General features: G+C 67.3%; 38 protein-coding genes and 2 tRNA genes. 16 read left to right on the top strand and 24 right to left on the bottom strand.

The genetic code is table 11. The annotated features are described in order from the left end of the window. Both ygeW and arcC read left to right on the top strand, forming a co-directional pair. Positions 1-999, top strand: a 999-nt coding sequence (gene ygeW, locus QZ378_RS03180) for a knotted carbamoyltransferase YgeW (protein WP_291257278.1), incomplete at its 5' end; no start/stop codon positions are given. 112 nt (positions 1000-1111) lie between these two features. Continuing rightward, positions 1112-2053 (top strand): carbamate kinase, encoded by a 942-nt coding sequence (arcC, locus tag QZ378_RS03175; protein WP_291257277.1) that lies wholly within the window; start codon positions 1112-1114, stop codon positions 2051-2053. 46 nt (positions 2054-2099) lie between these two features. Here the strand turns inward: arcC and QZ378_RS03170 are convergent, their stop codons facing one another. From QZ378_RS03170 to QZ378_RS03160, 3 genes are all read right to left on the bottom strand, one after another. After that, the gene (locus tag QZ378_RS03170) at positions 2100-2669 is read right to left on the bottom strand and encodes a helix-turn-helix transcriptional regulator (protein WP_291257276.1); all 570 of its coding nucleotides are present in this window, start codon (positions 2667-2669) and stop codon (positions 2100-2102) included. Between the two features lie 80 nt (positions 2670-2749). Beyond that, positions 2750-3919 carry an aminotransferase class V-fold PLP-dependent enzyme gene (locus tag QZ378_RS03165; RefSeq protein WP_191528808.1) on the bottom strand — a complete coding sequence of 390 codons (1170 nt, stop codon included), beginning with the start codon at positions 3917-3919 and terminating at the stop codon, positions 2750-2752. 68 nt (positions 3920-3987) lie between these two features. Next, positions 3988-5160: a hypothetical protein gene (locus tag QZ378_RS03160; protein ID WP_191528809.1), complete on the bottom strand. Its 1173-nt coding sequence runs from the start codon at positions 5158-5160 to the stop codon at positions 3988-3990. A 197-nt stretch (positions 5161-5357) separates the two neighbouring features. Between QZ378_RS03160 and QZ378_RS03155 the strand changes: the two genes are divergently transcribed. The 4 genes from QZ378_RS03155 to QZ378_RS03140 all read left to right on the top strand — a co-directional run bounded on the left by QZ378_RS03155 (position 5358) and on the right by QZ378_RS03140 (position 9108). Next, positions 5358-6023, top strand: coding sequence for a ubiquitin (locus QZ378_RS03155; RefSeq protein WP_291257275.1), 666 nt, complete (start codon positions 5358-5360; stop codon positions 6021-6023). A gap of 20 nt (positions 6024-6043) precedes the next feature. After that, the gene (locus QZ378_RS03150; protein WP_087238315.1) at positions 6044-6730 is read left to right on the top strand and encodes a response regulator transcription factor; all 687 of its coding nucleotides are present in this window, start codon (positions 6044-6046) and stop codon (positions 6728-6730) included. Between the two features lie 237 nt (positions 6731-6967). Then, a complete protein-coding gene (locus QZ378_RS03145; protein ID WP_291257274.1) occupies positions 6968-7462 on the top strand; it encodes a hypothetical protein in 495 nt (164 codons plus the stop codon). After that, entirely contained in the window at positions 7462-9108 is a 1647-nt protein-coding gene (locus tag QZ378_RS03140; protein ID WP_291257273.1) for a cell wall metabolism sensor histidine kinase WalK, read from the top strand. The genes QZ378_RS03145 and QZ378_RS03140 overlap by 1 nt, the downstream gene beginning before the upstream one ends. Positions 9109-9174: 66 nt before the next feature. Here QZ378_RS03140 and QZ378_RS03135 read toward each other — a convergent pair whose 3' ends face one another. Together QZ378_RS03135 and QZ378_RS03130 are read right to left on the bottom strand one after the other, a co-directional pair. Then, positions 9175-12270 (bottom strand): M56 family metallopeptidase, encoded by a 3096-nt coding sequence (locus QZ378_RS03135; RefSeq protein WP_291257272.1) that lies wholly within the window; start codon positions 12268-12270, stop codon positions 9175-9177. Further along, entirely contained in the window at positions 12263-12646 is a 384-nt protein-coding gene (locus QZ378_RS03130) for a BlaI/MecI/CopY family transcriptional regulator (RefSeq protein ID WP_191379226.1), read from the bottom strand. Before QZ378_RS03130 ends, QZ378_RS03135 begins: the two co-directional genes overlap by 8 nt. 127 nt (positions 12647-12773) lie before the next feature. On the opposite strand from QZ378_RS03130, the gene QZ378_RS03125 reads away from it, so the two are divergent. Next, on the top strand, positions 12774-14072 hold the full coding sequence (locus QZ378_RS03125) for a M18 family aminopeptidase (protein ID WP_291257271.1): 1299 nt from the start codon (positions 12774-12776) through the stop codon (positions 14070-14072). A 59-nt stretch (positions 14073-14131) separates the two neighbouring features. Here QZ378_RS03125 and QZ378_RS03120 read toward each other — a convergent pair whose 3' ends face one another. The 8 genes from QZ378_RS03120 to QZ378_RS03085 all read right to left on the bottom strand — a co-directional run bounded on the left by QZ378_RS03120 (position 14132) and on the right by QZ378_RS03085 (position 22521). After that, positions 14132-14263: a hypothetical protein gene (locus tag QZ378_RS03120; RefSeq protein WP_291257270.1), complete on the bottom strand. Its 132-nt coding sequence runs from the start codon at positions 14261-14263 to the stop codon at positions 14132-14134. Further along, positions 14260-14763: a DUF6198 family protein gene (locus QZ378_RS03115; protein WP_291257269.1), complete on the bottom strand. Its 504-nt coding sequence runs from the start codon at positions 14761-14763 to the stop codon at positions 14260-14262. The genes QZ378_RS03120 and QZ378_RS03115 overlap by 4 nt, the downstream gene beginning before the upstream one ends. A 44-nt stretch (positions 14764-14807) precedes the next feature. Continuing rightward, positions 14808-15233: a MarR family transcriptional regulator gene (locus tag QZ378_RS03110; RefSeq protein WP_291257268.1), complete on the bottom strand. Its 426-nt coding sequence runs from the start codon at positions 15231-15233 to the stop codon at positions 14808-14810. A 157-nt stretch (positions 15234-15390) separates the two neighbouring features. After that, positions 15391-17313: a molecular chaperone HtpG gene (gene htpG, locus QZ378_RS03105; protein ID WP_291257267.1), complete on the bottom strand. Its 1923-nt coding sequence runs from the start codon at positions 17311-17313 to the stop codon at positions 15391-15393. A gap of 132 nt (positions 17314-17445) precedes the next feature. After that, positions 17446-18651 (bottom strand): CapA family protein, encoded by a 1206-nt coding sequence (locus QZ378_RS03100; protein WP_291257266.1) that lies wholly within the window; start codon positions 18649-18651, stop codon positions 17446-17448. Next, the gene (locus QZ378_RS03095; protein WP_291257265.1) at positions 18652-19899 is read right to left on the bottom strand and encodes a serine hydrolase; all 1248 of its coding nucleotides are present in this window, start codon (positions 19897-19899) and stop codon (positions 18652-18654) included. An 89-nt stretch (positions 19900-19988) separates the two neighbouring features. Further along, positions 19989-21461, bottom strand: a complete 1473-nt coding sequence (locus QZ378_RS03090; RefSeq protein ID WP_291257264.1) for a hypothetical protein — start codon at positions 21459-21461, stop codon at positions 19989-19991. A 4-nt stretch (positions 21462-21465) separates the two neighbouring features. Then, entirely contained in the window at positions 21466-22521 is a 1056-nt protein-coding gene (locus QZ378_RS03085; RefSeq protein WP_291257263.1) for a hypothetical protein, read from the bottom strand. Positions 22522-22717: 196 nt separating this feature from the next. Here QZ378_RS03085 and QZ378_RS03080 point away from each other — a divergent pair, with 196 nt between their 5' ends. The 4 genes from QZ378_RS03080 to lepB are packed head-to-tail and all read left to right on the top strand — an operon-like array spanning position 22718 to position 27517. Further along, positions 22718-23500, top strand: coding sequence for a TIGR00282 family metallophosphoesterase (locus QZ378_RS03080; protein ID WP_291257262.1), 783 nt, complete (start codon positions 22718-22720; stop codon positions 23498-23500). Positions 23501-23548: 48 nt separating this feature from the next. Then, a complete protein-coding gene (locus QZ378_RS03075) occupies positions 23549-24625 on the top strand; it encodes a DNA repair exonuclease (RefSeq protein ID WP_291257261.1) in 1077 nt (358 codons plus the stop codon). After that, positions 24622-26856: an AAA family ATPase gene (locus QZ378_RS03070; protein WP_291257260.1), complete on the top strand. Its 2235-nt coding sequence runs from the start codon at positions 24622-24624 to the stop codon at positions 26854-26856. Before QZ378_RS03075 ends, QZ378_RS03070 begins: the two co-directional genes overlap by 4 nt. 52 nt (positions 26857-26908) lie before the next feature. Next, the gene (gene lepB, locus QZ378_RS03065; protein ID WP_291257259.1) at positions 26909-27517 is read left to right on the top strand and encodes a signal peptidase I; all 609 of its coding nucleotides are present in this window, start codon (positions 26909-26911) and stop codon (positions 27515-27517) included. Between the two features lie 68 nt (positions 27518-27585). Here the strand turns inward: lepB and QZ378_RS03060 are convergent, their stop codons facing one another. The 5 genes from QZ378_RS03060 to QZ378_RS03040 form a co-directional block, all read right to left on the bottom strand. Continuing rightward, positions 27586-27927 carry a cupin domain-containing protein gene (locus tag QZ378_RS03060; protein ID WP_291257258.1) on the bottom strand — a complete coding sequence of 114 codons (342 nt, stop codon included), beginning with the start codon at positions 27925-27927 and terminating at the stop codon, positions 27586-27588. Between the two features lie 18 nt (positions 27928-27945). After that, positions 27946-28308: a DUF6483 family protein gene (locus tag QZ378_RS03055; RefSeq protein WP_087241128.1), complete on the bottom strand. Its 363-nt coding sequence runs from the start codon at positions 28306-28308 to the stop codon at positions 27946-27948. 12 nt (positions 28309-28320) lie between these two features. Continuing rightward, positions 28321-28944, bottom strand: coding sequence for a LexA family transcriptional regulator (locus QZ378_RS03050; protein ID WP_191379213.1), 624 nt, complete (start codon positions 28942-28944; stop codon positions 28321-28323). Positions 28945-29414: 470 nt separating this feature from the next. Next, positions 29415-29499, bottom strand: a tRNA-Tyr gene (locus QZ378_RS03045). Between the two features lie 146 nt (positions 29500-29645). Further along, positions 29646-29721, bottom strand: a tRNA-Thr gene (locus tag QZ378_RS03040). 265 nt (positions 29722-29986) lie between these two features. Between QZ378_RS03040 and QZ378_RS03035 the strand changes: the two genes are divergently transcribed. From QZ378_RS03035 to ftsH, 5 genes are all read left to right on the top strand, one after another. After that, the gene (locus QZ378_RS03035) at positions 29987-30217 is read left to right on the top strand and encodes a hypothetical protein (RefSeq protein ID WP_087241124.1); all 231 of its coding nucleotides are present in this window, start codon (positions 29987-29989) and stop codon (positions 30215-30217) included. Further along, the gene (locus QZ378_RS03030) at positions 30198-30515 is read left to right on the top strand and encodes a sigma-70 family RNA polymerase sigma factor (RefSeq protein ID WP_242967167.1); all 318 of its coding nucleotides are present in this window, start codon (positions 30198-30200) and stop codon (positions 30513-30515) included. The genes QZ378_RS03035 and QZ378_RS03030 overlap by 20 nt, the downstream gene beginning before the upstream one ends. 117 nt (positions 30516-30632) lie before the next feature. After that, on the top strand, positions 30633-32006 hold the full coding sequence (gene rpoN / locus QZ378_RS03025; RefSeq protein ID WP_291257257.1) for an RNA polymerase factor sigma-54: 1374 nt from the start codon (positions 30633-30635) through the stop codon (positions 32004-32006). 74 nt (positions 32007-32080) lie between these two features. Beyond that, entirely contained in the window at positions 32081-32740 is a 660-nt protein-coding gene (locus QZ378_RS03020) for an HAD family hydrolase (protein WP_291257256.1), read from the top strand. 162 nt (positions 32741-32902) lie between these two features. After that, positions 32903-34780, top strand: a complete 1878-nt coding sequence (ftsH, locus tag QZ378_RS03015; RefSeq protein ID WP_291257255.1) for an ATP-dependent zinc metalloprotease FtsH — start codon at positions 32903-32905, stop codon at positions 34778-34780. A gap of 62 nt (positions 34781-34842) precedes the next feature. Here ftsH and QZ378_RS03010 read toward each other — a convergent pair whose 3' ends face one another. From QZ378_RS03010 to QZ378_RS02985, 6 genes are all read right to left on the bottom strand, one after another. Then, on the bottom strand, positions 34843-35316 hold the full coding sequence (locus QZ378_RS03010; protein ID WP_191379208.1) for a hypothetical protein: 474 nt from the start codon (positions 35314-35316) through the stop codon (positions 34843-34845). 33 nt (positions 35317-35349) lie between these two features. Beyond that, positions 35350-36321: an MBL fold metallo-hydrolase gene (locus tag QZ378_RS03005; protein ID WP_291257254.1), complete on the bottom strand. Its 972-nt coding sequence runs from the start codon at positions 36319-36321 to the stop codon at positions 35350-35352. Between the two features lie 160 nt (positions 36322-36481). Then, positions 36482-38596, bottom strand: a complete 2115-nt coding sequence (locus QZ378_RS03000) for an S-layer homology domain-containing protein (RefSeq protein WP_291257253.1) — start codon at positions 38594-38596, stop codon at positions 36482-36484. Positions 38597-38783: 187 nt separating this feature from the next. After that, complete coding sequence (locus tag QZ378_RS02995) at positions 38784-39704, bottom strand: pseudouridine-5'-phosphate glycosidase (protein ID WP_291257252.1); 921 nt, start codon at positions 39702-39704, stop codon at positions 38784-38786. Positions 39705-39760: 56 nt separating this feature from the next. Further along, complete coding sequence (locus tag QZ378_RS02990) at positions 39761-40291, bottom strand: YgjV family protein (protein ID WP_291257251.1); 531 nt, start codon at positions 40289-40291, stop codon at positions 39761-39763. Further along, on the bottom strand, positions 40288-41053 hold a 766-nt coding region (locus QZ378_RS02985; RefSeq protein WP_291257250.1), incomplete at its 5' end, for a PfkB family carbohydrate kinase. The genes QZ378_RS02990 and QZ378_RS02985, both read right to left, overlap by 4 nt.

Below are 41053 nucleotides of genomic sequence, written 5' to 3'. Positions count from 1 at the left end.
TTCCGGGACAACTCCACCCGCACCCGCTTCTCCTTCGCCTCCGCCTGCAACCTGCTGGGCCTGGAGGTGCAGGATCTGGACGAGGGCAAGAGCCAGATCGCCCACGGCGAGACCGTCCGTGAGACCGCCAACATGATCTCCTTCATGGCCGACGTCATCGGCATCCGGGACGACATGTACATCGGCAAGGGCAACACCTACATGCACGAGGTGGTGGACGCCGTCACCGCCGGCCACAAGGACGGCGTGCTGGAGCAGAAGCCCACCCTGGTCAACCTCCAGTGCGACATCGACCACCCCACCCAGTGCATGGCCGACATGCTCCACATCATCCACCACTTCGGCGGCGTGGAGAACCTGAAGGGCAAGAAGGTGGCCATGACCTGGGCCTACTCCCCCAGCTACGGCAAGCCCCTCTCCGTGCCCCAGGGCGTCATCGGCCTGATGAGCCGCTTCGGCATGGACGTGGTGCTGGCCCATCCCGAGGGCTACGAGGTCATGCCCGAGGTGGAGGCCGTGGCCGCCGCCAACGCCGCCAAGACCGGCGGCACCTTCACCAAGACCCACTCCATGGCCGAGGCCTTTAAGGATGCCGACATCGTGTATCCCAAGAGCTGGGCCCCCTTCGCCGCCATGGAGAAGCGCACCGACCTGTACGCCAAGGGCGACAGCGAGGGCATCAAGGCTCTGGAGAAGGAGCTGCTGGCCCAGAACGCCCAGCACAAGGACTGGTGCTGCACCGAGGAGCTGATGAAGACCACCAAGGACGGCAAGGCCCTGTACCTGCACTGCCTGCCCGCCGACATCAACGGCGTCTCCTGCGTGGACGGCGAGGTGGAGGCCAGCGTGTTCGACCGCTACCGCGACCCCCTGTACAAGGAGGCCTCCTTCAAGCCCTACATCATCGCCGCCATGATCTTCCTGGCCAAGGTGAAGGATCCCCAGGCCACCCTGAAGGCCCTGGAGGACCGCGGCGCTCCCCGCTGGTTCCAGAAGTAAGACTTCCACATAACCCTCCCTTTCATCCTGGCCCGCCCGCAAATACGGACACTCTGGTATTCTGCGGGCGGGCCCCTGCTTTTTCTGACTAAACAGGAGGTAATCTTTTTACATGGGTAAACGAATTGTCATCGCCCTCGGCGGCAACGCCCTGGGCAACAATCTGCCGGAGCAGATGATCGCCGTCAAGCAGACGGCCAGGGCCATTGTGGACCTGATTCAGGAGGGCCACCAGGTGATCATCGCCCACGGCAACGGCCCCCAGGTGGGCATGATCCAGAAGGCCATGGCGGAGCTGACCCGCTCGGACCCCGACAAGTACATCCCCTGTCCCCTGTCCGTGTGCGTGGCCATGAGCCAGGGCTACATCGGCTACGACCTGCAGAACGCCCTGCGGGAGGAGCTGCTGGACCGGGGCATCTCCAAGGGTGTGGCCACGGTGCTCACCCAGGTGGAGGTGGACCCCGCCGACCCGGCCTTCGCCCACCCCACCAAGCCCATCGGCGCCTTCATGACCCGCGAGGAGGCGGACAAGATGGTGGCCGAGCGGGGCTACGACGTGATCGAGGACGCCGGCCGGGGCTGGCGCCGGGTGGTGGCCTCCCCCCAGCCGGTGTCCATCATCGAGATCGAGTCCATCCGGGATATGGTGAACGCCGGCCTGGTGGTGGTGGCCTGCGGCGGCGGCGGCATCCCGGTGTACAAGACCGAGGGCCACCACCTGAAGGGCGCGGCGGCGGTGATCGACAAGGATTTCGCCTCCTGCGTCCTGGCCCAGCAGGTGGAGGCCGACACGTTGATCATCCTCACCGCCGTGGAGAAGGTGGCGGTCAACTTCGGCAGGCCCGACCAGAAGTGGCTGGACGAGCTCACTCCCGAGCTGGCCCGGCAGTACATCGCCGAGGGCCAGTTCGCCCCCGGCTCCATGCTCCCCAAGGTGGAGGCCGCGGTGAAGTTTGCCGAGAGCGCCCCCGGCCGCTCTGCCCTCATCACCCTGCTGGAGAAGGCCAAAGACGGCATCCACGGCCGCACCGGCACCGCCATCCACTGCTGAACCGTAGACAAAAGACGGATTTCCCGTATTGGGAAATCCGTCTTTTTTACCGCAGATACAGGAAGGAATAGTAGAGAGGAATGGTGAGGAACAGCATCCATCCCGGGTGCCAGTTGTCCAGCAGAAAGCCGGTGAGCAGGTAGACCATGGTGACGATGAGGGCGTAGACCTCCTGCAGCCCCAGGGCGCTGGTCAGATTGGGCAGGGCCACCATCAGCACCAGGGTGAGCAGCCACAGCAGCCGCTCCTTCCACTTTTTCCATTCCTTTTTCCGGGCCTTCCGCTCCGCCTTCTCGGCGGCGTCCCAGGCGGAGGCGGCGGCAAAGACCTCCTCCGCCTCTGTGTCCCTGTCCGGGGCCGTTTCTGCCTCCGGTTCCGGCTCCGGCGCGGCCTGGGCCGCCGCGCCCCCGGCGGGCGTGTGGAGCAGCAGGCCGTCCAGGGAGATGCCGTAGAGCCGGGCCAGGGCGATCAGGTTGTCGGTGTCCAGGGAGGACTCCGCCCGCTCCCACTTGGAGATGGCCTGCCGGCTCACCCCCAGCCTGCCGGCCAGCTCCTCCTGGGAATAGCCGTGGGCGCGGCGCAGCTCCACCAGCCGGTTGGCGATCTCGATGTTCATGGACAGGCCTCCTCTCTTCGGATGCTATCTTATCAGTTTCCCCGCCGGACGGCCACCTATTCTGGCTTTCACGGCCGCAACTATCGGTTGCGGGCCTCCGTCAGCAGCGCCTCCACCGCCCCGGCGGCGGTGTCAATCTCCGCGAAGGTGGTGAAGGGCCCCACGGAGAAGCGCACCGCCCCCTGGGGGAAGGTGCCCAGCGTCCTGTGGGCCAGGGGGGCGCAGTGGAGCCCCACCCGGGTGAGCACGCCGTACTCCCGCTCCAGCCGGAAGGCCATCTCCCCGTTGTCGGCGCGGAGGAAGTCCACCGAGACCACCCCCGCCCGGTTGAAGCAGTCGTCGGTGCCCAGCACCCGCAGGCCGTCCTCCTCCAGCTCCTTCATCCGGTACCACAGGTGGCGGGAGAGCTTCCGCTCCCGCTCCCGCAGCGCCTCGCCCTGCTCCGCCAGGTAGTCCAGGGCGGCCCCCAGGCCGAAGATGCCGGGCAGGTTCAGGGTGCCCGGCTCCAGCCGGTCGGGCAGGAAGGGGGGCATGGACAGGGACTCCGACAAACTCCCCGTGCCGCCGGACACCAGGGGCTCCAGCTCCGCGGCCAGGGCGTCCGTCACCACCAGGCCGCCGATGCCCTGGGGGCCCAGCAGGCCCTTGTGGCCGGGGAAGGCCAGGCCGTCGATGCCCATGGCCGCCATGTCCACCGGCACGGCGCCCAGGGTCTGGGCTCCATCCACCAGGAAGAAGATCCCCCGCTCCCGGCACAGGGCGCCCACCTGTCCGATGGGAAACAGGGTGCCCGACACGTTGGAGGCGTGGGTGAGCACCACCGCCCGTACATCCTCCGTCAGGCGCTCCGCCAGGCCGTCCGGCAGCAGCTCTCCCCGGTCTGTACAGGGCAGATACTCCACCGACACCCCCTTGCTCTTCAGCTGTTCCAGGGGCCGCAGGACGGCGTTGTGCTCCATGGGGGAGGTGAGCACCTTGTCGCCGGGCCGCAGCAGGCCGTGGAGCAGGAAGTTGAGGCCATAGGTGGCCCCCGGCGTGAAGCACACGTTCCGGGGATCCGGGCCGTTCACCAGGGCGCACAGCTTCTCCCGCACCGCCAGCACCCCGCCGGCGGCGTCCCAGGCCCGCTGATAGCCCCCCCGGCCGATGTTGCAGCCCACATGCTCCAGGTAGTCCGCCATGGCCGTCCCCACGCCGGGGGCCTTGGGGAGAGAGGTGGCCGCATTGTCCAGGTAGATGGTCTTGTCCATAGGCGCTCGCCCTCCATGCCGCAGGGGCGGACGGAAGATCCCGCCCGCCCCTGCGTGTCCGTTTTGATTCAGATGCGCGTCTCCAGGGCCAGCCGGAACTGGTAGTCCGACCGGCTCATCCGGGGCAGGGCCCGCTCCAGCATGGACGCAGCTGCGGTGCTGTCGTCCAGCAGCACCCGGGCGGTGCTGCGCCGCCCCTCCAGGTTCTGGAGCAGGGCGGTGGCCTGGGTGCTGGCGCTGCGCCCGTCGTCCCGGGCGTCCACATTGGCCGTCCAGCACACCCAGCCCTCCGCCTCCAGGGCGTCGGCCACGCCGGCGGCGGCGTCCTCCAGATAGACGGTGTGGGGCCGCAGGTGGGCCAGCTCCTCCAGCAGGGCGGTACCCTCCTCCAGCTCCGCCCGGGCCGTCTCCAGGGAGGCGCCGGACACCGACAGGCCCACGGCGTGGCCGGTGCCCACCAGCCGCCGCAGCTGATCGGCGGAATCGGCCAGGGCCGACCCCCGGAAGAGGAACAGGGCCCGAGCATCCCGGTCACCCAGGCTGTCCAGGATGCTCTCCAGCCCTCCAGCGCCGGTGCACTGAACCACCAGATAGACCGGCAGGCCCTCCTGTTCCGCCTCCTCTCCGGTGGTGTCCGTTGGGGTCTGCTGGGGCTCGGTGGTCTCTTGGCTGTCCCCCTCCAGCTGCCGCAGGTACTCGTAATAGCGGGTGCGCATGGCGTCGCCGCTGGCGGTGGAGACAAAGTCCTGGGTGCTCAGCCACTCCTGCCCGTTGGTGATGCGGATCAGGGTGCCGTACTGGGTGGGGGTATAGGTGTAGTTCAGGCCGAAGAAGGAGCACACACCCGCCAGGGGGAGGAACACCCGGCCGTTGCGCTGCACCGCCCGCATGTCCAGGGAGGTACCGTTGAGCTGATCCACACAGGTGCCGGCGTTGAGATCGAACACCAGGGTGCCCCGCAGGCTGTAGAGGGTGAAGGTGTAAGTGCTCTCGGTGTGCTCCTGCCCGTAGGACACCCCCAGGTTGACCCCGGTGACCGTCCGGTCGAAGGCCAGATAGGGCACATAGAGCACCCCGCCCACCCAGGCGGGCATGGCGTCCAGGGGGAGCGTGAGCATCCGGTCGTTCTCCGCCATCAGATAGATGGTGGGCGTGTCCGCCCTGGCCGCGGGCAGCACAAGGGCGCACAGCAGCGCCAGCGCGCACACCGCGGACAGGATCTGTTTTCCTCTGCGGGCCATGACCCCACCTCCCCTGTTTGGATGGGACAATTATAGCATGGATCAGGCGGCGGGTAAAGGGTGCCTTGCGCCGGCGGCCCCGGCGTGGTATCATGGGGTGGATTCCCTTTCATCAAATTTTAAGGAAACCTAAATTCCATTCCCAGCCCCATGGGGATATAATACATCCAGAAAAGCCGGAGAGGATGGTGGAGCACATGGCGGTAACCCTGGAGCAGGTGGAGGCCCTGCGGGCGCGGGCGGAGGTGTCCTATGAGGAGGCCCGGGCCGCCCTGGAGGACAGCGGCGGCGATCTGCTGGACGCGCTGATCGCCCTGGAGCGGGCAGGTAAGCTCCGCCCCGACGGCGCCCGGGGCGCCTTTTTCACCACCCGGCCCGGCGGAGAGGATGCCCCGCCCCCGCCGCCCGCCGGCGGGCCCGCTCCGTCCCAGGTGCCGGCCGGGGAGCGCCCCCGCTTCTTCGGCCTGGCCCTGACGGTGGGCGGAAGGCGGCGGCAGCGGGGACGCCAGGAGGGCTCCGGATTCGGGACAAAGTTAAAGGAGCTGCTGCTGGCGGCGGCGGATCTGCTGCGCCACTGCACGGTGAACCAGTTCGAGGTGTGGCGCGGCGGGGAGCGGATGACCTCCCTGCCGGTGCTGATCCTGATCCTGCTGGTGGTGCTGGCCTACTGGATCTCCCTGCCCTTGCTGGTCATCGGCCTGCTGTTCGGGTGCCGGTACCGGTTTTCCGGCCCGGATCTGGACAGGAACAAGGTGGGCGAGGTGGCAAACCAGGTGTCCGACTCTGTGCGGGACGCGGTGGGCCAGGTGCGGGAGCAGTTCAAAAAGGAGTTTAGCAGATCCCGGCACAGAAAAGGCAAGTAAGCAAGTGAGGAGAGAGGCACATGGCGGAACGGATTCTGCTGGTGGAGGACGAGGAAAAGCTGGCCCGGATGGTGGAGCTGGAGCTCCAGTACGAGGGCTATGAGGTGGAGAAGGCCTTTGACGGCCGCACGGGGCTGGAGCTGGCCCTGTCGGGGAAATTCGACCTGGTGCTGCTGGACATCATGCTGCCCGCCCTGTCGGGCATGGAGGTGCTCCGCCGCCTGCGGAAGGAGAGCCAGATGCCCGTGATCATGCTCACCGCCCGGGACACGGTGGTGGACAAGGTGTCCGGCCTGGACATGGGGGCAGACGACTACATCACCAAGCCCTTCGCCATCGAGGAGCTGCTGGCCCGCATCCGGGCGGCCCTGCGCAAGCGTCCCGCCCAGGCGGCGGAGCCGCCCCGCAGCCTGCTCACCGCCGGGCCCCTGTCCATGGACACCGACCGGCACGAGGTCACCGTGGACGGCGAGAACGTGGAGCTCACCCGGCGGGAGTTCGATCTGCTGCGCTACCTGCTGGAGAACAAGGAGAAGGTCATCACCCGGGAGTCCCTGCTGGATCACGTGTGGGGCTTCGACTTCGTGGGGGAGACCAACGCCGTGGACGTGTATATCCGCTTCCTGCGCTCCAAGATCGACGAGCACTTCGGCATCAAGCTGATCCACACCGTCCGCGGCGTGGGGTACGTGATCCGGGAGGAATAAAACCCGTCAAAAAAGTGGCCAAGGCCACTTTTTTGAGAAGGCCTCAGCCCGCCGCGCGCAGGGTTTGCCCGCTGTACGCGGACAAACCCCACACTTGCGGGCTGAGATGTGTTTTTAGCCACGCGCATGTCGCGGCTGAAAACAGATTTTCATCCTGTTCGCGCCTTCAGGCGCGAACTCTGCGAGGCTCCTGACCATCTGTGGACGGAGACATTCCGCCCGGGGGAGGTATTTGTTATGACCGCATCCGCCATTGTGTATACCAGCGCCACCGGCTTCACCGCCCGGTACGCCCAGCTGCTCTCCCGGAAGACCGGACTGCCCTGCCTGGCTCTGGAGCGGGCGAAGGAGCTGCCCGGGGACACCCCCGTCCTCTACCTGGGCTGGCTGTGCGCCGGAGGGATCAAGGGGCTGAAGAAGGCCCGGAAGCGCCTGGCGGTGCGGGCCGTCTGCGCCGTGGGCATGGCCCCGGCCTCTTCGGAAGTGGTGAACAAGCTGGCCGGACAGAATCACTTGGAGGGGCTCCCCTTCTTCTACCTGCGGGGCGGCTACGCCCCGGAGAAGCTGCCCGGCCCCTACAAGCTGATGATGGCCCCCATGACAAAGGCGGTCACCGGACACCCGCCCAAGGACGAGAATGAGGCCGCCATGCAGGAGGCCTTCCGGCACGGGGACGACTGGGTGGACGAGGGCGCGCTGGCGCCGGTGCTGGCCTGGCTGGAGGGATCGTAATGGCAAAAAAGCAAGCGGAGCGGAGGCCGCCCGGACGCATCAAGTCCTCCATTGTGGCCCGGCTCAACACCCGGCTGTTCTTCCGGCTGCTGGGCATCTACTTCACCATGGATCTGCTGCTCACCCTCCTGTTCTGCGGCGGTCTGTTCATGTGGGCGGAGGGCCAGGCGGCCCAGATCAGCGCCCTGGTGGAGGAGCGGGGCGTGCCCACGGCGGAGGCCACCGAGTGGATGGGCGCGGGCAACTACACCGTGGTGGCCGGCGCGCCGAAGGAGCTGGAGACCGGCTGGCTGGTCACCGACGAGACCTCCGTGGTGACGGATATGCCGACAGACACCAGTGCCCCGGCGGAGAGCACCGCCAGCACTGTGGTGATCACCGGGGGCACGGCGGGACAGGCGGCCGAGGCCGGCAGCGCCCTGGCGCCCCTGGGCTTCCGCCTGCCCGGCTGGCTCCCCTCCCCGGCGGAGACCGAGGGCGGCGTGCGCTGGTTCAACCCGGGCACAGTGGATCTGCTCTTCCTGGTGACCTTCTCCACCGGGGACACCACCAGCTACACCCTCTATCTGCCCCACAACGGCGACCCCTACACCATCCAGATCGACCTGAGCAGCCCGGCGGCCATCTTCGTGTTCGCCGCCCGGGTGCTGCTCATCTGCCAGCTGGCAAGCCTGATCACCAATCTGTTCAAGAACGCCGGCTCCATCAAGAAGGTGCTCCGCCCCATTCAGGAGCTGGCCGCCACCGCGGCCAAGCTCAACCAGGCCGAGCGCATGTCGCCGGAGGAGCTGCGGGCCCTGGCGGGCAAGCTGGATGAGATCAATGCCACCCATCTGGATCAGCGGGTGTCGGTCTCCGGCACCCAGCGGGAGCTGCAGACCCTGGCCCAGGCCATCAACGCCATGCTGGACCGCATCGACGAGGCCTACCGCTCCCAGATGCGCTTTGTCTCCGACGCCAGCCATGAGCTACGCACCCCCATTGCGGTGATCCAGGGGTACGCCAACCTGCTCAACCGCTGGGGCAAGGACGACCCCGCCACCCGGCAGGAGGCCATCGACGCCATCCGGGCCGAGGCCGACTCCATGAAGGAGCTGGTGGAGCAGCTGCTGTTCCTGGCCCGGGGGGACAACGACTCCATGCACATCCAGATGGAGATGTTCGACCTGACCGAGGTGGCCGCCGAGGTGCTCAAGGAGACCGAGATGATCGACCAGACCCACACCTTTGCCGCCAGGTGGGAGGGGGCGGTGCCCGTGCGGGCCGACGTGGGCCTGACCAAGCAGGCCCTGCGCATCCTGGTGGACAACGCCATCAAGTATACCGCCGCCGGGGGGCGCATCACCCTGTCCGCCGGGGTGAAGGACGGCTTTGCCCGCCTGTCCGTCCAGGACGAGGGCCAGGGCATCGATGCGGAGAGCCTGCCCCACATCTTCGACCGGTTCTACCGCACCGACGAGTCCCGGGCCCGCCAGACCGGCGGCACCGGTCTGGGGCTGGCCATCGCCAAGTGGATCGTGGATCGCCACGGCGGCTGGTTCGAGGTGCGCTCCTGGCCCGGCGTGGGCACCCGCATGACCATCGTGCTCCCCCTGGCCGCCCTGGGCGGCAATGCCGAGGACGAGGAGGAGCCCCAGTCCGCGTAACGCATGCAAACAATCTAACCCGGGGCCCGCTACAAAATCACATTTTGCAGCGGGCCCCGGGTTGTTTTATGCCCCGTACTCTGCCGCCAGCGCGTACAGGTCGGCCTCTCCCGTACCCTGGAACCAGAAGCTCTGGCCCGTGCTCAGGTAGTTGAAATAGACCAGATTGCCGGGGTAGACGGTCACGTGGACAAACTCGTCCGTGTTGCTCAGGGCAATGCCCTCCGCCCCCGACTGGGCGGGCTCCGCCGGGGCCCAGGTCAGGCTGTCCACCGCCTGGGCAAAGGCCCTGTCCACCGGCGCCCCGCTGGACGCCAGGTGCCAGTCCTCGGCGTAGATCTGATCGGGGAAGCCCCGGGCCGCCTCGGCCTCCCACAGCTCCGCCAGCCGGGAATAGAGGATCCGGTAGTCGCTGTTTTCGGTACAGTGCCATGTCCGCAGGCCGTCCGGTGTCTGGAATTCCAGGTATGGCTCATTCCAGTACAGCCACATCTGGCTGGTGCCGCTCTGCTCCAGCTGGCGCTCCAGTTGGATCATATAGCACCCGGAGGGCAGCAGCTCGGCCTGGGCCGACAGCCGGTCCGCCCTTCTTTGCGGCTCATCGTCCTCCGGCGCCAGCTCCCAGCCGCACTGGGAGATCCACTCCTGGAGGACGGGCAGTTCCTCTGCGGACAGGGTTTCAATCCACGGCCCGTTGTCCGGGTTCCCAAACCCCCAGAACTCGACGGTCTCCGCCCCGGCGAACAGGGCCTCCAGGGCGGCCGAGGGGCTGTCGATGTCCAGCACCGCCGTGCCCAGGTAGAGGTCAAAGGTGTCCGCCATGTCCGTTGGGCCCTTCAGGGTGAAGGCGTCCAGGGACAGCTCCCGGTCGGTATACGCCTGCTCAAACTCCAGGGCCACCTGCATTGGATCCAGCAGGCCGGGCCGGTGTCCCTCGTCACAGGCGGCCTGAAGGGAGGCGTAGTATTCGTCCATGGTCTGGCCGCTTTCCGGGATTACCAGATGTTTGTTTCCGGCGTCATCGTACCAGCGGTCCACGCACCAGATGCCGCTCTCCCCCTGGGTGACGGGCTGGGAGAGGATCAGGGTATACACCGTGTCCGCCTGATCCTCATAGCCGCTCATGCCGTAATAGGGGTAATAGAGCACCGTATAGTGCTCCCCCTCCTGATAGGAGAGGTTCATGCTGACCCGCTGGAAAAAGAGATCCTCCTCCATGGGCGTAAGCCCGGCGTCGGCGGCCGGCCCCTCCAGCCATGTCAATAGCTCCGCCCCTGTGCTCTGGTAGTCCCCGTAGTGCTCGGGGTCGTAATTTACATCCGTGGGGGTAAGGCACACATAGTACCAGTCCGCGTCCCGCCCCAGGTAAGAGGCGCCCCCGATCAAGTCCCAGGTAGCATAAGACTGTTCAAACTCCACCGGGGTATAGCGGGCCACGTCCAGCAGCTGGCCGCCCCATTCCGTGTTGTAGTCCGGCTCGTAGTAGTAGGAGGCCAGCACGCCGGAGCTGTTTTCGGTCACGTCCCCCGGCTCAACCACCACCACCTTGTCCGCCAGGCTGTCCGGCAGGGCGGCCAGGCCGCTCTCCAGGGGGACGCTGTCCCCCTCCTCCACGGCCAGGTTGGACACAAACTGCCAGCTGTCCCCGTGCTCCCGCAGGGTGACTTCTTTGATGCCGTCGGCTATGAAGGTGTCGTCGTAGGTCAGGCGCACCAGATTGCCGTTCCGCTCCCCACCGGTAAAGGCGACGGAGCCGCGGTAGTTGGTGTCGCCATGGAAGTGGTAGTAGCTGTCGTACTCGGGCAGATAGGTGAAGCCGTCCAGCCCCACCTGGTTGGTCTCCGCCAGGGTGAGGCCCAGGTACTCCTCCAGCACCGCGTCCATCTGGGCGGTGGTCAGCACCGTGGCCGGACTTGGAGCGTCCTCCGCGCCGATGGCGGCGGAGATTTCCGGGGACAGCTCCCCCTGCTCCGTCCCGTCCCCGCAGTAGAACAGCTCAAACAGGTTGATGTCCTCCGGGTTCTCGTAGGTGGAGCTGAGGAACTGATTTCGGATGTTGATCTGCACCACTGTCCCGCTGTCCATCTCGTTGGTGAAGAACTCGTTCCCGTTGAACCAGGCCAGCTCCTCGTCGGACAGGGACTCCCAGGTATCGCTCCGCCCGCCGGTGAAGGTACACCCCACCGCCAGGCCGATGAGGAAGGCCGCCGCCGCAAAGGCGGTCAGCAGGGTTCTGGGCCTCCTGGCGATCATGGTGATGCGCTCCTTCAGGCCGGACTTGCCGGCGGTCATGGTGGTGGCGCAGCACAGCAGGTCGGTGAGGGCGGGCCTGGTGGTCACCAGCCGGATCAGAGCCCGGCCGTAGGCCGCCCGGGTGGGGTCGTCCGCGTTCCGGAGGGCCCCCTCGTCGCAGGCCAGCTCTCCGTCCCGCTTGGACAGGGCGGCGGAGAGCCACACCAGGGGGTTGTACCAGTGGAGGGCCAGGGCCGCCCCCCGCAGCACCGCCCAGATGTGGTCCCCGTGGCGGCGGTGGGTGAGCTCATGGGCGAGTACGTGACCCAGCACCGCCGGGTCGCCCGCCGCCGCGGGGGTCAGGTACACCGCCGGGCGGGGGAAGCCGTACAGGCAGGGGGAGGGCAGCCCCCGGGCCACATACACCGGCACGGCCAGCCCCGTGACGGGGTGGGCCCGCCGCACCCGCCGCAGGCGGAGGTAGAACCGCAGGTTGGAGATCACCAGCGCGGCGGCCACGGCCGCCGCACCCGCCAGCCACACGGCGGTGAGCACCGTCCGCCAGGGAAAGGGCTCCGGCGCGGGGGCCGACTGGCCGGCAGTCCCCTGTCCCTCCGGCTCCGCCGGGGTGACGGGCTGGACGGGCTCCGCCGCCTGCGCCGGTTGGGCGGGCTGTGCCTGCCCGCTCCCGCCGCCGTCCTCCGGGGCGGGAGCGGTGACGGTGCTCTGGCTCACCTCCACCTCCGTCCGGGGCAGGTAGTTGAGCACGCTCAGACCCGTCTGGGCCACCGTGCCGGGGATGAGCAGGCGCACCAGCAACACCAGCCACAGGGCGTACTGCAGCCGCAGGGACAGCTTCCCCTGGAACAGCCGGCGCACCAGCAGGACAATGAGAATCAGCAGGGACGACGTGATGATCCACTCAGTCATGGCGGCTCTCCTCCAGTCCCTTCAAAATGTCGTAGAGGGCGTCCAGCTCCTCCTGGCTCAGCTCCTCGGGCTGGGCGGCGGCGCTCATGAGCAGCTCCACGCTGCCCTTCCCCACCCGGCGGAGGAAGCTGCGGGTCTCCCCCACCACGGCGGCCCGGCGGTCTACCGCCGGGGCGTACTGCCGGGCCCGCCCCTCCTGGGTGCAGGCCAGCAGTCCCTTGTCGGTCATCCGCCTGAGCACCGTGGTGGTGGTGCCCTTGGCCCAGCCCTCCCGCGCAGACAGCGTGCGGGCCAGCTGAGTCATGGTCTGGGGAGCCTTCTCCCACAGGCAGTCCAGCACCGCCCACTCCGTACCCGTCAGCCGTACCGGCTCCATGCAATCACCTCATTCCGCAAAAGGTAGACTTTGTCTACCTGTAATGTATCACAGAAGGCAGACAATGTCAACCTTTTCTTTTGGGGCGGAATATCGTATAATGTGGGGGAACAAAGGAGGGATTGCCATGCAGACCACAGATCTGCTCATGGAGTACATAGAAAACAGCCCCAGCCCCTACCACGCGGTGCACAGCGCCGCCGCCCTGCTGGAGGACGCGGGCTTCACCCGGCTGGAGGAGTGCGCCCCCTGGACGCTGGAGGGGGGACGGGGCTACTACACCACCCGCAACCAGAGCAGCCTGATCGCCTTCCGGCTTCCGGAGGGCGCGCCGGAGGGGTGGCGCCTGGCCGCCGCCCACAGCGACTCCCCCACCTTCCATGTGAAGAACGACGCCCTGGAGGGGGATTCCCGCTACATCCGCCTGTCGGTGGAGGGCTACGGCGGCATGAACTGCGCCAGCTGGCTGGATCGCCCCCTCACCGTGGCGGGGCGGGCCATTGTGCGCACGGGCGAGGGCGTGGAGGGCCGGCTGGTATACCTGGATCAGGATCTGCTCACCATACCCAGCCTGGCCATCCATCAGCAGCGGGACGTGAACCGCGGCCACGACTACAACGCTCAGAAGGACATGCAGCCCCTGTACGCCCTCTCCGGCGGAACGCCCCTCACCGCCCTGGTCGCGGAGGAGCTGGGGGTGGAGGCGGGGGACATCCTGTCCACCGACCTGATGCTCTGCCCCCGGCAGCGGCCGGTGTACCTGGGGCCGGAGGGGGAGCTGTTCCAGGCCCCCCGCATCGACGATCTGGGCTGCGCCTACGCCGCGCTGGAGGGCTTCCTCACCGCCGGGGGCAGCCGGCGGTTCGGGCAGATCTACTGCCTCTTCGACAACGAGGAGGTGGGCAGCGGCACCCGCCAGGGGGCCCTGAGCACCTTCCTGCCCGACGTGCTCGCCCGCATCGGGGAGGTGCTGGGCCTGTCGGCCCAGGACGCCCGCCGGGCCCTGGCCAGCAGCCTGCTCCTCTCCGCCGACAACGGCCACGCCGTCCACCCCAACTTCCCCGAGAAGGCCGACCCGGCCAACAGGGTCTACCCCAACGGCGGGGTGGTGGTGAAAGTCGCCGCCAGCCAGAAGTACACCACCACCGGCCTCACCGCCGGGCTGTTCCAGGCCATCTGCCAGAAGGCGGAGGTGCCGGTGCAGGTGTTCGCCAACCGGGCCGACGAGCCCGGCGGCTCCACCCTGGGCAACCTCCTGGGCCGCCAGGTGAGCATACCCATGGTGGACATCGGCATGGCCCAGCTGGCCATGCATGCCGCCGTGGAGACGGCGGGCAGCCGGGATCCGGAGTACCTGGCCCGCGCCTGCGCCGCCCTCTATCAGGCGGAGTTCACCCTCACCGCAGACGGCATCTACCGGTTCTGAAACAAAGCAGCGCCCCCGCGTGCCAGGCACGCGGGGGCGCTGTCCGGTCTGGGGGGCGTTCAGCCGGCCTCCGGCTCCGCAGGTGCGGAGGGGAGCAGAAGGCGGCCCCCATACAGCCGGATAATCCGCCCCAGCAGCAGGGCGGACAGGACGGTTCCCACGCCGATGCCGTAGAACGGCGCGTGGTTCACGAGGCAGAGCAGGGCGCTGACGGCCACCAGGGTGATGTCAAAGCCGTTTTCACCCTGGAAAACACCACGTGGAAGACCTCGGAGATGGTCTTGACGATGCCGTCTGTGGGGGTGAGAACCAGGTCGGTTCTGACGCACAGGAAGACGCCCATGGCCGTGACAAACATGGTCAGGAGGAACAGCGCCACCCGCACCGCCGCGGGGAAGGGCAGCTCCGGCACCAGGAAATCATAAAAGTCGGTCAGGATACCAAAGGCAAAGGACAGCGGAATCTCCAGCAGATAGACCAGGGTGATCCTCCGGGACAGGATGCACTGGCACGCCACAAAGAGCAGGTAGCAGAGAATCGAGGCCGCACCCAGGGACACGGTGTAGATCTCCGAGATGGCATACATCACCGAGCTGAAGGCCGCCACCCCCATGGCGTACCGGATGTTGAGCACCACGGAGACCGCGATCAGGTTCAGCCCGATCAGATACAGAATCACTCGTTTTTTCAATCAGATACCTCCATACGGGAAAGTTCAGGGGCGCGCGGCCCCGCTCACAGGGCGTCCAGGTTGTCCAGGGCCCGGGACAGCAGGGTGAGAAACTGGGCCCGCTCCGCCGTGCCCATGCCGCGGAGCAGCCTGTCCCCCAGGTGGGTGCCGTTCTGCTCCATCTTCCGGAACAGCGCCCGCCCCTCGTCCGTGACGGAGATCGTCTTATACCGCCCGTCCTCCCGGGAGACGGACAGCGTGATGAGCCCCTTTTCCGCCATGCGGGCCGCAATCCCCCTGGCCGTCTGGTGGGTGACCCCCAGATAGTCCTTCAGATCCGACACGGTTTTCCCGCTGCGGCGGGCCAGGTAGACCAGGCTGTCCGCCTGGGCCGCAGTGAGGCCCAGGCTGCGGATGTCCACATTCCGCCGGCTGGTGATCCGGTTGGCCAGCTTCAGGATCTCCCGCGCCAGGACGTATTCCGCCTCCACGGCAGTTCCCCCTTTCGTTCCCCTTTCAAATATACAGCATGCTGTATATATTAGCGCAGATTCCCGCCCCTGTCAATATGCTCCACCTCCGCCGGGACGAAAAAACGGCCCCGCGCACCCAAATGCGCGGGGCCGACCTGCTTTTTACGGTTTTATCTCATACCATCAGGGAGCACACCAGCTCGGTGTATCCCGCCGGATCCTCCAGGGGGATGCCGGCGATCAGCTGGGCCTGGGCGTAGAGGAGCTTGGCGTACTTGGCGGCCTTGTCCCTGTCGGTCTCCACCGCCTGCTGCAGGGCGGCGAAGGCGGGGGAGTCGGGGTTGAGCTCCAGCACCCGCTGGGCCTTCATGTTCTTGGCGTTCTCCGGATCCACCCGCTGGAAGTACTTCTCCATCTCCAGGGTGATGGGGCCGTCGGCGGTGAGGCACACCGCGCCGCTCCTGAGGATCTTGGACACCCGGGCCTCCTTGATCTGGTCGCCCAGGGTCTCCTTCAGGAAGTCCAGCACCGGCTTGCTCTCCTCGGCCTTCTTCTCCAGGGCGGCCTTCTCCTCGTCGGTCTCGGGGAGGGCGTCGTCGTCGTCCACCGACTTGAAGGGCACGTCGTCCACCGCGCCCAGGGCGTCCACCACGAACTGGTCGGGCTCGTCGGTGAGGTAGAGGATCTCGTACCCCTTGTCCCGGATGCGCTCGGCCTGGGGCAGCTTGGCCAGCTGGGCCGCATCCTCGCCGCAGGCGTAGTAGATATACTTCTGCTCCTCGGGCATGCGGGCCTTGTACTCGGCCAGGGAGGTGAGCTTGCCCTCCTTGGAGGAGAAGAAGAGCAGCAGATCCTTCAGCAGGTCCTTGTGGACGCCGTAATCGGACACCACGCCCACCTTGATCTGGGTGCCGAAGGCCTTCCAGAAGGTCTCGTACTTCTCCCGCTCGTCCTTCTGGAGGCGGAGCAGCTCGGCCTTGATCTTCTTCTCCAGGTTGTTGGCGATCACCTTCAGCTGGCGGGTGTGCTGGAGCATCTCACGGGAGATGTTCAGGGAGAAGTCCTGGGAGTCCACCACGCCCTTCACAAAGCGGAAGTGGTCGGGCAGCAGATCGGCGCACTTGTCCATGATGAGCACGCCGGAGGAATAGAGCTGCAGGCCCTTCTGGTAGTCCCGGGAGTGGAAGTCAAAGGGGGCGTGGGAGGGGATATAGAGCATGGCCTTGTACTCCACCGCGCCCTCGGCGGACACGTGGATCACGCTGAGGGGATCCTCCCAGTCGCCGTACTTCTCCTTGTAGAACTGGTTGTACTCCTCGGGCTTCACCTCGCTCTTGGGCCGCTGCCACAGGGGCACCATGGAGTTGAGGGTCTCCCACTCGTCGTAGTCCTCCCACTCCGGCTTGTAGTCGTCGCCGGCGTCCTCCGGGCGGGGCTTCTGGCGGGACTTGTGCATGAGCATGACGATGGGGTAGTGGACGTAGTCGGAGTACTTCTTGATCAGCTCCGCCAGGCGGTACTGCTCCAGATACTCGTCGTACTTGTCGTCGTCGGTGTTGGCCTTGATGTGGAGCACGATGTCGGTGCCCACGGTGTCCTTCCCGCACTGGGTGAGGGTGTACCCGTCGGCGCCGGTGGACTCCCACTGCCACGCCTCATCGGCGCCGTAGGCCCGGGAGGTGACGGTGACCCTGTCGGCCACCATGAAGGCGGAGTAGAAGCCCACGCCGAACTGGCCGATGATGTCCACGTCAGAGGGCTTGTCCCCCTCGGCCGCGGCCATGTCCTGCTTGAACTGGAGGGAGCCGCTGCGGGCGATGGTGCCCAGGTTGCTCTCCAGCTCTTCGCGGGTCATGCCGATGCCGTTGTCGCTGATGGTCAGGGTGCGGGCAATCTGGTCGGGGGTGAGGGTGATCTTCAGCTCCGACCGGTCCACCCCCACCTTGTCGTCGGTGAGGGCCCTGTAGGCCAGCTTGTCCAGGGCGTCGCTGGCATTGGACACCAGCTCCCGCAGGAAGATCTCCTTGTGGGTGTAGATGGAGTTGATCATCAGATCCAGCAGGCGCTTGGACTCGGCCTTGAACTGTTTCTTTGCCATGGTGATGGATGCCTCCTATATGAAAACTCATTTGTAAATAGATAGCGTTAGCACTCAAACTTTCCGAGTGCTAACGCTATCATAGTCCTTCGAACCGAAAATTTCAAGAGGGTTCAAAAATTGTTTACAATTTCAGCCGCCGGTACGGGGCTCTCCCAGGATCTCCCGGCAGTTGGCGGCGGCCTCCTCCAGCCGCGCGGCCAGGGCGCTGTCGGCGCCGGCGGGGATGGAGGACGCGTCGGTGAGGGTGAACACCCGCTCCGTCCCGTCCCGGCGCACCATGAGCATGGGCACATAGTCCCAGCCGGTGACGGAGGCCTCCCCGGCGGCGTTGTCGCGGGTCAGCTCCACGGTGAGCACCGCCGTGGTGTCGGTGAGGGGATCCACCTGGGAGGAGATGAAGTTGCCCAGGGAGTAGCACACAAATCCGGTGCGCTCTGTCCCGTCCCAGCCGGTGACGGTGCGCTGCTCGATGGGCTGGGGCACGTGGGAGTGGCCCCCCAGCACCAGATCCGCCCCGTTTGCGATGAGCAGGTCGGCGAGCTCCTCCTGATAGGAGTTCTGGGTGGTCTGGTACTCCACCCCCCAGTGGATCATCACGGCGATGAGATCCGTGTCCAGGGCCCGGGCGGCGGCCAGATCCTCCTCCAGCCTGCCGGTGTCCGGGGTAGAGAGGGTGGTCATGTAGTCGGTGTTGAACAGGCTGACGGCGTAGTCCCGCCCCTGGGGGACGGGGATGCCGTTGGTGCCGTAGGTGTAGCCCAGGAAGGCCACCGAGATGCCCCCCACGTCGGCCACGTGGATGGTGTTTTCCGCCTGCTCCTCTGCCGAGCGGCAGGTGCCCACGTGGGCCAGCCCGGCGCCGTCCAGGGCGTCCAGGGTGGACACCAGGCCGTCCCAGCCCCGGTCTAAACAGTGGTTGTTGGCGGTGAGGAGCAGGTCAAAGCCCGCCTCCGCCAGATCCCCGGCCAGGGCGGCGGGGGACTTGAAGGCCGGGTAGCCGGAATAGGGCCCCGTCTCGGACAGGGTGGTCTCCAGGTTGGCCACGGCGTAGTCCGCCGCCTGGAGGTAGGGCGCGGCCTGGGCGAAGATGGGGGAGTAGTCATAGCCCCCCTGCCCCTCGTCCCAGGCGTCGTTGGTGACGGGCATGTGGCTCATGATGTCGCCGCACACCGCCAGGGTGGCCACCGTGGGGGACGGCGTGGGGGTGGGGGTGGGCTCCGGGGTGGGGGTGACCTCCACCGTGGGCGGAGGGGCGGGCGTCTCCGCCGGGGCGGCGGGGGCGCACCCCGCCAGCATAAGCAGGGCCAGACAGAGGCCCGTCCAGGTTTTTTTCAATCAGGTATCCTCCTCCACGGCGGCATAGACCGCCTGGGCAATTTCGCCGCATATCGCGTAGATGCCGTGCTCGTCCACCACGCCGTCGGCCCCGGAGGTGAGCACCACCACCCCGTCGCCGGTGTCCGGGTCGTAGGAGAGCAGGGCATACTGGCCGTAGGCCGAGCCGGTGTGGTAGTACAGCCCCTCCCGGCCGTACAGCTCCTCCTGGTACCGCAGGGGGCGGCACTGGAGGAAGGTGGAGCGGCCGTCGGACACGGGGGTGTCCAGGGGCGTCTCCATCCAGGCCACCGACTCCGGGGAGAGCAGAACCTGCCCCTCATATGCCCCGTCGTTGGCCAGCACGGCCGCCAGCTTGGCCAGATCCCCGGCGTTGCACGTGAAGCCCCCGTCGAAGAAGTTGCCCTTGTGGCCGGGGGCGTAGTCCAGGGTGTAGCTCCGCTGCTCCGACGTGGAGCGGGCCAGGGAGCCGCCGTAGTAGTACAGGGTGGCCAGCAGATCGGTGTTGTCCACGCTGCCCCCCTCAAAGGCGGCGTCGATGCCCAGCGGATCCAGCAGGCCCTCCGCCAGCATGTAGTCCAGGGAGGTGTCCGCCGCCAGCTCCAGGGTCATGCCCAGCACGGCGAAGCCGTAGTTGTTGTAGGCCCAGCCGGCGGGGTCGCCGGGCTCCACCGCGCGGTAGCCGCTGCCGCCGATGCGGCTCCGGGCGCCGGAGTAGGTGCGGGCGGACAGGCTGTCGCTGGCCGCCAGAGACGAGGTGTGGGTGAGCAGGGTGTCGATGGTCACCGGCGTGTCCGGATACCAGGGGTTGACGGAGGTGGTGTCCCACCATGTACCGATGGGCGCGTCCAGGGTGACGGTGCCGTCCTCGGAGAGCAGCATGGCGCACATGCCCACCACCACCTTGGTCAGGGAGGCCACCCGCAGCTTGTGATCGGTGGTCATGGGGGCGCTGTTCAGGGTGGCCCAGCCCCAGGCGGCCTGGGCGGTGACGGTGCCGTCCTCAATCACCGCCGCCTGGACCCCCACCGCCCCGTGGTGCTCCGCCGCCTCCTCCACAAAGGCGGCCAGCTCCCCGTCCGTCAGGGGCGGCTTGGGGGGTGGCGTGGGCTCCAGGGTGGGGGTGGGCGTGGGGGACGGCAGGGTGAGCTCAGGCGGAGTGGTCTCCGCCTGAGCGGGTTGCGTCCCGCCGCACCCGGACAGCAGCAGAGCCAGGGCCAGGCACAGCACAAGCACGCTTCGCTTCAAGAGGAATCCTCCTTGTTCTCTTTCTCCCCACTGTAGCACAAAAATCAACAGGATGTCAGCCGGAAATCGCAGTCTCTCTCCCTGCCCCCCTACAATTCCATACCGGGCGTCCACAGGGCGGCCCGGAGGGCCTCCGTACTGGAAAAGCCGCCCAGGGGGTCGCTGTCGGCCTCGGTGCCCTCCCAGTCCTGGCGGAGCACCCCGGCGGACTCCCCGCCGATGGTCACCAGGTAGACCCGCTGCCAATCCAGCCCGTGGGCCCGGAGACTGCTGTCCACATACATGCCCCCGGCCAGCAGGCGGAGGGTGCCCTCCGGCGGGTCGGTGTAAAAGGCGGCGGAGATGGCATAGGCCCTGGCGTCCAGAGCCGCTTCCTCGTCCGCCTCCCGGAAGCCCGTCAGCTCCCAGCCCACAAAGCCGCCGTCCGCGGACACCTGGGCCAGCCGGGCGTCGTAGTAGGCGTCGGTGAGCGCCTTGCAGGCGGCATAGGCCTCCTGATCGATGTCGTCCGGCGTGTCCAGGCTGGTGCGGAGGAGCTGGTAGAGGGCCTCGCTCTCCAGGTGGAGCCGTCCGCCGGGCAGGTTGGCCCCGCCGAACACCTCCACCACGTTTTCCTCCAGGCCCGCCTGCAGATAGAGGGCGTCGTCTCCGGAATAAGTTTCCTGATCCTTGGGGGCCAGGTAGCAGTCCAGCGTCCACACCACGTCGGTGGCCGAGCCGTTCAGGGTGAGGCTGTCGTGGTCGACAGGGTGCTCCGCCGCCTGGCGGAGCAGCTCGGCCAGCTCCTCCGCCGTGGGGGGCTCATTGGAGCCGTACCAGCTCACATACCCGATGTCCTCCGCCGTCAGGTTGGCCAGCCGCTCCAGCAGGGCCTGGTCGGCGGTGTTCCTGTGGGCGCGGATGTGCCAGGCTTCCCCGTCCTTCTGCAGGGTCAGCTCGGCCCGATGGCCGTTCGCCCAGGGCTCCGACCACAGCAGGGCGGTACCGGCGGCCTCGTCCACCTGGCCTCCGGCGCACACGAACATACCGGGGCCGAAGTCACTGGTGAAGGTGTACCAGGCGTCGTAGTCCTCCAGATAGGGCACACCAGAGGTGTCGGCCAGGTTGGCGGAGGTGATGCCGGCGTACCGCTCCAGGGCCGCGTCCACCGAGGCGCGGGTGATGCGGTGGATGGGCACGGAGCCCGGCGAGATGCCCCAGGGATAGCCGGGCAGGGCGGCCAGCGCGGCGGCCTCCGCCTCATCCCCGGCGCTCAGGGTGCCGTCGTCCGGGAAGTACTGGAGGAAGGCGGCAAAGTCCAGCCGGGTCACGTCATCATAATAACTGGTGAAAAAGCCGCTCACCGGGGTGGCAATGGTGACGCCGTTCTCCTCCGTCCAGGAGGCAAAGGCCTCGTTGACCGCCGCCACCTCCTCCTGGGTCAGCGCGCGGGCGGGCTCTGATGCCGGGCTGGTCTCCGGCGGCGGGGTGGTGTCCACAGGGGCCGGGGCCTCCGGCCCGCAGGCGGTCAGGAGCAATGCCAGGGCCAGGGCGGCCAGCAGGGAAAACATACGCTTTTTCATCCGCTCAGTCCCTCCCGTCCATGTCCGGATTCTGCTCCCGGAAGATGATTCGGAAGCTGGGGATATTATCGTAGCCCAGGTTGGAGGTCTCCACCGTGAAGCGGTAGGCCCGCTCCGTGAGGACGGCGGACACCACCACGTCCTCCCCCTCCTCCTGGATGGTCACATCGGTGAGGAAGTGGCTGTCCCGGCCCAGAGAGCCCGCCGGGAAGGAGCAGGGGTAGAGGTTCTCCGGGTAGCCCATGGCGGCCAGATCCCCGTTCAGCGCGGAGCCGGTAGTCCCGCTCTCCAGGCTGGTGTTGTAGAGCCGCAGGGTGAACCGCCGGGTGTCCGGGTCATAGCTGGTCTCCAGGCTTGGGGTGGTGGTGGCCGCCGGGAAGAAGGACTGGAACCGCTCCAGGCTGTCCCCGTTAGGGATAAAGGAGAAGGAGAGCCCGTCGGCGTCGATGCGGGCGTCGTAGAGTTGCTCCCAGCGGTCGCTTGCAGCGGGCCCATCCCCGTCCCAGTACCCCAGATAGAGGGGCTCCGCCGGATCCAGCCAGGCGGTCTCGTGTGTGGTCTCGGTCTCTGTCCAATTGCTGTCGATCACGCCGTCCTGATCCCCCAGTACCCGGACCGTATAGGTCTCCGGCAGGCCCTTCCAGGGGACGACAGCGCTCTGTCCGGTGGTGGTGCACCTCACCTGCCCCGCGGCGATGATCTCATAGGCTTCAAACTGGTCCATGGCGGTGAGCTGTACCCGCCGGCCGGTGGCGCAGAACACCCAGTCCAGCAGGGAAAAATTGGGGTCGTTGGCGTAGCCGTACTCCACCAGGAAATCCCCCTCATAAGGGGTTAGCGCCCGCACCTCGTACCCCTCCCAGCCGTAGAGGGTACGGATGCTCTCCTCCGTGACGGGGAGCACCTGGAAGGAATATCCGGCGGTCTGGTCCTCCGTCCGGGCCGGGGTGGTCTCCGGCGGCGGGGTGGTCTCTGTGGGGGCCGGGGCCTCCGAAGCGCAGGCGGTCAGGAGCCCCGCCAGAGTCAGGGCGGACAGGCCGGTAAAAAGCAGCTTTTTCATAGAGAATATCCTCCTTTTGTCCTACTATGATAACACCCGCGGCGGGAAATTGGGTTACAGGGGCGGTTCCAATCCGGTTACAGGCAATGACAGCGGGTTACAGGGCCGCTTTGCAAAAAACGGTTTGCCCTTTTGCGGGAAATCACATATAATATAACTTGTTTGTTGTTTTGTTTGTGACAGAGGGAGGAGCACTATGATACTGAACGTACTGGCCGTGGGCGACGTGGTGGGGGATTCCGGGGTGGAATACCTGGGCCGCCACCTGCGGGAGCTGAAAAAGTTCAAGGACGTCCACTTCACCGTGGTCAACGGGGAGAACGCCTCCGGCGTGGGCATCCTGCCCCGGCAGGCCCGGGAGATCTTCGACGCCGGGGCCGACGTGGTCACCCTGGGCAACCACACCTGGAACCGCATCCAGATCGCCGACTTCCTGGAGAGCGACCGCTACACCCTCCGTCCCGCCAACTACACCAGCCGGGTGCCCGGCCGGGGCTGGGGCGTGTACGACGGCCCAAAGGGGGTGCGCATCGGGGTGATCAACCTCATCGGCCGGTGCGAGATGGACAGCAACTTTGAAAACCCCTTCACCACCGCCGACCGGGTGCTCAAGCGCATGGAGGGCACCGACGTGGTGCTGGTGGACTTCCACGCCGAGGCCACCAGCGAGAAGGGGGCCATGGGCTGGTACCTGGACGGCCGGGCCCACGCCGTCTGGGGCACCCACACCCACGTGCCCACCGCCGACTGCCAGGTGCTCCCCAAGGGGTTGGGCTTCGTCACCGACCTGGGCATGACCGGCCCGGCCCAGAGCGTGCTGGGCATCCGGCCGGAGCAGGCCATCAACCGCTTCCTGGGCGGCCTGCCCCGGCGGTTTGAGCCCGCCCCCGGCCCCTGCAAGCTGGAGAGCGTGCTCTTCTCCATCGACGTGGACGCGGGCAGGTGCCTGTCCGTGGAGCGGGTGGACATCCGCGATTAAACGGCGGACGGGCCGCCTACGTCCCACCGCAGAAAGGAATCTGAAACCATGCTGACCATCATCCACGGGGCGGACTTCCATCTGGACGCCCCTTTCGCGGCCCTGCCGGCGGACAAGGCCAGGGAGCGCCGGGGGGAGCAGCGGGAGCTGCTCACCCGCCTGGCCGACCTGGTGGAGGAGCGGCGGGCCGACCTGGTGCTCCTGTCCGGCGATCTGCTGGACGGCGGGGAGACCTACCAGGAGACGGTGCAGGCCCTGGCCCGGTGCCTGGGGGGCCTGCCCTGCCCGGTGTTCATCGCGCCGGGCAACCACGACTACTACGACGCCCGCTCGGTGTACGCCGGGACGGCCTGGCCGGACAACGTCCACATCTTTTCCACCGTGGCGGTGGAGTCGGTGGAGCTGCCCGGCCTCAGCTGCGTGGTGCACGGGGCGGCCTTCACCACCCCCCAAGCCGACCGCTCCCCGTTGCTGGGCTTTTCCGCCCCACGGGACGGGAACACCCACCTGATGGTGCTCCACGGGGATGTGGAAAACCGGAGCCGCTATGGCCCCATCACCCTGGCCGATATCGCCGCCAGCAATCTCACCTACCTGGCCCTGGGCCACGTCCACGCCTGCTCCGGCCTGCAAAGGGCCGGGGATACCTGCTGGGCCTACCCCGGCTGTCCCGAGGGGCGGGGCTTTGACGAGACGGGGGACAAGGGCGTGCTGGCCGTGACCGTGGATGACGGGGGCGCGGTGTCCGCCGAGTTTGTCCCCCTGGCCAAGCGGCACTATGAGATCCTGACGGTGGACGTCACCGGGGCGGAGAGCCCGGCGGCGGCCCTGGAGGCCGCCCTGCCCGCCGCCCCCACCGGCGACTGCTGCCGCATCGTGCTCACCGGGGAGCGGGACACGCCGCCGGATATTCCCGCCCTCACCGCCCTGGCGGAGCCGCGCTATTACAGCCTCACCCTCCGGGATCAGACCCGGAAGCGGCGGGAGCTGTGGGCCCGCTCGGGGGAGGACAGCCTTACCGGCCTGTTCCTGCGCACCCTGAAAAGCCAGCAGCCGGAGGGGCTGGAGCTGGCCGCCCGGTTCGGCCTGGCGGCCCTGGAGAACGGGGAGGATCCCTGCCCATGAGAATCATACGTATGAAAGCCTCCTTCGGCACGCTCCAGAACCGGGAGCTGGCGCTGGGGGAGGGCCTGAATATCATCCAGGCCCCCAACGAGGGGGGCAAGTCCACCTGGTCGGCCTTCCTGCGGGCCATGCTCTACGGCGTCAACACCAAGGAGCGGGACAGGCAGGGTTACATCGCGGAGAAGAACCGCTACCAGCCCTGGGGCGGCGGGCCCATGGAGGGGAGCGTGGAGCTGGTCTGGCAGGGCCAGTCCATCACCCTCCGGCGCTCCGCCAAGGGGAGCACCCCCTTCGGCCAGTTTGAGGCGGTGTACACCGACACCGGCGCGCCGGTGCCTGGCCTCACCGGGGCCAACGCCGGGGAGGTGCTCACCGGCGTGCCGAGAGAGGTCTTTGAGCGCTCCGCCTTCGTGGGACAGGGGGGCGCGGCCATCGACGGCGCCCCCGCCCTGGAGGCCCGCATCGCCGCCCTGGCCTCCAGCGGGGAGGAGGACGTGTCCTACTCCCAGGTGGAGCGCCGCCTGCGGGACTGGCTCAACCGGAGAAAGCACAACAAGACCGGCCTGATCCCCAGGCTGGAGGGCGAGCTGGCGGAGATTGACGCCGCCCTGGCCCGGCAGGCCAAGGCCTTCCGGCTCTCCCAGGAGGCCAAAAGAGAGATCGACCGGCTCCAGGCCGAGCACAGGCTGCTGGAGGCCGAGCGGGACGCCCATCTGGCCCGGGCCATGGAACAGCGCCGGGAGCGGTGGGAGGCGGCCCAGGCCGCCCTGGCCCAGGCCCAGGGGCAGGTGGACAATCTGGAGGCCGAGCGCACCCGCCACGGCCCGCCGCCGGATCGGGACACCCTGAAAAAGGCCCAGGAGGAGCTCAACGCCCTCAACGCCCTCCACACCAGCCGCAGGCTGACAGAGAGCCAGCTGGAGGAGGCCCGGGCCGCCGAGGCCGAGGCCGAAGCGGCAGCGGAAGACCCTCTGTTCCCCGAGCTGACCCCCGACCAGGCCTGGCAGCAGGCCAGCGCCGACGCCGAGACGGCGGAGCGGACGCCCCGCACCGGCGGCCTGTACGCCGGGGGCGGCATCCTGCTGGCGGCGGGGGCCGCGGCCCTGGTGCTGGGAATTGCCGGCGTGCTGCCCGCCCTGTGGATGGGGCTCGCCCTGTGCGGCGTGGGTCTGGCGGCGGGAGCCGCCCTGCTGGCCGCCGCCGGAACCGCCAAAAAGCGGGCGGCCGCGGCGGCCGCGGAGATCCTGGCCCGCTATGAGGCGGAGAGCCCCCAGGACATCCTGGGCCGGGCCAATTCCTACCGGGAATCCCGGGTGGTGGCGGAGCAGGCCGCCAAAAAGCGGGAGGAGCTGGAGCGCACCCTGTCGGAGCTGAACCAGCGGGACGAGGCCACCCGCTCCAGGCTGCTGGAGCTGGTGCACCCCTTCGCCCCCGGCGTGACCGACTCCTTCGGCGTGTCCGCCGCCCTCTCCCGGGCGCTGAACCTGGATGAGAAGCTGTCCACCGCCCGGGTGCGCCTGGAGGGGGCCAAAAAGCTGGCCGACAGCCTGCCCCGGCCGGAGGACACCGCCGCCGCCCCCGGGGTGGAGCCCCGGTTCGACCCCGCCGAGACGGCGGCAAGGCTCACCGCCGCGGAGGGGGAGCTCTCCCGCCTGCGGGGCGGCCTGGCCATGGCCCAGGGGGAGCTGAACACCCTGGGGGCGCCGGAGGAGTTCCGCGCCCGGCGGGAGGCCGTCACGGAGGAGCTGGAGCGCCGCCGGGCGGAGTACGACGCCATCGCCGCCGCCCTGGCCGCCCTGGAGGGGGCCCACGGCCAGCTCCAGGCCCGGTTCTCCCCCGCCCTCAACCGCCGGGCGGGGGTGCTGCTCTCCCGGCTCACCGGCGGCAAATACGACAAGGTGGCCCTGACCCAGCAGTTTGAGGCCCTGGCCGAGGAGCACGACGGTCTGACGCCCCGGCGGGCGCTGGCCCTGTCCCAGGGCACCGCCGACCAGCTCTATCTGGCGGTGCGCCTGGCGGTGTGCGGGCTGGTGCTGCCCGGGGACGACCCCTGCCCCCTGGTGCTGGATGACGCCCTGGCCAACTTTGACGACGGCCGCTGCGCCCTGGCCCTGGAACTGCTGGAGGAGCTGGGGAGGGAGCGGCAGATTCTCCTGTTCACCTGCCACGCCCGGGAGGGCGCCCTGCTGGCGGAACATCCGGGCGTGTCCATCCAGACCTTGCAATCGTGAGCGGATCAGGGTATAATACCCTTAACTTTGTATGTGCATGGAGCTGATACCATTGGCAAAAAGCAAGAAAACGGACGAAAAGGAGAAGGAGGAGCTGTCCAGCGAGGACTCCTTCAAGATGGATCTCTTCTTCTGGCTCCAGGCCCTGGTGGCCGCCCTCATCACCCTGATTCTCCTCTTCACCTTTGTGGGGCGCATCATCGGCGTGGACGGGGACTCCATGTACCCCACCCTCCACAACGGGGATCTGCTTCTCCTCCAGAGCGTGGGCTATGAGCCCAGGCAGGGGGACGTGGTGGTGCTCACCAAGGAGTTTGACGCCTCCGACGGCCCCATTGTCAAGCGGGTGATCGCCGTGGGGGGGCAGACGGTGGACATCGACTACGAGGCGGGCACCGTCTCGGTGGACGGCCAGGTGCTGGACGAGCCCTATATCAACCCCGAGGAGATCATGGCGCCCCCGTCCAACTACGAGCACGCCACCCATGTGGAGGTGCCGGAGGGCTCCATCTTCGTCATGGGCGACAACCGCAACCACTCCTCCGACAGCCGGGACGTGACCCTGGGCGCGGTGGATGAGCGGTATGTGCTGGGGCGGGCCCTGTGGATCATCCTGCCCTTCGACCACTTCGGCGCCATTCCCGACGGGACGGAGGGCTGAACCCGGACACAGGCAGAAAAACGGCGGCGCGCATCTGTGATGCGCGCCGCCGTTTTGTTGTCCCCTTCTCAGCCGCCGTCCCCGTGCCGGGGCACCACGGCAAAGAAGATCAGATCCTCGCCGCCGTCGTTGACCAGGGAGTGGGTGTGCCCCTCCGGACAGTAGTGGCAGCCGCCGGGGGCCAGGGCCTCCTCTCCCCCGTCGTACAGGGCCTTCCCCGTGCCGGAGAGGATATAGACAATCTCGCTGCTCCCCTGATGGGGGTGCAGGCCGATGGAGGCCCCCGGCTCCAGCCGGCCCCTCATGATGCGGTTGTTCCCGTCCACAAACATGCGGGCGTAGGTGGTCTTCTCCCCGTCCCGGAAGCGGGGGATGGCGGTCTCCTCCATGGCGTCAAAGTCCAGCTTCATGGCAAAATCCTCCTTTTCTCACAGCAGGGAGACGCCGAACTGCGCCGCCAGGTTCCGCAGGCCGTCCTGCACCTCATCCCGGGCGAAGCCCCCCTGCTCCAGCTGTTCGTCACTGAGATCGTTGAGGCGGCTGTAGAAATCCACCGCCAGCTCCAGATAGCGCCTGTCCTCCGGCTCCGCCCGCTGGTAGAGCAGATCCTCCGCCCCGCCGATGTCCCCGGCGTTGACCTTCTCCAGCAGGGTGCGGTAGAGCTCGTCAATCTCCGCGTCCTCCGCCGCCCCGGTGGGGGTGTAGGCCGTATCCTCCTTCTGAAACACCAGATAGGCGATGGAGCGGGCCAGGGCCTCCACCTGGCGCATCATCCAGTCCTCGGTCAGCATGGCTTTCCCTCCTTATAAATTGCGCACCAGGCGCACCGCCACGCCCACAATGCGGGCCGCGCCGGTCTCAAAATCCCGCAGGGGGACGAGCCTGGGCTCATAGGCCGGGTTCTCCGGCTGGAGGATCACCATGTCCCGCTGCACCCGGAAGCGCTTGAGGGTGGCGTCCTCCCCGTCCACCAGGCAGGCCACGATCTGGCCGTTCTCCGCCGTATCCTGCCTCCGGATGAGCACCAGATCCCCCGGACGGATGCCGGCGTTGACCATGCTGTCCCCCGTCACCCGCAGGTAAAAGTGATCCTCCGGCCCGGACACGTCGGCGGCGGCCCAGCCCTCCGCCCGCTGCCGGGCGGCCATGGGCAGGCCCGCCCGGATGGTGCCCAGCACCGGCACCATCCCGCCGCCGGCCGGCGACGGGGTGCGGGGCACATCATAGCCCTGGAGCCACAGGGGATCCACCCCCAGGGCCCGTGCAATGGCGGCGGCGGTGCCGATTTTGGGCTCCCGCCGGCCCAGCACATAGCGGTTCAGGGTCTGGGGGTTGCGCCCCAGCAGGGTTCCCAGCTGCTCATAGCTCAGCCCCCGCTCCTCCATCAGGCCCCGCAGGCGGGCGCCGAAGGTACTCTCCTGCTCCATGCCGCCGTCCCTCCTGTCCCATACTTTGGGCTATCCTATCACATTTTATCACCAATTGCAATATAAATTTAGAAAAATCTCTTGACTATTATCTCCGTTTGGTGTTATGATAGCCAAGTAATAGAACAAACGTTCTATTTCGTTCCCTGTTTATCACCATTTGGGGATATCAGTGCCGGCCCACAGCCCTGCAGCAGCGCACATGCGGATAAAAAAATGCCCCGCCTGAAACCCCAAGCACAAACCAGCACAGCGTTTGTGATTGGGAGAGGAGGAGCAAGGAAGCGGGCGGATGGCCTTTTGCAAAACAAAAGGCCGAAGCAAAGCAGACTTTGCTCCGACGAGGAGGAAGATGGATTCGCTTTTCTGCGGAAAAGCCACGGCGGTGGAAACGCGCCACCGGCGCGTTTCCAAGAGCCGCCTTTCGAATCCACAATAAAAAACGCCCCACCTGCTGGCGGGACGTTTGTTGGTGGAGGAGGGTGGATTCGAACCACCGAAGCGAATCGCAACAGATTTACAGTCTGCCCCCTTTGGCCACTCGGGAACTCCTCCATGTGAACTTGTTCCGCCCTGCGCAAACCCCGTCGGAGACTGGAGAGGGTATCGCGCCGCAGGCGCGTATCTAGGGGGAACTAGTTCCCCCTAGAAGGCGCTTCCCTCGCGAAGCGAAAGATTTTCCGCAGAAAATCGAAGCGCCCTGGAGCTGGTGGACGGACTCGAACCCCCGACCGGTTGATTACAAATCAACTGCTCTACCAACTGAGCTACACCAGCAGACCAGCTCGTCCACAGCGAATGTTATTTTACCAAGCGTGAGGTGATTTGTCAAGTAGAAGTTTTTGTTTTTTTACACTTTTTTGCGAGGGGGCGGAGAGGATTCGACGGCGGATCTGGCTCCGGCCCCTGCGGGACAGCCAGCGGCTGCCCCCGCGGGGCTGGTGCCGCCGGTGCCGGGGGGAGCTCTACGGCGGGGAGGCGGGGCTGTGCCCCGCCTGCCGCGCCCTGACAGCCGGCGGAGATGGAGAGGAGGATACAACCGATGACACTGATGGAGCTTTCCGTGCAGTACCGCGCCAATGCCGCGGCGCTGCGGGAGCGGGCGCTGGCGCTGGAGGGCCGGCGGCGGAGTGAGCCGGAGCAGGCCGGCCGCCTGCTGGACAGCCGCATCCAGCAGCTGCGCGCCATGTGGCGGGAGGCCAGGGATCTGGCCGTCCTGTGCGAGCACTACTATGAGAGGGGGTATCGCCGCAATGCCCGGTATACGCTATAGGCGGGGCGGCGCCTATGCCGCCGACATGGCCCGCTATGCCCAGGCCATGGCCGGGGACAACTCCGAGCAACTCAGCATCGTCAAGCGCAATCTGGTTCGGGCTCTGCAGGAGGACGTGACCCCCCGGCAGCGGGAGGTGCTGCTGCTCTATTACGGCCAGCGGCTCAACACCCGGGAGATCGGGGAGAAGCTGGGGGTGAGCCGCTCCACCGTGGCCCGCACCATCAAGCGGGGGGAGGCCCGGCTGCGCCGCTGCCTGCGCTACGGTGCGGGGGCTTTTCTCAGCCCCGGCAATTAGCGCCGGCGCATTTTCTACATCCCCGGGCCCGTTCTTGTGTTGAAATAAGGGCCCATTCCATGATATACTGTCTCCCGTACGAAATTCCCCGTTTTTTCGCAAAGGGAGGCCAGCGCATTGGAACTCAATCTCTCTCAGAAGCAGACGCAGACCCTGTCGCCCCAGATGATGCAGTCCATGGAAATCCTGCAGATGGGCTCTCAGGAGCTTCTGGAATACATCGAGGAGGCGGTACAGGAGAACCCGGTGCTGGAGCCGGAGGAGTCCTACGACAAGCAGGACGAGTTTTCCACCCTGCAGCGCAAGCTGGAGTGGCTGGAGTCCACCGACCCCCAGAACCGGTACTACCACCAGCAGGACACCGAGGAGGAGGACAACCCCCTGAAAAATTACGGCACGGTGGAGGACGACGACGAAAACCTCTACTATTATGTCCTCTCCCAGCTGAAGGTGCTGGAGCTGGCGCCGGAGGTCATGGACGCCGGGATCTTCCTGGTGGAGAGCCTGAACCAGAACGGCTGGCTGGACGAGCCCCTGGACGCCCTGGCCGCCGACTGCGGCTGCCCGCCGGAGACCATGGAGAAGGCCCTGGAGGTGGTGCAGTCCCTGGAGCCCGCCGGCGTGGGGGCCCGGAGCCTGTCTGAGTGCCTCAAGCTTCAGCTGGTGCGCCGCCAGCCGGTGAACCAGCTGGCGGTGACCATTGCGGAGCATTACCTGGACGCCCTGTCCAAGAACCGCTACGGCCTGATCGCCCGGGAGCTGAAGGCCAGCCAGGAGGAGGTGCGGGCGGCCTGTGATCTGATCCGCTCCCTCAACCCCCGGCCGGGCACCGGCTTTGCCGCCCGGGAAAACCTGACCTACATCAACCCGGACATCATCGTGGTCAGCTTCCAGGATCACTTCGAGCTGCTCACCAACGACTACTACTTCCCCACCCTGAACATCAGCGGGTATTACACCCGCCTGCTCAAGGAGAGCGACGACGAGCAGGTGAAGGACTACCTGACCGACAAGGTGCGCCAGGCCAAATGGATGGTCAAGGCCATCGAGCAGCGCCGCTCCACCCTCATGTCCTGCGCCGAGTGCATTCTGGAGCTGCAGGAGGACTTCTTCCGCAAGGGGCCGGGCCACCTGGTGCCCCTGTCCCTGGCCGACGTGGCCCAGCGCATCGGCGTCCACGAGTCCACGGTGAGCCGGGCGGTGAAGGACAAGTACATCCAGTGCTCCATGGGGGTGTATCCCCTGAGCTACTTCTTCTCCCGCAGCCTGGGCGCCTCCGGCGCCGGCGGGGAGGAAGCCGCCTCCCCCGATGCGGCCAAGGCCCTGCTGAAAAAGCTCATCGCCGGGGAGGACAAGAAAAAGCCCCTGTCCGACCAGAAGCTCTGCGAGCTCATGGCCGCCCAGGGCTGCACCCTCTCCCGGCGCACCGTGGCCAAGTACCGGGACGAGCTGCACATTCCCAGCACCGCCGGGCGGAAGCTCTACGAATAAATCGCGTCTCATCCAGGCGGCCCCGCCGCCTGGATGAGGCATATTCAGCCCCCGTGCGCGGAGGAGGATACACAATGGACTACAAAGCTGTATTTTTTGATTTCGACTACACCCTGGGCGACGCCACCGAGGCCATCGTGGCCGGGTTTCAGTACGCCTTTGCCAAAATGGGCCTGCCCGAGCCGGAGCGGGAGGCGGTGCGCCGCACCATCGGCATGATGCTGGAGGACGAGTACACCGTCCTCACCGGCGACAGCGGCCCGGAAAACCGCGCCCGCTTCCGGAAGCTGTACACCGAGAAGGCCGGCCCCCTCCAGGTGGAGAGCACCCGGCTCTTCCCCGGCGCGGCGGAGCTGCTCACCGCCCTGCACCGGCAGGGCATCCCCGCAGGCATCGTCAGCACCAAAAAGACCGGCACCCTCCGGGACGTGCTGGAGGCCCGGGGCGTGGCCCACCTGCTCACCTCCATCGTGGGGGGCGACCAGGTGTCCGCCCCCAAGCCGGATCCCCAGGGGCTGCTGGCCTCCGTAAACGCCCTGGGCCTGGCTCCGGCGGAGGTGCTCTTCTGCGGGGACACCACCATCGACGGGGAGACCGCCCGCCGGGCGGGCACTCACTTCTGCGCGGTGCTCAACGGCACCACCGGCGCGGAGGAGTTCCTGGCCGCCCGGGTGCCCTGCGACCACATGGCCGACTCCCTGTGGGATCTCAAGCAGTGGCTGGGCCTCAACTGAATCACAGTACAGGACGGGCGGCCCCGCTGGGGCCGCCCGTTTTTCTGCCCGGGACTATGAACATTGTGTAAAATGCGGAGCGGATGCGTTGACTTTTCCGGGGCGCGCTCTTATGATATGGTTAGCACACGAAATAATAATTCGCACTTCGGAGGAATCCATATGAAAGAGATCAAAGACAGCGACGTGAAGCCGTCGCCCCCGAAAAAGCCACTGTTTTTCTACTATCTGGTGGCCCTGATCGTACTGATGCTTCTCAACGTGTTCCTGTTCCCCTCCATGCTGGAGCGGCAGGTGTATGAGGTGCCATACAGCCAGTTTTTGGACATGGTGGACGACGGCCGGGTGACCCAGGTGGCCCTGGACGAGACCAACCGGGAGATCGTGTTCCTGGCCACGGATGAGAGCGGCAGCGAGGCCGTCTATCAAACGGGTATCTGGCCCGACGACGGACAGCGGCTGCTCAGTCAGCTGCGGGAAAACGAGGACATCCAGTTTACCGCTGAAATCCCCACCCAGGCCAACCCCATCCTCTCCTTCCTGGTGAGCTGGATTCTGCCCATCTTTATCTTCATCCTCCTGGGCGAGCTGCTCTCCCGCTGGATGGTGAAGCGGATGGGCGGCCTGCCCGGTGGCATGGGCAATGCCATGACCTTCGGCAAGTCGGGCGCCAAGGTCTATGTGGAGGAGGCCTCCACCGGCGTCACCTTTGCCGACGTGGCCGGCCAGGACGAGGCCAAGGAGGCCCTGATGGAGGTGGTGGACTTTCTCCACGAGCCGGAGAAGTACGCCGCCATCGGTGCCAAGCTGCCCAAGGGCGTGCTGCTGGTGGGCCCGCCGGGTACCGGCAAAACCCTGCTGGCCAAGGCCGTGGCCGGGGAGGCAAAGGTGCCCTTCTTCTCTATCTCCGGCTCGGAGTTTGTGGAGATGTTCGTGGGTATGGGGGCCGCCAAGGTCAGGGATCTGTTCAAGCAGGCCAATGAGAAGGCCCCCTGCATCGTGTTCATCGACGAGATCGACGCCATCGGCAAGAAGCGGGACACCGGCGGCTACGGCGGCAATGACGAGCGGGAGCAGACCCTCAACCAGCTGCTGGCCGAGATGGACGGCTTCGACTCCAGCCGGGGCGTGGTGCTCCTGGCGGCCACCAACCGGCCGGAGACCCTGGATCCCGCCCTGCTGCGGCCCGGCCGGTTTGACCGCCGGGTGCCGGTGGAGCTGCCCGATCTCCAGGGCCGCATCGCCATCCTGAAAGTCCACGGCAGGGACGTGCACATCGACGGGGATGTGGACTGGGGCGCCATCGCCCGGGCCACCGCCGGCGCCTCCGGCGCGGAGCTGGCCAACATCATCAACGAGGGCGCCCTCCGGGCCGTCCGCCAGGGGCGGAAGACCGTCACCCAGGCGGATCTGGAGGAGAGCGTGGAGACCGTCATCGCCGGCGCCCAGCGGAAGAACGCCGTCATCTCCCCGGAGGAGAAGAAGATCGTGGCCTACCACGAGGTGGGCCACGCCCTGGTGGCCGCCCTCCAGACCCACTCCGCCCCGGTGACCAAGATCACCATCGTGCCCCGCACCTCCGGCGCCCTGGGCTACACCATGCAGGTGGACTCCGGTGAGCACAACCTGATGAGCCGCACCGAGCTGCGCAACAAGCTCGCCACCCTCACCGGCGGCCGCTCCGCCGAGGAGCTGATCTTCGGCGCGGACAACATGACCACCGGCGCCTCCAACGACATCGAGCAGGCCACCAAGCTGGCCCGGGCCATGATCACCCGCTACGGCATGACCGAAGCGTTCGACATGGTGGCCCTGGAGACCGTCACCAACCAGTACCTGGGCGGCGACACCTCCCTGGCCTGCTCCGCCGACACCGCCGCGGAGATCGACCGGCAGGTGGTGGCCACCGTCAAGGCCGCCCACCAGAAGGCCCTGGCCCTGCTGCGGGAGAATGAGGACAAGCTCCACGCCCTGGCCGGGTACCTCCTGGAGAAGGAGACCATCACCGGCGAGGAGTTCATGGAGCGCCTGAACCAGTGACGGCGCAGAACGCACACGCCCCCGCGCCCGGCTCGTGCCGGACGCGGGGGCGTTCCTGTCTCTCAATGGCGGGTGAGGGCCCTCCACAGCTTCTTCTGATTGGGCATCATCCGCCGAGGCGGAGTACGCTTCCGATATCGCTCCGCCACCTCCGCCCTCCGCTTCTCCGTCAGATAGGGCACCAGAGGGACTGCGTATCCCTCAAAGGCCAGCAGGGAGAACGCCGTGCGCTGGTCATCCGGCTGCGGATAGAACAGCATCTGCTCCAGGGCCTGGGCGGCAAAGTGATCGGCCTCCTCCGGCGTCAGGCCGGACAGCAGCGTCGTCAGAGCCTTCACCCAACCACCCAGCCTCTGGGCAAAGGTGTCCACCAGCTGATTAAGCCGAGGATTTCCATCCCCCCGCAGATAGTTGCTGAACAGCTCCATCATACCGGTGCTGCGGGCCTCCGCCAGACCCTCCAAAAAGCGGGCATAGCCGCTGCACATGTCCTCCAACACCTGTTCCGGCGTCTCATAGGCCTCCTGAAGTTCCATTTGAAGCTCCTCCCTTGTGTGTCCGTAATCCGCTCACAGCGCCCGGTAGCGCCACACCACCCCGTCCCAGTCCCGGGCGGCCAGGCCCCGCAGGCGCAGGTAGTCCAGATGTGCCATACACTCCCCCACCGCGAACCACTTCTGGGCCAGGGGGAAATCCTCCCAGCTGCTGGCCCGGATGCGCCAGCGCATCCGCCCGGCGGCCTGGTAGGCGGTGAGCCCCGGCTCGTTCCGGAGGATGGTTCGCAGTTCCTCCAACCGGCGGGCGTGGTGCTCCAGCAGGGCATCTACCCGGGGCGCCAGCTCCCCCCGGCCCCGGTGGCCGGGGAGGGCCAGCCGGACGGGCAGTTCCCGCACAGCCCGCAGGCTGTCCAGATAGCTGCCCAGGGCGTCCTCCATCTCCAGCCAGGAGGTAATATTGGGGGAGATGTCAAAGAGGACGTGGTCGCCGGTGAAGAGGACGCCCTCTGCCTCGTCCCAGAAGCACATCTGCCCCGCCGTGTGGCCGGGCACGGGGATGCACCGCAGCCGACGGCGGCCCGCCTCCACCACGGCGCCCGGCTCCAGGGTGCAGTAGCGGTGGGTGGGGACGGGGGCCAGGGCCCGGGCGGGGTTGGCCGTGTTCTGGGCCAGCAGCTCCGCCGGGAAGCCCTCGGCGCGGAACCGCTCGTCCCGCCGGGCCCACTGGGCATCGTCCGCGTGCTCCAGGTAGTCCCGGTCGGGGCTGCTGATCCAGATCCATCCGGTGTCCCCCACCACCTCCGGCGCCAGACCGGAGTGGTCGGAGTGGAGATGGGTAAGCACCACGTCCACATCCCGCTGATCCACCCCCAGTTCGTCCAAGCCGGCAAAGAGGGCCTGGCGGCACGCCTCCTGCCGGAAGCCCGTGTCGATCAAAACCGCGCGCTCCCCGCCGGTGAGCAGATAGCTGTTCAGCTCCCGCAGCGGGTTGCCCGGCAGGGGCACCGGGATGCGGTACAGTCCCTCTGAAATTCGCTCTGTCATGTCAGCCTGGCTCCTTTCCTGTCGGATCCCATCTTACCAGCCCAGGCGGGTTTCCGTCAAGAAAAAATGCCGGATTCCCTCTCTCCAGCGTAGAAACCGTACAAAACGGCGCCCCGCAGTCAGGGACTGCGGGGCGCCGTGTATTGCTCCTTCTTCCGGGTTACCGGGCTTGATTGGCCTCCACATAGAGGGCAAATGCCTCCAGAGCCTCGGCGGCCTCTTCCCGGGTGATGGTATCGCCGGGGAGGAAGCGGCCGCTCCCATCCGCGGTCAGGGTGCCGGTGCGGAGGCAGAACTCCACCGCGGGCCGGGCCCAGGCGGCCACATCGGCCGCGTCGGACAGCTCCGCCGCGGCGGGGCCGTCCTCGGGGGCGGACAGCTCCAGGGAGCGGGCATAGTTGTAGAGCATCACCGCGGCCTGCTCCCGGGTGACGGCCTGGGTGGGCAGAAGCCGGCCCTTGCCGTCGCCGCTGACCACGCCGGTCTCGGCGGCCCACACCGCCGCACTGCTGTCGCCCACGTCGATGAAGGCGGCGGAGGCGCCGGGCTGGGGACTGCCGGCCAACTCATAGAGCATTGTGATGAACTCCAGACGGTTCAGCGGGCCGCCTACCGAGCCGGCATACACGGCCCAACTGCCCAGCTGCATGGGGACCAGCCGGTTCAGCTCCGAAGCGCAGGCGGCCAGCACTGCGGCAGGCGTGCCGCCCTGGGCGGCAAACCGCTCGTCCAGATCGGAGCGCCACACCACCTTCCCCTTCGGGAAGTCGGGGTCGTCCAGGCGGCGGGCGGACACTGCCAGCACCAGCACCTGGTCGTCCTCCACCGGCTCACCGTCCAGGGTAAGGCCGTCCACCCGCTCCCCCGCCGGGGCGCCCAGATAGAGGGTATAGTCCAGGCCGTAAAGGGTATCGGCGGCCTCGCCGCCGGAGATGGAGCCGTCCTCCTCCGCCGTGTAGGACTCCGCGCAGATGTCCAGCCACGCCTTCAGCTGGGCGCCGGTGAGCTCCACCGCCGCCAGGGGCGTCTGGTCGGACAGCAGGGCAGCGCAGCCGTCCAGGGAGAGGACGGCCGTGTTCGCCCCCTCCTGGAAGAGGGCGGCCGCGTCGGTCTCCCCCAGGCTGCGGGGACAGAGCAGGGCGCCGTCGGCCCCGGTGGCCCACAGCATGGAGGCCGCGGCCAGGGTCGCCGTGGGGGTGGGGCCGTACTGGGGCTCAGTCTCGCCGATCCAGTCACCGGTCAGGGTGGCCACCCGTTCGCCGGCCTGTTTCTCCACCTTCTCCAGCTCGTCGGCCACCTGACCGGCCAGCGTGTCGTCGGGCGCATAGTCCTCCAGGGAGAGGAGGGTGCTCTCCCCCACCTCCGGCGTGCCGGCGGCGGAGAGAGTGACGGTGGTGCGGGTCAGGTCGGTGCCGCCGCCGCTGACCAGGGACACGTTCTCCCCTGCGGCGTTCTGAACCGTATCCGCGTAGGCGGAGCCGTGGCCGCCCACCACCAGGTCAATGCCGGTGGTCTGGGCCGCAAAGTCCGCCGCCACATCCCGGTCGGCGTGGCAGACCACCACCACCAGGTCGCAGTTCTCCTCCTCCAGCTTTTCCTGCCAGTACTCCGTCCACTCCCAGACGTAGCTGTTCTCCGTGTTGTCCCCGTGGGCAAAGTCCACGCCCTCGCAGTAGGAGGCGGGCAGCCGTTCCGCTCCGTCGATGGCCCCCAGGCCCAGCACGCCCACGCGCACCGCCCGGCCGCCCACTTCGGCGGTGAGGACGGCATAGCCCTCGGCGGCCGGCTCCTGGCTGTCCCCGTCCAGATAGTTGCCGGAGAGAACCCGGACGGGGGCGGTCTCCTCCTCCTCAGCCGTGAGGGCGTCAAAGAACCCGTCCCTGGCGTCGGGGCCCAGGCGGAACTCATTCAGGCCGGGCACCAGCACGTCGTAGCCGATGGCGCGCAGGGCCAGGGCCTCGGCCTCCCCGCCGTCCTGGAGCAGGCTGTTGTCCACCGCGTCGCCGCTGTCCAGCAGCAGGGCGGCATCCACCTGTTCCCGCTCTTGTTCCATGGCGGAGGCCACGTTCTGATAGCCCGCCGCCACCCGCTCACCGGTCAGGGGATCCTGCCGGTACACCCGGCCGGCCATGTCGCCGGTGGTGTAGATGGCCAGGACAGGGCCCTGGGCCTCCGTCTCCCCGGATGGCTCCGCCGCGGCCACAGGCGCGGCCAGCAGGGCCGCGCTCAGCAGCGCCGCCCAAACAGGTTTGAGAAAATGCCGCTTCCGCGCCATTCAAATCGCCTCATTTCTCCCAGAATGGGAAAGATATTCTCGTGGGCATTATAACGCCGCCGCCCCACGGATGCAACGGATTGGGCCCGAATGTTAAGAAAAAGAAACATAGCGGGCAGAATCTTCCGCGAAAAAAGTCCTCCGGGCCCGAAAACGGGCCCGGAGGACGCGGCACAGCGGGGAGGTATTACAGCTTGGACAGCTCGCAGGCGGTCTGGGCGGCCAGGCGGGCATTGTTGAACACCAGCTGGATGTTGGAGTCCAGGCTGTCGCCGCCGGTGAGCTCCTTCACCTTGGCCAGCAGGAAGGGGGTGGTGGCCTTGCCGTGGATGCCCTGGGCGTTGGCGGCGGCAATGGCCTCGTCGATGGCGCGGTTGATCACCTCGTGATCCATGGAGAACTCCTCGGGGATGGGGTTGGTCACCAGCATGCCGCCCTTCAGGCCCAGCTCGTGGGAGGCGTGGAAGATGGACGCCAGCTCGGCGGGGGTGTCCACCTGGTAGTCCACCTCGAAGCCGCTTTTGCGGGTGTAGAAGGCGGGCAGCTCCTTGGTGCCGTAGCCCAGCACGGGCACGCCGTGGGTCTCCAGGTACTCCAGGGTCAGGCCCAGATCCAGGATGGACTTGGCGCCGGCGCACACCACCATGACTGGGGTGTTGGCCAGCTCCTCCAGGTCGGCGGAGATGTCCATGGTGGTCTCGGCGCCCCGGTGGACGCCGCCGATGCCGCCGGTGGCGAAGATTTTAATGCCCGCCATGTGGGCGATCATCATGGTGGTGGTGACGGTGGTGGCGCCGTCGGCCTTGCGGGCGCACAGCACCGCCAGATCCCGGCGGCTGGCCTTGGTGACGGCCTGGCCCTGCTTGCCCAGGTACTCGATCTCCTCCTTGGTGCAGCCGGCCTTCAGGCGGCCGCCCAGGATGGCGATGGTGGCGGGCACCGCGCCGTTGTCCCGGATGATCTGCTCCACCTTGAGGGCGGTCTCCACGTTCTGGGGATAGGGCATGCCGTGGGAGATGATGGTGGACTCCAGGGCCACCACGGGCTTGCCTGCGGCCACGGCCTGGGCCACCTCGGGGGCCACGTCCAGATACTTGGCGAGATTCATGGTTGTTTACCTCCTGTAATTAAGATGTTGTTATATACAGTTCAAAATCAGAAAACTCAGGATTCCCGGCGGGGGCGGGCCAAGCCGGGGCGGATGTCGAAGCGCCAGACCGCCAACACGAAGGAGCAGAAGGCGGCCACCTCGATGGCGGCGCTGGTGTAGGACCCGGCAATCAGGTTGTAGAGGAATACCGGCGGGGAGTTGAGGAGGAACAGCAGCCGGGTCAGGCGCATGTTCCGGCTCCACAGGGCCACGGTGGTGAGCATCATGGCCAGGCCCAGGAGCATACAGTAGGGCCCGTCCCAGGTCAGCAGGGGGGACACCCCGTAGCACACCAGGAAGAGAGCCAGCCACCTCCGGCCGGAGGCCCAGGGCCGGTCGTTGCAGGCGCACACCGTCCCGCGGGCCAGGCCCAGCAGGTTGATGAGCACCCCCGTCCACGCCCCCAGCAGGCTGTACTGGACGATCCACAGCACACAGCAGAGCAGCTGGAGCAGGAGGATCTTCCTCCGGCTACCGGTCTGGACGGAGGTGAAGGAGATCAGGGAGCCGACGAGCCCCAGCACTTGTGCCAGCCAGAAGCTCACGTGGCGCTCCCTCCCGTCTCCGCCCCGCCGGGCCCGGGGAAGCCCGCCCGCCGGCGGAGCAGCTCCGCGCTCATGGACGGGTTAATCGTTTCTGAACTCTCCATGGCGATGGCCCCGGCGGCCATGGCGGCCCTGGCGGTGCCCGCCAGATCGGTGCCCTCCAGGTAGGCCCAGGCGATGGCGGCCATGCCCGCGTCGCCGCAGCCGGTGGTGTTCACCATGGCGCCGGGGCAGCAGGGCACGTGGAGCCGCTCGTTGTGGTCGGCGGCGTAGACGCCGTCGCCCCCCAGGCTGATGAACACCCGCCGCAGGCCGGTGGAGAGCAGGACATCCGCCGCCTTGTCCAGGCTGGCCTGGTCGGTGATGGTCACGCCGGAGAGCAGCTCCGCCTCCAGGCGGTTGGGCTTGAGGGTGTGGAGCTTCCCCAGCACCGGCCGCAGCTTTTCCGCCTTGGCGGTGGACACCGGGTCGGCGAAGATGGGCAGGCGGATGTTCTCCGCCAGCCAGGCGATGGACTCCGCCGGGATGTTGGTATCCACCACAATGAGCTGGGCGTTCTGGAGCAGCCGGGCCCGGCCGGAGAGAAAGGCGGGGGTCACGTGGTCGTAGATGTCCATGTCGCTGACCGCCAGGGCCATGTCCCCGTGCTCGTCGGCGATGAACAGATAGGTGGAGGTGGCCCCGCCGGGCACCGTCAGGCAGTGGGAGATGTCGATGCCCAGCTCGCCGCAGGAGGCGGCGATGCGCTGGGCGTTCATGTCG

The organism is Flavonifractor sp., from assembly GCF_019422385.1.
Taxonomy (GTDB): domain Bacteria; phylum Bacillota; class Clostridia; order Oscillospirales; family Oscillospiraceae; genus Flavonifractor; species Flavonifractor avistercoris.
The sequence above is the reverse complement of the archived record's forward strand: the minus strand, read 5'-3'. Positions and strand labels throughout refer to the sequence as shown.

Coding starts and splice junctions, on each gene's coding strand:
- QZ378_RS03050 (WP_191379213.1), bottom strand. CDS start 28,944: ATGGAGCAGGAGAGTACCTTCGGCGCCCGCCTGCGGGGCCTGATGGAG.
- QZ378_RS03035 (WP_087241124.1), top strand. CDS start 29,987: ATGACACTGATGGAGCTTTCCGTGCAGTACCGCGCCAATGCCGCGGCG.
- QZ378_RS03030 (WP_242967167.1), top strand. CDS start 30,198: ATGCCCGGTATACGCTATAGGCGGGGCGGCGCCTATGCCGCCGACATG.
- QZ378_RS03130 (WP_191379226.1), bottom strand. CDS start 12,646: ATGGAGCCGGTACGGCTGACGGGTACGGAGTGGGCGGTGCTGGACTGC.
- QZ378_RS03010 (WP_191379208.1), bottom strand. CDS start 35,316: ATGGAACTTCAGGAGGCCTATGAGACGCCGGAACAGGTGTTGGAGGAC.
- QZ378_RS03170 (WP_291257276.1), bottom strand. CDS start 2,669: ATGAACATCGAGATCGCCAACCGGCTGGTGGAGCTGCGCCGCGCCCAC.
- QZ378_RS03160 (WP_191528809.1), bottom strand. CDS start 5,160: ATGGCCCGCAGAGGAAAACAGATCCTGTCCGCGGTGTGCGCGCTGGCG.
- QZ378_RS03150 (WP_087238315.1), top strand. CDS start 6,044: ATGGCGGAACGGATTCTGCTGGTGGAGGACGAGGAAAAGCTGGCCCGG.
- QZ378_RS03000 (WP_291257253.1), bottom strand. CDS start 38,596: ATGGCGCGGAAGCGGCATTTTCTCAAACCTGTTTGGGCGGCGCTGCTG.
- ftsH (WP_291257255.1), top strand. CDS start 32,903: ATGAAAGAGATCAAAGACAGCGACGTGAAGCCGTCGCCCCCGAAAAAG.
- QZ378_RS02995 (WP_291257252.1), bottom strand. CDS start 39,704: ATGAATCTCGCCAAGTATCTGGACGTGGCCCCCGAGGTGGCCCAGGCC.
- arcC (WP_291257277.1), top strand. CDS start 1,112: ATGGGTAAACGAATTGTCATCGCCCTCGGCGGCAACGCCCTGGGCAAC.
- QZ378_RS03135 (WP_291257272.1), bottom strand. CDS start 12,270: ATGACTGAGTGGATCATCACGTCGTCCCTGCTGATTCTCATTGTCCTG.
- QZ378_RS03005 (WP_291257254.1), bottom strand. CDS start 36,321: ATGACAGAGCGAATTTCAGAGGGACTGTACCGCATCCCGGTGCCCCTG.
- QZ378_RS03080 (WP_291257262.1), top strand. CDS start 22,718: ATGATACTGAACGTACTGGCCGTGGGCGACGTGGTGGGGGATTCCGGG.
- QZ378_RS03085 (WP_291257263.1), bottom strand. CDS start 22,521: ATGAAAAAGCTGCTTTTTACCGGCCTGTCCGCCCTGACTCTGGCGGGG.
- htpG (WP_291257267.1), bottom strand. CDS start 17,313: ATGGCAAAGAAACAGTTCAAGGCCGAGTCCAAGCGCCTGCTGGATCTG.
- QZ378_RS03165 (WP_191528808.1), bottom strand. CDS start 3,919: ATGGACAAGACCATCTACCTGGACAATGCGGCCACCTCTCTCCCCAAG.
- QZ378_RS03145 (WP_291257274.1), top strand. CDS start 6,968: ATGACCGCATCCGCCATTGTGTATACCAGCGCCACCGGCTTCACCGCC.
- QZ378_RS03075 (WP_291257261.1), top strand. CDS start 23,549: ATGCTGACCATCATCCACGGGGCGGACTTCCATCTGGACGCCCCTTTC.
- QZ378_RS03020 (WP_291257256.1), top strand. CDS start 32,081: ATGGACTACAAAGCTGTATTTTTTGATTTCGACTACACCCTGGGCGAC.
- QZ378_RS03060 (WP_291257258.1), bottom strand. CDS start 27,927: ATGAAGCTGGACTTTGACGCCATGGAGGAGACCGCCATCCCCCGCTTC.
- QZ378_RS03125 (WP_291257271.1), top strand. CDS start 12,774: ATGCAGACCACAGATCTGCTCATGGAGTACATAGAAAACAGCCCCAGC.
- QZ378_RS03055 (WP_087241128.1), bottom strand. CDS start 28,308: ATGCTGACCGAGGACTGGATGATGCGCCAGGTGGAGGCCCTGGCCCGC.
- QZ378_RS03155 (WP_291257275.1), top strand. CDS start 5,358: ATGGCGGTAACCCTGGAGCAGGTGGAGGCCCTGCGGGCGCGGGCGGAG.
- QZ378_RS03090 (WP_291257264.1), bottom strand. CDS start 21,461: ATGAAAAAGCGTATGTTTTCCCTGCTGGCCGCCCTGGCCCTGGCATTG.
- QZ378_RS03140 (WP_291257273.1), top strand. CDS start 7,462: ATGGCAAAAAAGCAAGCGGAGCGGAGGCCGCCCGGACGCATCAAGTCC.
- QZ378_RS03070 (WP_291257260.1), top strand. CDS start 24,622: ATGAGAATCATACGTATGAAAGCCTCCTTCGGCACGCTCCAGAACCGG.